Genomic DNA, 57,671 nt, shown 5'->3' with positions numbered 1-57,671 from the left:
AAACACCGAGAGGCAATAGCGGCTGGATGATCAATACGAAAATCTATCAAGAATTAGGTTCCCCTCCTTTAGAGACCTATCAAGATTTATATACGTATTTAGAGCTTGTTCGCAGTCAGTATGCAGATGTGGTTCCACTGAGCTTCGGCAGAATAACAACGGACCTTGATATTCTGTTTGCCGGTTTTGGCGAGGATATGCCGATAAGCTACGCCCGTATGAAAGCATATCCGGATGGCGATCAACTGAAATCGATATTGGAGAACGAGGCTTGGGTAGAGTCCATGCTCTTTGCGAGCAAGCTGTTCAGGGAAAATTTGCTGGACCAAGAAGTGCTGACGCAAACCAGCTATCAGGTCAAAGAAAAACTGAATACCGGAAAAATAGCGGTTTTTGCCAGCATCAATGCGGCCAATGAGGGGCGGGAAGCGCATCATGCCTGGAGATCGATCGATCCCCAAGGAGGCTACGAGATGATATGGCCTCTTCATAAAGAAGGGGTGGACAAGAACAAAGTGTTTTCGAATGATTATAACACCTTGGGCTGGAACGTGAATGTCATTACGACGAACGCAGACAACCCGGAGGGCATCTTTGCCTATCTCGATTGGATGACTGGCGAAGAGGGACAACGAATTATGTTCTTTGGGCCCCCCGGATTGTATTGGGATGAAGTGGACGAGGAAGGGTATCCGATTCCCAATGAAACCTGGCTCAACACGCCTCGGTCGGTCATAGATGCACAGAACATGGAAGGCTACGTCTGGGCCGTCAATTCCACTTACGTGGATCAAGCCAGAGTGAAGGTGCTGACGCAGCATGCTGAACAGCTTGACGATTGGACAACCCTGGCGCAAATGAACATTGTTTGGCCAACGTCAAGGGACGTAACGGAGTACTTGAATATTGATCCCCCGTTAGAAAGCGATATTGGCGTCATTACAGAGCAGGTTACGGACTACGAATCGGGAATCATTGCGCAATATATCAAGCAGATCCTGTTCGCCAAGAATGATCAGGAAGTGCTGCGGCTCATCGAGCAGGCTAAGCGGGAAACCGAGCAATTGGGGTATGAGCGTGTACTGGAATACCGAACGCAGAAGTGGCAACACAATCTGATGCGGTTAAATAGGCAGAATCTCACTAGTACCGACTAAGGAGGCATCGGCTGCATGTACAAGGTGTTGCTGGTAGATGATGAACAGCTAGAGCTAGAGGGCATGAAGCAATTTATTCCATGGGGGCAATACGGCATGGTTATTGCGCAAGCCTGTGACAACGCTTACAGTGCGCTGCAGTACTTGGAAAGCCATGCTGTCGATGTGCTGGTGACGGATATCCGGATGCCGATCATGTCAGGCTTGGAGCTGGCGGAGAAAGCGCTGCTGGTCAACCCGAATTTGAAACTCGTATTCGTTACCGGATACGAGGATTTCCATTATGCGAAGAAGGCTATTTCCATGAATGCCAGCAGTTATGTCCTTAAACCGGTAGATGAAGAGGAATTGGCGGAAGTGCTGCGGAAAGTGCATCGTACGCTCCAGCAGGAACGAATGCATGCTGAACGGGAGCAATCTATTCAAAGGACCTTGTTCATTCTCAAGAATGAGCTGCTTGAGAGATATTTAAAGGGGGCGAACGACCCGGAGCTTGAGCTTGCCTTGATGGAGCAATTCGGCATCGCTGCCCAGCAGAACAGCGTGCGTGCCGCAGTCATTGAAGTAGACGACGCCATGTGGAAGCTGAATGAACAGTCTGAAGCAGAACGCAAACGCACAATTGACCAGCTCTTTGCATCGATAGCGACCCGGGTGGAGGAAGCGGGCATCGCGACGTATTGCCAAGTTGACACCTACCGGATGGCGGTTGTCGTATCGAATCGGGAAGACCATGTATCGCTGCTGCACCGCATGGTGGATTTCGTGAAGTCGCAGTACCCAGTAACGATCACGATTGGACTCGGGAACAGTGTTGCGGTATGGTCGGAGCTCCCCTGCTCCTACGAGCAAGCCGTAAGGGCATTGTCCGCCAAGATGTTTCGCGGCAAGTGCATGGTCATTGAATTTGACGAGGATCATGCGGGCGATGAGCAATTCGCGATGGATTTGGACAAGAAGGTGGAAAATCTGTTCACAGCTATGTCGCATTATGATCTCGTCGCCATTGTAGACAGGCTGGACGAGCTGTTCAAGCATGTGCAGAACCTTCGGGACAAGCTCAGCATTTATCATTACTCGCTCTATCTGATTACGAAGCTTGAAGTCCATCTCCATACGCTTAACGAGACGATATTCGATATGCTCCAGATCGAATGGAAGCATCTGAACATCTTGTATCAATTCGAGACGATTGACGATATTCACTCCTGGTTGCGCAAGCGTATTTTTGAGATTTCGGAGCTTCTGCATAACAAGAAGCTGCGCAGGCATTACAAATTGGTCAGTGAAATCCAGACTTATATAGGGGACCGGCTGGATCGGGCCCTAACCTTGAAGGAGGTGGCCAACCATTTCTCCTTCTCGCCGAATTATCTGGGTCAACTGTTCAAGGAAGAAACGGGTGAAAGCTTCAGCGAATACATCACCCGGGAACGGATGGAGAGGGCGAAGAAGCTGCTGCAAAACCCGACGCTCAAGGTATATGAGGTAGCAAATGCGGTTGGATGCAAAAATATGACACACTTCAGCAAGCTGTTCAAGGATTATGTCGGCATGACGGCAGGGGAGTATAGGAAACAATGCTGACATCGAGGAAGCATCTGCCATTTGGATACAAGCTCATGATGTCGTATGTTCTGCTCGTCATCCTCCCTGTCAGTTTAGTTGGTGTGATCTCTTATACAAGTGCAATAGCGTCTATCCAAGAGCAAACAAGCTCCATGATGAAGGGTACGCTGCAGCAGATGAAGGAGAACATCGGCTACCAGACGAAAACCATGAGTCGTGTGTTGGATCAGTTTTATCTGGACGCTTCTTTCCAGCAGCGGCTGCATCTAACAGACAGCTATTCGATCTATCAAACGATGGCAGAAATGATTAGTCCCAAGCTGCAAAACATGACCAATCTTGTCCCCTATAAAACCTTGATCCGATTATACCTGATGAATGAAAGCTATCCGGAGGTGTATGGCGATCAAAGCCCGGCTATGGACCCGCTTAGCAGGGCCTATCATTTTGAAATCTTTCATTTTCAACGGATATCCGGTGAAGCGTGGTGGCAGAGGTTGTTCGAAGACTCGCCCCAGGTGTTTGATGGGCTTGAGCGCTGGGTACAGGTAGAGGAGGATGGCGAATACGGGAATATCTCATCTATTCGCAGGCTCTACAATCATCAGACGATGGAAAGCATCGGGGCCATACGCGTCACGGCCAAAATTGAAGACGTCCTTGGAAGTGTAAATTACCAAAGGATCGGAGCAAATACCAGTGTGGTGGTGCTGAACAACGACCATCGTGTGCTCTATGCCAGTTCAGGGACTGCAAGCTTTCCGTTAGGCTCGCCTGTGGATGAAGCTTGGTACGACAACCATTTAATCATGGAGGAGCCTATAGAGGGATTGGATTGGCACATCATAGCCTTCGTCCCGTACAGTGATTTGGAGCAAGGGGCGAATCGTGTAAGGACGATTACGATCATCATATGCATCATAGCGATTATGGTCGTTATCGGTGTCAGCTATTCGATCTCGCGGTTTTTCTCCAAGAGAATCAACAAGCTGATTCACTCCATGGAGGCATTCAGGCAAGGGCAGTTGGACAAACGCATTGTCTATCACGGCAATGATGAGTTCGCGCAAATCGCGGATGCATTTAACTGGATGGCGGTGGAAACGAAAGAACTGATTCAGGAAGTGTATCTGGCGAATCTGGAGAAGAAGGAGGCGGAACTGGAATCGCTGCAAGCGCAAATCAATCCGCACTTTCTTTATAATACATTGAACTCCATTCGAACGCTTGGGAAGTTCAGAGACTTTGACAAGCAAGATCAGATTATTAAAGAGCTGGCGACCTTTTACCGCATTACGCTGAACAATGGGAAGAATATCATTCCGGTAACGGCAGAGCTTCAGCATGCGCAGGCGTATGTCACGATTCAGAAGATGAAGCACGGCAGTCGGATGATGGTTGATTACGATATTCATGCGGATATATATGGCTTCGAGACGATCAAGCTCATTCTTCAGCCTTTTTTGGAGAACATTCTGGAGCATGCCTTATACGTAGATCCTATTCATATTCGCCTCCAGGCTTACAAGGATGAGGGCAGGCTCGTCTTCAAGATCATCGACAACGGAGTAGGGATGAGCAAGGACATACAGAAGAGAATTCTGGATCAGTCGGAAGTTGGTCTGGGATACGGCATTCGTAATGTTCATGAGCGCATTCGGCTGCAGTATGGCTTGGCTTACGGCGTTGCCATTTACAGCAGAGTTGGAATGGGTACAGCTATAGTCATTACAATTCCGGCAAGGAAAAAGGATGATTCCGGGTTGAGGGACTGACAGTCGTTGAATCGTGCATGCCTTCAAGCGGACAACTCCCGGCTATGGTTGGAATTTAGAGGGAATGATTGGTCTAATGGATGTGCGAAGAGAAGGGTGTCTCGCTTTAACGGACTTTTGTGGTCTTATATGGGGCGGTTCAATCGTTCGGGAGGGAAAAGAGGCGTTACAAGACCAATGTATTCCCTTATCACGCAGCGTATGAGCGATTGGAGAAACATAGGTCCACAAAGTTCCGCTATTTCCGGCTAAGCCGGTGCAAATGGTCAACACGGCTGCCTCGGGGTATGGGATTACCCGCGGGACAGGTATGGGATTACCCGCGGGACAGCCGTGTTGGTTGTTGTATTTCGGCAGCAGGTCACGATAATTTGCACGCGCGTACACGCGGAAGGGTATGCGATGCGAAATGTTCGCGGCAATCCACTGCTCGTGAAGAGGAAGCCCGGCAAAGCACGAATCCGAGCGCCATGTTGGGAATCACAGACAGCAAGTCCGCGCATGTGCGAGCGTTCGAAGTCCGATTGTTAGTGACCGTGTACACGCGTGCGTTCGAAGTCCCGCTGTTAGCGGTCAATGCGAGTGCGTGCCGCCGAAGGACATGACCCAGATGCTGCCGGCGACGATCACCACGGCGAGGAAGACGCCGTACAGAATGTTGATCCATTGCGAGTGGCGGTCTTCGCCTTCATTGACGTGCATGAACATTGTCAGCTGCAATCCGGCTTGCACGACAGCCAATCCGCCGATGATCCACATGATCGTCTTGAAGGACAGGGATGTCTTCAATGCGATGCCGGCTGCGGTGAACGTCAGCAGCAGGGAAAACAAGAAGCCGAGCACGTGGCCGAGCGGAAAACGGCTCATTTTCTTTTCCATTTAAGACACCATCCCTTTCAGATAGACAAATGTGAAGATGAAAATCCAGACGACATCGAGAAAATGCCAGTACAGTCCGATGATAAAGGTTTTGCGCGCAGTCACAGGCGTCAGTCCTCGCTGCAGCAGCTGGATAATCACCATGATCGCCCAGAAGATGCCGAAGGTGACGTGCAAGCCGTGCGTGCCGAGCAGGACGAAGAAGCTGGACAGGAAGGCACTGGTTTGCATCGTCGCGCCAAGGTGGACGTAGTGAATGAACTCGCTGATTTCCATGTACAGAAATCCGGCGCCCAGCAGCAGCGTGATCACCAGCCAGGTCAGCAGGCCCTTCAGGCTGCCGCGCCGCATCTCGTGGATGGCGACGCCGCAAGTGAAGCTGCTGGTCAGGAGAATCACGGTCTGGATCATGACCTCGCGGATCATAATAATATCCTGATGGGTCGGGCCTCCGGCATAGCGCTCGTACAGCACGCCATATACCCCGAATAAGGTGGCGAACAGCACGATCTCTGCGCCGAGGAAGATCCAGAAGCCGAGAATATTCATCCGGTTTTGCTCCGACTGATATTCCAGCGGCAATGCCGAGTTGTCGTAAGCTTTAGCCGACATAGTGATTCACCTCTCCTTCCCGCAATCTCCACGCTTTTTCCGTCTTCTCCACTTCTTCTTTATGCACATGATAGCCGTCGTTGTAATCGAAGGACCGCACGATCAGGCAGGCGAAGATGCCGAGAGCCGCTGCTGCTGCTGCCAGATGCCACTCGAAGACGAGGAGGAAGCCGGCGACCCCGAAGACGACACCCATTACAAACGGCAGGCCCGAGTTGTTCGGCATGTGAATGTCCGCAATCTCGTCTTGCTTGAGCGTGAGCTCGGGACTGTTGGCTTTCTTCATATGCCAGAACGCATCCAGTCTGTCCACAACAGGCAGTTTGGCAAAGTTATAAGCCTGCACCGGCGAAGCCGTTGCCCATTCCAGCGTGCGCGCATTCCACGGATCGCCCGGAATGTTCCGGTCTGCATGCCGAGTGCTCCAGTAGATGTTGTAGCAGAATACGGCGAAGCCTGCAGCCAGCACAACTGAACCGAGCGCGGACACCAGGAACAGGTTCGAGAAGCCGGATTCCACCGAGAACGTGTAGCTGCGCCGCACTGCACCCTTCAGGCCGAGGAAGAACATCGGCATAAAGGTGACGTTGAAGCCGATGACGAATAGCCAGAAGTGCCATTTGCCTAGCCGTTCGTTCAGCATAAAGCCGAACATTTTCGGCCACCAGTAATAGAGTCCGGCGAAGACGGCGAAGACAACGCCCGGGATAAGCACATAGTGGAAATGCGCTACCAGAAACAGCGTATTATGGTACTGGTAATCGGCTGCGCCCATGGCCAGCATGACACCGGTAACGCCGCCGATGACGAAGCACGGCACGAAGGCAAGCGCCCACATCATCGCGGTGGTCGTGCGGATCCGCCCATGGCGCATCGTAAACAGCCAGTTAAACATCTTGACGCCGGTCGGCACGGCGATCATCATCGTCGTGATCGAGAAGAACGAGTTGACGGCAGGCCCTGCGCCCATGGTGTAGAAATGATGCACCCAGACAACCATGCTGAGCAACGCGATCCCGACAATGGAGATGACCATCGATTTATAGCCGAACAGCGACTTGCGGGAGAAGGTGGCGATGACCTCGGAGAAGATGCCGAACGCCGGCAGCGCCACAATATACACTTCCGGATGGCCCCACAGCCAGAACAGGTTCGCCCACAGCATATCCAGCCCGCCGCCGGACAAGGTGAAGAAATGAGTGCCGTACAGCCGATCGAAGGTCATCAGTCCGAGCGCGACGGTGAAGATCGGGAACGCCGCAACGATGATTACCGAGGTAATAAGCGTCGTCCAGCTGAACATCGGCATGCGCATGAGGGTCATCCCTTTGGTGCGCATCTTCAGGATCGTGACGATAAAGTTGATCCCCGACAGCAGCGTGCCGATCCCCGCAATCTGCAAGGCAACGGCGTAATAGTTGTTGCCGATGCCCGGACTGAACTCCTTGCCCGCGAGCGGGAAGTAGGACGTCCACCCGGCATCCGGCGAGCCGCCGATGACGAACGAGATATTGAACAGCATCGCCCCGCCGAAAAACAGCCAGAAGCTGAGCGCGTTCAGCTGCGGGAAGGCGACGTCGCGTGCGCCGATCTGCAGCGGGATGACGACGTTCATGATGCCGATCAGGAACGGCATCGCCATGAACAAAATCATGATTACGCCGTGCGTAGTGAAGATTTCGTTATAATGCTGGGCGTCCAGGAAGGTCATTTCCGGCCTCGAGGTTTGCGCCTTCATGAGCAGGCCGTCCATGCCGCCGCGGAAAAACATCAGAACAGCAGATATGATATACATAATTCCGATCCGCTTGTGATCGACGGTTGTCAGCCACTCGCGCCACAGCCATTTCCACCTTTTGAGATAGGTCAGGCCGGCTACGATGCCGAGCATCGTGAGCGCAATGGCGATCTGGGAACCCAGAATGAGCGGATCGCCCGTTATGAAAAACTCGTCCCACTTAATGCCCATGGTGCTCGCCTCCTTCGTTGTGGGGGGTATGGTGATGATTTTCTATTTCTGCTGATGGCCTGCGGTTCAAGTAATGGTCATCCGCTTCAAACACTCTGCCCTGATAGCCGTGATAGCGGTAAAGCTCCGGGTTCGTGTAAGTCGGCGAATCGACATCCGCGTGATTGACCCACTCAAGATGTGTATTCGTGAACGTCAGACGGCCGAGATGCGACGGCTTCAGCAGTTCCTCATACTTCTCTTCTGTTAGAGGAGGAGCGGTGGCGTGCACGTCTTCTACCCATTTCTCGAATTCCGCAGGCGTCTGCGCCAACACTTCAAATTCCATCTGCGCATAGCCGCGTCCGTTGAAGTTTGTGTTCTTGCCGAAGTAGGAGCCAGGGTGGTCTGCGACCAGGAACATTTCTGTCTCCATCTTGCCCATTGTGTATTTCTGCCCGCCCAGCGCAGGCACCCAGAACGACTGCATCGTGCTGGCCGAAGTCAGCTTGAACAGAATAGGTGTATCCGCCGGAATATTGACGTAATTGACCGTCTCGATATTTTGCTCGGGGTAACTGAAGATCCACTTCCAGTCCGCGGATGTCACATGAATCACGACCGTGTCCTTATGTTCGTAGCCCTTGGGAATCTCCTCTAAGGCATAGAGCGTCTTCACGGTAGGTACGGTCAAAGCGATAACGATCAGGATCGGGATCGCCGTCCAGATAATTTCCAGCTTGGTGCTGCCGTGCTCCTCAGGCGGATCGATATCCTCCGTACCCGGGCGCTCCCGGTATTTCCAGACAATATAGGCGAACAGTGCAAAAACAACGACAACAACAAGCAGCATCCACCAGAGCGACCAGTTGATCAGTTCCATAATGCTGCGCGCCACAGGCCCCTGCGGCCGGAAGACAACCATATTGGTCTCGCAGCCGCTCAGAATCAAGACGGGAAGGAATGCGAGTGTCAGCATCCACCGTTTTTGTGGGGGGTATCGCTTCATGGCCAGTTCATCTCCTTTTTCTCGCGGCAAGTTGGGTTCCCAGGGAAACGTTGTGCGCAATAAAGATTTGTTCAACTAGGTTTGAGAAAAATTTCACAATTCGTTCAAAAAATTTTTTTGTTTGCGTGACAGGGATCACTGCGCATGGCGCGCAAATGTGATCGAGTCCTCGTTGTGATTTTGATCATACCACGGTCATGCGCAGCCAATTGTTACGGATCGGTTAAAACTGTGACGAAAATCGGATGAAACTGTGACGGAAATGCGACGTGGGATCGGCATAAGAAAAAGCCGTCCCAATGGACGACTTTATGGTAAAATATGCTTGTATCTCACAACTTGAGTGGATTGCATCCCTCCTGGGAGGAGGTGAGCAAAAGCCTATGAAAAAAATGTACGAACCAGATCGCATCCGACAGGAAATTCCGACAGAGCCGATTCCTGACGAGGTGAGGGCGCTGTACCTTCGCCCCGGCGAAATCCTGGCGATCCAGGAACGGTTCCCCGTAGCGTTCCAGCCGCTGGGGACGCTGGAGTGGCATGGGCGGCATAACCCGATCGGTGTCGATTCGATCAAAGCTGAGCATCTCTGCGAAGAAGCAGCCAAGCAAGCAGGCGGCGTGGTTATGCCGGCCATTCATTTCGCAGCAGACGCCTACTGGGATCGCGGCTATGGCCTGGGCCACGGGATGGATGCGGCCGCAGGCTATCCGCTTCCCGGATCGTACTACCAAATCCCAACCGAACTGTTGAAGCAGTATATTCTTAACGCCTGCAGTAATTATTTGCAGCGCGGCTTCAAGCTGGTGGTGATGGTGTCGGGCCACAACCCGCCCATCCAGCAGAGCTTGATGGATGAGGTCTGCTACCTCATGAAGACGACGAACGGCGAAGAGCCGGTTTGTTTCGCGATGGATTATACGCTGATCGAAGAAGGCAACCCGAGGCGAAACAGCGATCATGCGGCTGGGGTCGAGACGAGCATGATGCTGCACTTGCAGCCGGATCGCGTCAACATGCAAGCGAATGACGGCCACGAACGCCCCGACCTAGGGCAGCTCGGCTCGTTCCCCTTCCACGAGGCTACTGCCGAGGAAGGACGAATCCGGTTCGAGCTGCAAGTGGACGGGCTGGTCAAGTTCGCGAGGGAGAGATTGCAGCGCCTGACGAAATGAAGCGGAGCGGGAAGGCCGAGTGCCTTCCCGCTTCGTTGCGTTTGGGCTGCGAATGATAGCTTCTTCCGCGGAGCGCAGTCTGAGTTCGCGCCGTCCGAATTCCTCGATGCACTTGTGAATTGGTGAATTCCATCGAAAATGCAGGCTTTAGCGCTATGCGAAACGCTGATTTGAAAAATTGCTACGAATATACAGTCTTTTTCCCCAGATCAATCGTATAAACAGATCTCAAAAATGAATTCATGCATTATCGTAGGCATTTGGAATTTAGGCCCGGTAAAGGAGGGAAAGCCTGCATTTTTCGCGTCTTTTCTAGCGAACTAGGGGGGCGCACCTCGGGTCAGGGTTTGCCGACTGAGGATGAACCTCTCTGAAGTGTAGTATTAGTTCCGAGGCGGTGAATCGAGCAAACGCCAATACCAGCCAGTTAGAGATCTCAACGTTCAATTTGAGTCCAGCACAACGGCCTAGTCTTTAATCAAATTCAAGCCCCCGCTTCCTCAAGACGAATCGCTTCAGCTCCATACCTGCCAGAATGAAAATTCCTGGAAAAAATAAATTATACAGAAGCTTCCACGCTGTGTATGTGAAGATATCCGCCGCCGCATAATGCTGAAAAATGGTGAAGAATGGATAAAGGACAGTATTTACATTATAAAGCCAATCCAAATACCAAACGATATTAGCAAACGGATTGTCTTTATGGGCTAGCGTATACAATAGGGCAAATAACCAAGAGGCCAAGCCAATTAGTGATAAAGGGATGAGAGAGATGATTTGCGTCAATATCTTCTGATGTACGTTACATAATACACCAACGGCAGCGTAATACACGATAAATCCTATGTTCGGCAACAGTAGTAAAAGGGTGTGTTCAAGATATGTATCGTTTAAGACCTGTGCAAAAAGAAAAACAGTCATAACGATGCCAACAATATGACCAACGATGGTTAGTAATATGTTCTGCTTCATGATTCACATCCTGTGGAGCTATATTTTGGAAAGTGAACGACCATATCTTCTCTTCAGCCACATGCCAGCGTAGATGAGGGCAGCGGGGAAGAGGAGGCCGTGTACGTAATAATTGAGAAACCTCCAGACAGGACCCTCTATCCATGTTAAAGGGAAGCCAAAGAGCGAGAATGAGCCGGGACCCACATGCATGAAATAGGCATAAACGAATAATTCGTTGTTGGGATCACCGCGGTAAGCTGCGATCCAGGACAGTGTGACGACAATCATGTTGATGAGCAGCAACGGCAGCAGAGACGCGAGCAGCTTGCGCCTGCCCATATCGACTGTACAGAGCCAACCCAAGCCCACAAAATAAACCAGCTGGATCAGCAGCAATAAGGTGAAAAACAGCGGAAGACGAATAGCTTGCATAATCACAAATAAGAATGTCCAACAAAATTGACCTATCAATACAATACCCCAGTTTTTAGCCAATTAAAGCCCCTCGCTTTCTCAGAACAAACCGCTTCAACTCCATACCCGCCAGAATGAAGACGGATTCAAGTGAGAGCCAATGATCGATAAATCTGTCAATCCCTTCGAAAAATGCAGGCTTTAGAGCTATCCGAAGCGCTGATTATAAAAACTACTAGGATTCCCTAGCATTTTCCACGTATTAGGTAAAGTATAACGGTAGAATTGTAGAAATAAAAGGAAAATTGGCAAAAAGGAATTGCGAAACCCCAACGATATCCCCATACCCGTTCAGCCGAGCCCACTGTCTATGCACAAAAAAGGCCAACCCCCAAGATGGTTGACCAGTTCAAAGGCGCCCAGCGAAATCCATACTTGTTGCCTTGCGAGTAATCCAATAAGCTCACCCCACCCGATACACCTTCACCTTGACGATCTTCTTGTCGTCGGCTTCCTCGACCTTGAAGAGCACGTCGTTGAACTCGATCTCGGAATGATCGTCCGGTCCGGGAATGCGGCCCAGCTGGCCGATGAGGAACCCGCTCAAGGTGTCGTACTCCTGAAGCGGCAGCTCTACGTCCAACACATTCGCCACCGTATCCAGATCGATCATGCCCTGCATCAGATAAGTCTGCTCATCGAGCTTAAGGATCTCCTTCTCCTCTTCGTCGTACTCGTCGAAGATGTTGCCGACGATCTCCTCGATCAGATCCTCTATTGTCACAATACCGGCCGTGCCGCCATACTCGTCGAGTACGATGGCCATATGCACCTTGTGCTTCTGCAAATCGCGGAACGCCTCGTCGGTTTTCCTCGACGATGGGATGAACAGAGGTTTGCGAATCAAGCGCAGCAGATCAAAGCTGTCCCCGTCGCAATCCTCGATAAACGGCAATATATCCTTGACATGAAGCAGACCGACAATGTTGTCCATCCGTTCCTCGTAGACGGGGAAGCGCGTGAACTTCTCCTCCTGAATGAGCCGCACCATTTCCCGCAGCGAGTAGTGAACGGGAATGCCGATGATATGCGTGCGATGCGTCATGATCTCGGACACCGTCTTGTTGTTGAATTCGAACACGTTGTTGATCATGATTTTTTCCGTCTCTTGGATCGTGCCGCGCTCCTTGCCCAAATCGACCATCATCCGAATTTCTTCCTCGGTCACCTGCTCGTCCTGCTCATGCGGATCGACGCCGAACAGGCGGACGATCAGATTGGTGGACAAGGTGAGCAGCTTGACGAAGGGGGCGGTGATGACGGACAGGACAGTCAGCGGGCGAACGGCAAACATGGCGATCAGCTCTGCCTTGCGCATGGCCAGCCGCTTCGGCACAAGCTCGCCGAACACGAGGGTGAAGTAAGAGAGGATGAGGGTAATGAGAGCGACAGATAATGTGCCCAGTAACGTTCGGGACAAGGGGACGCCCTGCCGCATCAGAAATTCGGCCAGCTGCCCGGCGAATTTCTCGGCGGCGAAGGCGCTCGCCATAAAGCCTGCCAAGGTAATGCCGATCTGGATCGTGGCCAGGAAGCGGCTCGGTTCCGAGAGCAGCGACTGAAGCATTTGCATCTTCGGATGGCCTTCTTCCGCCATTGTCTTCACCTTGTTGTCGTTCAGCGAAATCAGCGCAATTTCCGAGGCGGCAAAAAAAGCATTCAGTACGATAAGGACGAATAGCACGATGATTTCTGTCATGGCAGCATTCACTCCAGTTGCAGCAGCGCTTCTATGTTGTTATCAACCAGGTCCGCGTATGCCCTGAACCCGGCATAGAGGTGCCAGCACGTTCTCCATACGGTTCGCTCAGGTATCGTGAAGTTCTGCTTCGCGATTTTCCGCGAGACTTGCGGCTTCATTGTCTTCATTATGCGTTGCCAGGCCAGAAATCATGCAAAAAAAAGAAGCCCTTCCCAGTCCGGGGACCGCGGAATGACTTCCATTCTGTTCATTGCCCAATCTACATCGTGAATATATGATTGCCAATGGTTTTAATGGCTGGACGTGTGCGAATCCAGGCATTGGTTGCTGTGCGCGGGTTGTAATAGAACAAAGCCTCCCCCGAAGGGTCCCAGCCTCTGACAGCTTCCTCCGCTGCGCGGTAAGCCGTCGCGTTCGGCGTCAGCCAGAATTGGCCGTCATCCACTGCAGTGAACGCTCTTGGCTGGAACACGACTCCGCGGATCGTGTTCGGAAATTCGCTCGATTGAATGCGGTTCATCACGACAGCGCCGATCGCCACTTGCCCGATGTAGGGCTCGCCCCGGCCTTCGCTGTATATCGTCTTGGCCAGAATATCCATTTCCTCGCGATTCAAAGTATATTTCCGCAGCGCTTTCCACGTCTGGGCGCCGGTAATGCCATCACCGGGCAAACCGTAATCTTGCTGGAAGCGTTGAACGGCACGAATCGTTTCTCTGCCGTACTTTCCGTCGAGCGGTTGCTGGTAATAGCCCAGTACCTTCAAGCGATATTGGACATCCCATACGTCGCCATTTGCGCTGCCTGATTTCAACACAGTTGCGGCTTGAGCCGATTCTGGCAGGATCCCCGTTATGGCCAGCATTAAGGCAATAAAGGACACGAACACCTTTTGCTTCATGTTAGTCATCGGTTGGTTCCTTTCCTCTAAATATATTTTTTTGTCCTGTGCACATGGGCTCCAGAACTTCTTGCATGGTAACATAGATAGAAAGAGCAATGCATTATGGTTTTTTTGGAAAAAGGGAAGGGAGAGAGGCAGATGAGCATATCGAACAATGGACATGCGGAGCATGTGCGACGTGCCCTGGCTGGCAGGCAGGTGAAGCTGCCTGGAGGCGCCACGGTGCCGACATTGGGACAAGGCACCTGGTATATGGGACAGAATCGGGCCAAACGGCAAGAGGAAATCAACACCCTGCGGCTAGGTGTCGAATTGGGCATGACCCTAATTGATACGGCGGAAATGTATGGGGAAGGGGAAGCGGAAAAGCTGGTTGGCGAGGCGATCCGGGACATCCGGGATGAAGTGTTTCTTGTGTCCAAGGTGTACCCGCACAACGCGGGGCTTGGGAGGATCGCGCGCAGCTGCGAGCAGAGCTTGCAGAGACTGGGCACAGACTGCCTGGATTTGTACTTGTTGCATTGGCGCGGCACTGTGCCGTTCAGCGAGACGATTGAGGGGATGGAACGGCTGGTGGAAGCGGGCAAGATCCGCAGCTGGGGTGTCTCCAATTTGGACACGGCGGATATGAAGGAGCTGGTGTCCCAGGCCAGAGGTACCAACTGCGTTACGAATCAAGTGCTCTACCATTTAGGGTCGCGCGGCATTGAATATGATTTGCTTCCCTGGCAAAGAGCGAAGGGCATGCCGATCATGGCGTATTGCCCGTTGGCGCAAGCGGGCACGCTGCGGCGGGGACTGGTGGAGCATCCGACGGTACAAGCCATCTCGCACAATCGCGGAATGACAGCCTACCAGCTGCTTCTAGCTTGGAGCATCCGCGAGGAGGAGGTCATAGCGATACCGAAAGCCTCCACGGAAGCGCATGTACGCGAGAACGCGGCATCTGTTCACATAGAACTGTCGGATGAAGAGCTGCGGCTGCTCGACGAAGCATTCCCGCCTCCAGTCCGAAAGCTGCCGTTGGATATGGTGTAGGCGAGTGGATGCAAGCCAAGTTTCACATATGATACACCGGAGTGGGAAGATCAGACCAGGTCCCGTCTCCTAAGCTCGCAGCAAATCAGGTCGAACGGCAGGCTTGCCGATGTGACCGGAGGATATTCACATTATCCACAAACCTATCCACAACACTCACAACGTCCCGGCTCTGTCTGTGCACAAGATTTCGTTGTCCCTATTAACATATCCACAGAAAACCTTATCCACAAGCGAAACATGTCGAATTCGGGCGGATTTATCCACAATATTGGCGCAAGAATGAGGCGCTCAGCTTGGGTATGATAAGCGAGGCAGGCTGTTGGATTGTGGACAGCCCGCTCGATGTGTGATTTTTTTACAGAAAGTGTGGATTTCTTAAGCAATTCGGGTCGTGACCGCCGTTCCCGGGCTGGTTCGATTATAATGGGCCTTAACGAAGCGAGAAGGGATGAGGCCCATGACAACACGCAGTATAGACAAGGTTCTGGTAACTGTGAAGTATCCGCCGCATCATTTCGAGCGGCTGCGCAAGGCATTTGCCCCGGCTGAACTCTTCATTGTAGACAAGCATGATGAGGAAGCAATGCGAGCCGCGCTGGAAGTGGCCGATGCGGCAGTGCTGGAAGGAGACCTGGATGAGCGGTTTTGGCAGGCTCCGAAGCTGAAGTGGGTTCACTGTGACCATGCCGGGTTGAACGGCTCCGCCCGTCCGGAGGTTTTCGAACGCGGACTGCTGGTGACGGGATCTGCGGGACGTTCGGCCCCGGTTCTAGCCGAGCACGTCATGCTGTTCGCACTGCTGCATGTGTATCAATACGCGAATTTTTACGAGGCGCAAAAGCGGCATCAATGGGGCGTGCCGGGCTATGAGCAGCTGCGCGGCTTATACGGGAAGACCATGGGGATTGTTGGGCTTGGACATACCGGCAAGGAGCTGGCCGTGCGCGCCAAAGCATTCGGCATGCGTGTGCTCGGCTATCGGCGCAGCATAGGCTCGCCTCCGCCGGGAGTTGACCTCCTGTATAGCGCCGAAGTCGGCGACTCGCTGGATGCGCTGCTGCAGGAAAGCGATATTGTCGCATTGGCGCTTCCGCTCACGGACCACACGCATCATCTGATCGGCGAACGGGAGCTGCGGCTGATGAAGCCGACCGCTTGTTTGATCAATATGGCGCGCGGGGCTGTAGTGGACGAAGCGGCATTGGTCAAGGCGCTGCATGACGGCGTCATCGGGGGCGCCGGGCTCGACACCTATGTGCAGGAGCCGCTGCCGCCGGACAACCCGCTGTGGGACGCGCCGAACACATACATGACGCCGCACTGCACCCCAGCCGTGCCGGATCGGATTGGTCGCTCGCTTGACATCATCTGCGAGAATATAGAACGCTTCCGGGATGGCAGGGAGTTGCTGAACCTGTTGCGTCCGGATGAACGGTATACAAAGGGCTGATACGGAACCGGAACCGCTCCGAGCTAATTAGAAGCTGCCTCCTTGTCGTAAATGACTTGGGGGGCAGCTTCTTTTAGGCTGAGGCCAAACAGATTGCGTCTCTATTGTCTCGAACAAAGCCGCCTGTCCGGTCATCGCGGACTCGACCATTGCCACGGCTCACTCCGTATGAACCGATCCATGGGCGGCTGCATATGATTGCTAAAACGATCATCTTCGCGCAAGAATCGGGCGCAGCTCTCAGAAGGGGCGGCAACGAATCCGTACGGTCTGCGGAGGCGTCCCGGATGTTGGTTATTCAGCGAATGCCGCTGCGGATCAGGGATTCTTGTTTTTTTCCACAGAAAAGGATTGACGAATGCTTAGGATAACCGCTAATATGAGACAATAACCAATAATTCATACCTTTTTAGTGGGGATTCGATGGAGAGAAGGAGAGCGGGCAGAGTATGACCTATCTGGTAATAGCGGTCGCGTTGTTTTTTGCCATGAATATCGGTGCCAGCGGCGCCGCAGCCACGATGGGCGTAGCCTATGGAAGCGGCGCGCTGCGCAAGCTTGCGGCACTGATCCTCGTAGGCATTGGCGTATTTCTCGGTGCGTACTTTGGCGGAGGGGAAGTAGTCAAAACCTTGGGTTCAGGCATTATTCCCACTGATTTGCTGTCTATTCCGATCGTGTTGATTATTCTCATTGGGGCGGCAGGAACGCTTTTTCTCGCCAACCTGCTGGGCATTCCTCTGTCTACAAGCGAGGTGACAGTTGGTTCCGTGGTCGGTGTGGGTGTCGCCTACCAAGTGCTGTACGTGAAAAGCCTGCTCGTGATCGTATCCTTCTGGCTGATCATTCCGCTGCTGGCGTTCGGGATTTCCTGGGTAGCGGGACATTTGATCCGCCGGCTGGAGCAGCGCGACGCCCGTTGGCGGGGCGAGGGCAGCCGCGGCTGGCGAAGGACGCTTATGCTGCTTGTTATCGGCGCAGGCTTCGTCGAAGCGATCTCCGCAGGCATGAACAACGTGGCCAATGCAGTGGGACCGCTAGTTGGCGCGGGCTTGATGAGTACGGAAGACGGGATTCTCTGGGGAGGATTGTTTGTGGCGCTTGGAGCCTTGCTGCTTGGCGGGCGGGTGTTGGAGACGAACGGCAAGAAAATCACGCAGCTGTCGCTGCTGCAAGGCACAGCCATATCCGGGACGGGCGGCTCCCTGGTCATCGCGGCCTCCCTGTTTGGCATCCCGGTTCCGCTGACTCAGGTGACGACTACGGCCATTATGGGGATCGGAGCCGTTAATCAGGGCATGAAAGTGTGGCAAAAGGGCATCGTTCTGAAAATATTGAAGGTTTGGCTTGTCTCTCCTTTGTTGTCTCTCGTCGTTTCTTTTACACTGGTCAAAATATTTGTCGATCCCGAGCCCTACCAAGTCGTTGTAATGACGGCTGGATTGATCGCACTGATTGGGTTGAAGAGTCTGTATAACAGTGCGCAGGCAGAGAAGCGCACTGTTCATGAAGAAGGCGGAGGAATCTAACTACGCTAGAACGACAGGTTCGTCAGCTGGCGCGCAAGCTGGGGAAAGTGAATCACTTGCGCACAATAAGAAGGCGATACTGTGCCAACAGGTCTGTTCCGGCATGGGAGAGAGGGTTTTCTTAGGAGGATAGGGGGAATTTCTTTGGCAGTTGCGCGCGGCTGCAAGGGAATTCTCTTTTTTTCTTGTAATCGTATGAGAAAGCAACGGAACGACGAAGAAGCATCTAGAGGGAGGGGATTCTGATCGAACCGATCAAGCTGAAGCCCACGCGAGTGTGGAGAACCTATGTAGGCGGAGCGATGCTGGAACGGTGGCGAAGCGCCGCAGCGCCCTCCGACGGACGATTTCCAGAGGAGTGGGTCGCCTCAGTCGTCAAGGCGCGAAATCCAGGCAGGGAGGACGAGGTCCATGAGGGATTGACCTTTCGGGAAGACCAGCCGGACCAAGCGTTGCGCAATTATATTGAAGCGAATCCTGAAGAGGCGCTGGGCGCGGCGCATGCGGCCAAGTACGGCGCTCATCCAGGGCTGCTGGTCAAGCTGCTGGATGCGGCAGAGCGGCTGGCCATTCAAGTGCATCCAGACAAGCCGACAGCGGAAAAGCTGTTTCAATCCGCTTACGGAAAGACAGAAGCCTGGTACTTTCTCGGGGGGCGGAACATTGCAGGTGAAGACCCTTACGTTCTGTGCGGCTTCAAGCCGGGCATGACGCGGGAGAAGTGGGAGCGGCTGTTCCATGCTCAGGACATCGAAGGAATGATCCAATCGCTGCATAAAGTGTACCCGAAGCCCGGAGATATAATGTTGATCCGTGGCGGAATTCCCCACGCGATCGGTCCTGGCAACTGGATGGTGGAGATTCAGGAGCCGACAGATTTCACTATCCGGACAGAGCGTGCCACACCATCCGGTCTGGCCTTAACCGATCAAGCGATCCATCAAGGATTGGGCTACGAGCGGATGTTCGACTGCTTCCATTATGACACGTATACGGAAGAGGAGATGCTGAGGCTGTGCAAGCTGACCGCAAGTGTCGCGGAACGCGGGCAGGGGTGGCAGATCAAGCAGCTGATAAGCTATAACGATACGCCGTATTTCAGCATGGATCAGCTGGAGCTGGAGAATGGCGCGATCGGGCCGGCCTGGACGGCGAACGGTCGATTCGCTGTCATGATTGTGCTTGGGGGCAGCGGCTATGTTCACTGGGGAGACCGGAAGAAAAAGGTGGAGCAAGGGGATCAGCTTTTCATACCGGCCGAATTGCCTGCCGTCGTATTTGCCAGTGAAGACGGACCGCTTCAGATTGTCAGGTGCTTGCCGCCTGCGTTATCGTAAACCTATCTTGGCTGTTCTTCCATCCTGAGGGGTGGCAGGACAGTCTTTTTTTTTATGATAGGCGAACGAATCGGAAAACAGAGTCGAAAAAAAGCGGGGCGCGAAAAAGATGTCAAAACGAGTCAGTTAGCATTTGTTATTGAATAAATTAGATTTTTATAATAACATAAATATACTAAGGGGAAGTGGTTTTATATAGTTCTATAAAATGAAAGCCCATACATATCGATATAACGGAAATGATTGGGCTGTATTAAGGTTTTATCCCTCCTCTTTGTTAGCATCTTGTTATTTCGCTAGGGTGGTGGTGAATGGCATTTCTTTATTTCTCAGTCATCATGGTTTTGGTTGTAAGATGTATGCTTCACCAATCGTGAAAATAAGGAGGATCGCACATGAACAGAACTAGGAAATTATTCATCACGATGATCGTTGCTGCGATGATGGTATCGCTTGCGGCCCCGGCATTTGCACAATCCGTTTATTCGGATGTATCTGGGCATTGGGCGGAGTCGGGTATTGAAAGATGGCAGGCGCATGGGGTCATCCAAGGCTATCCGGATGGTTCCTTCCGGCCGAATGAGCCTGTGACAAGAGCGGAGTTCGTCACCATTCTGAACGGAATATTCGGCTTCTATGCAGAAGGGAATCGGTCATTCGCGGACGTACCGGCTGAAGCCTGGTACGCCAAAGGCATGGCTGTAGCCCGGCAAGCCGGATATTATGAAGGCTTCCCGGGGAATCTGGCCCGACCATCGGAGGCATTGACCCGGCAGGATGCCGCAGCCTTGCTGGCGCGCATGTTTGCGCTGGAACCGGAAGCCGGCACAGAGAAGAACTTTGCCGATCAAGCGAGCATAGCCCCTTATGCGGCTGAAGCGGTGCAGGCACTCGCTGGCAATGTAAGCGGTTACCCGGATGGCACCTTCCGTCCATCGGGGCTCATTACCCGAGCAGAGGTCGTTCAATTGATGAACCAGCTGATCGCCGGTTTCTTTGCCCGGCCAGGCGAGGTTGAAGGCGGCACGATTTCGGGCAATGCTGTGATCAATCAGAAAGATGTAGTCCTGAAAAACGCCACGATCTTGGGCAACCTGTATATTGCTCCCGGTGTGGCGGACGGGGATGCAGCGTTGGATGCAGTCACGGTGGAAGGCACAACCTTTCTCTCCGGGGGCGGCGAGCATACAGTAGGTGCCAACGACTCGACCTTCGCCGATATCGAGATTGAGCGCAAGGAAGGCGCTCTGCGTTTCCAGACCAGCGGTCCAACGACGATTGACAGCATTACAGTCAGGACGCCGGCAACGCTCGAGCTGGGCGAAGGCACTACAGTGAAGAAGGTCGTCATCTACGCAGACGGCACGCAGATTGTTGGAGATGGCAGCATTGAGGTATTGATCATAGAGGCGGATGGGGTAACCGTCAATGGAGAACCGGTGGAGCGCGGCGAAACTTCGGTAGGCGGCGGCACTGTCGGCTTTGTTCCGGGCGGCGGCTCCAGCTCCAGCGGCGGCGGTGGCAGCCGTCCAGACCGCGGCAACAACAATGTCATTGACCTGGTGGACAAGGATGCGACGCCGATGACACAATCCTTGTTTGCCTACTTATTGAATACCCAAGGCAAGCAGATTATTTTCGGTCAGCAGCATGTGACGGACGAAGCGTTGTCCGATGCGGTGAATGCCGATGGCGTCGTTTCGGACGTTTACAATTCCGTCGGCGACTATCCGGGTTTGTTTGGCTGGGATACGCTCAGCCTGGACGGCTATGAGAAGCCCGGTTCGACCAGCGCTTCGCCGGAAAGCAATGTGAACGCGTTGATTGCTGAGATGAAGCGCGCCCATGATCTTGGCGGCATTCTTACGCTGAGCATGCATCCGCGGAACTTCGTGACAGGCGGCGCCTATAATGATGTGTCGGGCAAGGTTGTGGACAAGATTTTGCCAGGCGGCAGCCACAATGCAGAGTTCAATGCGTGGCTGGACAATATCGCGGCATTCGCCAATGGACTGGTGGATGAAGAAGGTCGTCATATTCCCGTCTTGTTCCGACCGTTTCACGAGCAATCCGGCGGATGGTTCTGGTGGGGGACGACGTATACGACAGTAGATGAATATAAAGAATTGTATCGCTACACGGTGGAATATTTGCGCGACAAGAAGGACGTGCACAATTTCCTCTACGTGTATTCCCCGAACGGACCATTTGGCGGGAACGCCGAGAGGTTTTTGACCTGGTACCCAGGGGATGATTATGTCGATGTATTGGGATTGGATCAATATGACAATAAGGATAATGCTGGTTCTGAGGGCTTCCTGAACGGATTGGTCGAGGATTTGGGCATGATTAGCCGCTTGGCTGAGGAAAAAGGCAAGATCTCCGCCTTCTCGGAGTTTGGCTACAGTCCGCAGGGGATGAACAAGACAGGGAACAATCCGGTGTGGTTCACCAGCATGCTGAATGCGATCAAAGCCGATCCGGATGCGCGCAAAATCGCCTATATGCAGACTTGGGCGAACTTTGGCTTCCCTACGAACGTTTTTGTTCCTTACAGGGATGTAAAGCTTGTTGATCCTGACACGAACGAACCGTATGGCGATTCCGACTTACTGCCGGATTTTATTGATTTTTATGAGGACAGCTATACAGCTTTCTCCCGTGATTTGGTTGGCGTCTACGACTACAAGGCGAATGTGAAGCAAGATAAGCCTTCCTTCATGCATGTCGTTTCGCCGCTTGAGCAGCAATCATTGAAGGAGGAGACACTCACCATTCGCGCGCGTGTGCTGCATGCGGATCATGCGAGGGTGACTTACAGCGTGAATGACTCGGAAGAGGTCGAGATGACGCTGGATGAGGAAGGATTCTATTACATGGGCAGCTGGACACCAGATGCCACGCATAATGGCACCATTGTTGAGGTAACCGTACGCTTGTATGAAAACGGCTGGATCACGCACGAGTCGACCAAGCTTGTGCAAGTGCAGGTGCCGGAAATCCTGATAGACACGTATACGTTCGATGACGATTTGGAAGGCGTTGCGTACGCGGGGGCTTATTATAATGCGATAGGCGGCGATCCCGGTACGGGCAGCATCGAGCATGCGGTTATCGACGGCAACGGCGTGCTGCAGCTGAATGTAACCGATATGGTCTATACGGACAGCTGGCAGGAGCTCAAGCTGGAGCTGAAAAACATCGATGACGCTGTGTTGCGCTTGACCAACCGTGTGAAATTTGAAGTGATGGTTCCAGTAGATGCCGGAAGCAAGAGCGCGGACGCGCAAGTGCAAGGCGTAGGCCTGCTGCCGCCGGACTATGGCACGAAGTATGAAGCGGCAGGAGCGCTGCTGAGCAGCCTGACCGTAACAAACAATGTATACAAGTATGAAGCGGTCGTCACCTTCCCGCAGCCGCAAAAGCTCGAGGAAGCGGAAGGCATTGCTCTGTCGATCGTGGGCAAATATTTAGAGCATGAAGGTCCGATCTACGTAGACAACATTGCGTTCTATCGCGCCTTCATGGAAGAGCCGGATGACCCGGCTATTGTCGATACCTTCGAAGGGTATCAGGGGCTGGATGCCTTGCTCCGCAACGCTTACACCATAGAAGGCGACAATCCGGTCATCCTCTCGCTTAGTCCGGATGTGAAGGGCGACGGACACTTCGGGCTGCGCTATGAATACGATCTTGATCGCGAGTATGTCGGCATTACGAAAGCGTTGAATACGGATTGGTCCTCATTCAACAAGCTGCGCTTCTGGCTGAAGCCGGACGGCTCCGGGCAGAAGCTGGTTCTGCAATTTACGTTCAGCGGCATCGCTTATGAGGCTTATCCATCGCTGGAAGGAACAGAAGAAGGATGGGTGGACATCCATCTGAACGACTTCGTTCCGGCCCAATGGGAGACGGCGCACCAAGGCAGAGCCTTGACGAAGAAAGACCTTCAGAACGTGACGAAGTTCGGTCTCTTCATCAATCTGCAGCCGGGTGAATCCGATCGTCCGGCCAGCGTGATTTACATTGACGAAATTCAGGCGATCTACGACGAGTCTGCGGATGAGGTGCCAGGTGACGGACCTCCTCCGCTGGCGCCCGGTTTGATCAACGACTTTGAAGAAGACCGCGGCGGCTGGGCGATTGAGCACAGTGTCAACAATGCCAATGCGAGAGAGCTGGGCATCTCGACAGATGATCCGGCTTCCGGCTCGGCTTCCTTGTCCGTGACGTTCGATCTGGACGGAACAGACTTCGAGATTGCGCGTGTCGAAGGCTTGAACATTTCGAAGGTCGATACGCTGCAATTGAAGGCGAAGCTGTCGAATGGCTTCGCCAACGCAGTGCTCTACCTGAAGGACAGCGACTACGGCTGGCACGCGACAGAGCCGGTTGCGCTCTCGACTGAGACGTATACGACACTGTCCTTGCCAATCGATAAAATTCCGGGACCGGAAGCGATTTATGCGATTGGCGTGAAGCTTTCTGACTTCAGCGGCACAGGCTCGGCCAAGCTCTATATCGATGATGTGGAGCTGCTGGCGGAAGGCAGCGGCGGCACCGCGCCCGGCATCTTGCACGACTTCGAAATCGATGTGGAAGGCTGGCAGGCAGTCAATGCGAGCGGCGGTCCGTGGGTGACGGATGAATGGGCCGCGTCCGGCTCGCAATCGCTTAAGGCTGACATTCCTTTGGGAAGTGAGATCAATGTAGAGCTGAAATCCACAGCCAACCGTGATTTCAGCGGTTTGTCCGCGCTGAAGGCACAGGTCAAGCAAGCTTCTTGGGGGGACGCGGGCAGCGGCATCAAGGCGAAGCTGTTCGTGAAGACCGGAGCCGGATGGGCTTGGGCCGACTCGGGAGAAGCGTCGCTCAACAGCGACAGCGGGACCGAATTGACAATTGACCTGACTGCGGTAAGCGATCTGGATCAGGTGAAGGAAATCGGCATTGAAATCATTGTTCCGGCTGACAGTGCAGATGATGTTACGGCCGTCTATGTCGATCATGTAGTTCTGGAATAAAGGGCGAAGCTGCAAGTCCGGCCACTGTACCGGACTTGCGGCATCCAGATTGGCATTTCGATACCCTCTATGCGGAAATGGGGAAGAACGCTCCCTTTTCTCGTATAGAGGGTTTGTTATGTCCGTGTGACCGAGCGCATTGCTGCGAATCGAGGCCCGAGGAGGCTATTCGCCATAACCAAGCACCATGGCTCTGCCACAGGAGGCGCAGCATCCATAAAAAATGTAACCGCTTGCAAAAAAGTTGCAGGAACTTTTCGAAAGAAGTTGAATACGTATGATAGAAATGGCATGAATCTTCAGTCAACTTGCTTATGAGAAAGTGAATACATTCACAAAGTGAGGAGGCGAGAACACTGCTGCACATTGTCGTATGTATCAAGCAGGTGCCAGACAGCAGGGAAATTCGGATTGATCCCGCAACGAACACGCTGATTCGCCAGGGCGTTCCGAGTATTGTCAATTTTTACGATCTGCATGGATTGGAGGAAGCGCTTCGAATCAAGGAGGAGACGGGGGCGCGGGTTACGGTCGTTACGATGGGTCCACCTCCGGCTGAGAAGAGTCTCAAAACCTGCATCGCGCTTGGCGCGGATGAAGCAGTGCTTGTGACAGACAGAGGGTTTGCCGGAGCGGATACCTTGGCTACGTCTTATGTGCTGGCGAAGACGATTCAGAAGGTAGAGCAGGAATGGGGCAAGGTCGATATGGTGTTCTGCGGAAAGCAGACGCTCGATGGCGATACGGGTCAAGTAGGACCGGGCATCGCCTGCCGGCTCGATCTCGAGCAGCTTACGTATGTAAGCGAGGTCAAGCAGGTGGACCCGATCCGGCGTACGGTACGGGTTGGCCGCAAGCTGGAGGACGGGGCAGAGACGGTGGAGACCCGGATGCCTGTGCTCCTTACAGCCTTGAAGGAGCTGAATCGGGTACGCCGCGCATCGCTGCCGGGTGTCATTCGCGGGCATCGGTACAAGCCGATCGTCTGGACGACAGCCGACTTCCCCGATTTGGACAGGTCGCAAATCGGCTTGAAGGGTTCGCCTACCATTGTGGCCAAGACATGGGTGCCGGAAGCTAAGAAGGTTACATGCCAATGGTTGAGCGGGGAGAATGCGCAAGCCGCGGCGGCAGGAGCCTGCGACGCGTTGTGGGACAACAATCTGCCAGCCCGTCTGGGATGGATACGAGGAGGTGCTGTCCATGACTGATGCGGTTCAAGTGCAGGAATATGATTGGTCCGGGTATCGCGGCGTGCTGATTTATGTGGAGCAGCGGGAGGGCAGGGCGAAGCCGGTTTCCTGGCAGCTGCTCGGACAAGGGCGAAGGCTGGCGGATAAGCTCCATACGCATCTGATGGCTGTCGTGATCGGAGGCCAGATCGAGCATCTGGCGAAGGATGCTGTAGCATACGGCGCCGACCGGGTTTATATCTGCGAGGCCCCGGAGCTCCGTGACTACCGGACTCGCCCTTACAGCCGGCTTATGATGCAGCTGATCGAGGAGGTCAAGCCGGAGATCGTGCTGTTCGGCGCCACGGCGACCGGCCGGGACTTGGCAGGGGCAATCGCTACGCATCTGCCGACAGGGCTTACGGCGGACACGACCGAACTCGATGTCGAGCCCGATCCGTCGAGACTGCTGCTTGCAAGCAGACCAGCCTTCTCCGAGAAGATGATGGCGACGATCCTTTGCAAGCAGTACCGGCCGCAAATGGCGACGGCGCGAGCGGGCGTGTTCGAGGCGCTTCCCCGGGACAATCAGCGAAGTGGCGAGGTGCTTCGGCTGGAAAGTCGAATGGGAGAAGACGACATTGCCGCGAAGGTGCTGGATTTCGTCCGCGACCAAACGAGCGTCAATCTGGAGGAGGCGGAGGTCATTGTGGCGGGAGGACGCGGCTTGGGCGGGCCGGATGCATTTCGGCTGCTTGAGGAACTGGCGGAGGCCATGGGCGGCGTGGTGGGCGCATCCCGTGCCGCTGTCGATGCCGGCTGGATCGGCCACGAGCATCAGGTCGGGCAAACCGGCTATACGGTGAGGCCGAAGCTGTACTTCGCGATTGGCATCTCCGGCGCGGTCCAGCATACGGTAGGCATGTCCAATGCCGAGCTGATCATCGCGATCAACAAGGACAAGGAAGCTCCAATCTTCCAGTTTGCTCATTACGGCATTGTGGGCGACCTGTTCCAGATTGTTCCGGCTCTGACGGAGGAAGTGAAGCGAAGAAAGCTGGCGGGCGAGCCGCTGGCGAGCGAAGAAGGGGAGGTGGGCGCATGAACGAGAAGTTTGACGCTGTCGTCGTGGGCGCCGGACCGGCAGGAGCCGCGGCCGCGATGACGCTCGCCCGGGCCGGACTGTCGGTCGTCCTGCTGGAGAGAGGCGAATTTCCAGGGGCTAAAAATCTGTTCGGCGGCGTACTGTATCGCAAGCAGATCGAAGAGTTCGTCCCGGAGTTTTGGAAGGAGCGCAACGCGCCCATAGAGCGGCATATTGTAGAGCAGCGCATCTGGATGATGGGCGAGGACTCGATGGTGACATTCGGCCATCGGAACGAAAAGTATAAGGAGCCATACAACTGCTTCACCGGCCTGCGCGTCAAGTTCGATCAATGGTTCGCGAATAAAGCCGTCGAAGCGGGAGCGATTCCCGTATATGAAACGGTTGTACTGGACGTAATTCGCGAGGGCAGCCGCGTCGTCGGCGTGAAGACGGATCGCGAGGATGGCGATCTCTACGCAGATGTAGTGGTCATCGCCGATGGCGTCAACTCGCTGTTGGGCAAGAAGATGGGCATCCATCGGGAATGGCAGCCGGATGAAGTGTCGCTGGCCGTGAAGGAAGTGATCGCGTTGCCGAGGGAGAAGATTGAGGATCGCTTCAATCTGGAGGGCAACGAAGGCGTGACGATTGAATTTATGGGCCAGACCTCGCTTGGCATGGCGGGCATGGGTTTTTTGTACACGAATAAGGAGACGCTTTCGCTTGGCATTGGCGTCATGGTCAACCACCTTCGCGACAAGCGGATCAAGCCGTACGCCATCCTCGACGCAGTCAAGCAGCATCCGATGCTGCGCAAGCTGATTCAGGGCGGGGAGACGCTGGAGTATTCCGGCCATCTAATCCCGGAGGGCGGCTTTCACTCCATTCCGCCGTTGTCCGGCGAAGGCTGGGTCGTCTGCGGCGATGCCGCGCAATTGGTCAACTTCGTGCATCGCGAAGGCACGAATCTGGCGATGACGAGCGGCCGGCTGGCAGCGGAGGCCATCATCGAAGCGCGAGATGCCGGCGACATGACGCCGACTGCGCTGCAGCGCTATGATGAGAAGGTGAGGGCTTCCTTTATTCACAAGGATTTGAAGAAATATAAGGGCATGCATGCCATGCTGAAGGAAGAGGATCCGGAGCTGCTCTTCGACAAGCTGCCGCGCGCCCTGAACGAAGCGGCCTACCAGATGTTCCTCGTCGACGGAGAACCGAAGGCGGAGAAGCAAAAGAAAGCAGTGGGCATCGTGAAGGGGGCCGCAGGCGGAACGTTGAATATGATGAAGCTTGGATGGAAAGGATGGAGGGCGATGAACGGATGAGTCAACAAAAGATAGCTGATCGGCTGTTTACGATTCGTTACAAGTGTGATGACAAATCCCATCTGACGATTAAGGAAACGGAAACATGTCTGAAATGCACGACGAAAGACTGCAACTTTTTTTGTCCGTCGGATGTGTATGAATGGGATAAGCTGCAGAAAATCACCACGGTAGCTTACGAGAATTGTATCGAATGCGGCACCTGCCGCATTGCGTGCCCGTCGGACAACATCGAATGGGTTTATCCGACTGGCGGTTACGGCATTACGTACAAGTACGGATAACATCGATTTGCATCTCCTTTTCGTTCTGACGGACACGAATGCCGAAGGGGCAAGCTTCCAGGCATATGTGTCCGTCAGAACGGGGGGACTGGCTTCAGCTTCATGGCTTTGATGAAGCAATTTCAGCGGCGCAGGTGTATGCAAAAATAAGTTTTCCTTTTCCCCCTCTTGTGATAAATTGAGAATATTGCAACATCCCTCGGGCGCGATCATACCATAAACTCGAGAGATGCCTAATGGCTACAGCGTTGCATCATGAGAAGGAGGGCATACCATTGGCTGCGGCACTGATTGGAAGCTTCATCTCCGCTATGGCGACCGTACTCGGCGCAATTCCGATTCTCATAGTGAAGCGGCTGTCTGAGAAGTGGAAGGACATTCTGATCGCCTTCACGGCAGGGATTATGGTCTCGGCTTCCACCTTCGGGCTTATGCCGCAAGCGATCGAGGAATCGGGCATCTTGGCTCTGACGGTCGGGTTTTTGATCGGCATTGTCGTACTCGATCTGATTGAACGGAATATCCCGCATATTGATGTGGAGAACGATGCCAGTTCAGGCATCGGCTCATTTGACAGCAAGTCCTTGCTCGTCATCATTGCGCTTTTTATTCATAATATTCCCGAAGGGCTGAGCACAGGATTCAGTTATGCGAGCCAGAATGAAAGCCTGGGGCCGATGGTGGCGATAGCGATCGGAGCGCAAAATATGCCGGAGGGCCTTATCCTTGCGGTATTTCTGGTCAATTCCAATGTCAGCAAGCTGAAGTCCTTGATGATCGTTACCTTGACCGGCCTGATGGAGGTTGTATCTGCGATAGTCGGCTACTTTGCAGCCAGCTACATTCAGGTGCTGATCGGTTACGGCCTGGCCTTTGCTGCAGGCGCCATGATGTTTATTGTGTACAAGGAACTGATTCCGGAAAGCCATGGACACGGCTATGAACGGCCGTCCACGTACTCCTTTATTCTGGGATTACTTGTCATGGTGTATATCAGCTACGTATATGGGTAATCATTGAATTGAGCGCCTGTTGTGATTCACAAGCAAATATGGTATCATTGTATTATCGTGACCAAAGAGACCTTATACACATTCACATATGGTAAAGGGTATCCTGTGGTGATACGATGGTACCTTTTGCTATATGTGAATTTTTTATTTGGCGAACGAATAAAGAAAGATCATGTAAATTTATTGATGGAGGTAATCCCATGCAAAACGGAACAGTAAAATGGTTTAACGCAGAGAAAGGCTTTGGCTTTATTGAAGTGGAAGGCGGAGACGACGTTTTCGTTCATTTCAGTGCTATTCAAGGCGAAGGCTTTAAAACTCTGGACGAAGGCCAACGCGTTCAATTTGATGTGGTTCAAGGCAACCGCGGACCGCAAGCAGAAAATGTTGTGAAATTGTAAGGCATATTAGGACTGCCCTTAACGTAAAGTTAAGGGCAGTCCTTTTTTATCACGTCATTCCCGGGCCCGCGAAAGCAATTGGAATAAGCATCAACGCTTCGCCTCACTTTCGTGGGTAACAAGACGGGAAGCACCCGCATCGTCGATGGCGCGGCTGCCCAGGCAGCGGGGCACACTTAGAGGTATGGGAGGGGTTTGGATGTACGCGAGAAGAAGGTCAGAGGATGAAATTCAAAAGATGGACACGGTCGTTTGGTCATGCACGAATGAGGACTGCAAGGTTTGGATTAGGGATGACTACTCCTTCGAGGATACGCCTACCTGCACATTATGCGGCTCATCTATGCAGCGGAGCAGCAAGCTGCTCCCCGTGCTCATGAATAACAGCCAAGACTGGAAATTGCCGAAAAACACTTCCCGCCCCAAGGCATAGGACGGACAGCCAGATTGCACATACCCGGGCAAGCGGGCCTGCGGGGCTATTGGCACCGCAATAGACGAGAAAAAAGACATCAGCCGGCAGCTGGTGTCTTTTTTCAAGTTCACATGCCCCAGCGCAAATGCATAGTCAGCGAGCAGCACGGAGACCCGGCGGCAGCTTGCTCGCGGAGCGTAATGGCGACGCCGCTCGGCGTATATGACGTTTCGATATCGGCATGGCTGCCGATTGATTTCAACAGCCGATCCACCTCTGCATGGTTGCCTGCCTGTGCGGCGGCCATGAACTGATGGGCGAACGCTGGGCGGGCCAAGCTGGACAGCACTTGATTTGCTGACAGGATCAAGGATTGAAAGCTGGAGACAGCATGGCTGAATTGCTGGGTATCCACAGGCGGATACGGGCGCGCTCCATATGGCCCGTAGGCCCATGGGCAGGAAAAGGGCGGTACTGTGGGATACATGGCAACGCTCCTTTTTGATGTGGAATCGGAATGAGTGACAATGACCGTTTGCATGCATTACAGGATATGTAAGGAGGAGGGCGGTTGTTCCTCTAAGTGCGTCAGGCAGTGCGCCGGGACGGCTCCTGATTTTGCGTTTCCTCATAGGCATGATACAATATAGGCGGTTCATCGTTTCATGAAAAAGGTAAACTGTGCGAAAGCGCAGGACGCAAAGCTACAGGGGCTTACCCGACGGCGACGTGCCGTTGGCTGCCAGCCAGCCGCCAAGATGCAGGGGAGGGATGAACATGAACGTGAGTGGTGCACTGCAAGCTGCAAACAGCGGCAATATGCTGAAGCAAGCCGTGGGCATTGCCATGCTGGACAAGGCCATGAGCGCGGAAGCTGCGCAAATGGAAAAGCTGCTGAGCGGCTTCGAGAAAAACCAGAAGGAGATCCAGCAAGCCGCACACCCTTACCTGGGGAAGCAGCTGGACATTCAAGTTTGATTCAGGCGAGGCCGTGAAGGGCGATGCGCACAGCGAACCGCCGTAAATGGGATACCAGTACCGGACCGGATGCGAAGAGAATCATAGTTCGCAAGGGATAAAAGCAGTATGACCAACCATATAATGTACCGACTTATTGGAAAAAAGCCATGAAGAGATAAGGTGATGGGGATACATATTTGGGTAAGGGTATTGTCGTTTTCCGGATTGCTGTTGCTGCTGGTCGTTGCCCTTCGCTCTGAGCCTGCAATGCTGCTGCTGAGCGGAGATTTACAAGCTTTGCGCGAACTGGCAGGCGGCAGCGTAGGAGTGCTGATGCTGGCGACGTTGGCGCTGATGATCATCCAAAATTTGTTCACGATCATCCCGCTTATTTTGCTCATTTCCGTGAATGTCTCTCTGTTCGGGTTTACGTACGGCTATTTATGGAGCTGGGTGTGCAGCATCGCAGGGGGAGTCGTGTCTTTCCTGGCAGTTCGTTACTGGTTTCAGAGCTTGTTCGCGAAGCGGATGAACGAGCGTCTTAAGGATAAGATAGAAGGCAATGGCTTCCTGTTTGTGTTTCTCGGACGTATCTTTCCCTTTGTCCCGACCAGCGCCGTCAACATAGCAGCCGGAATCAGCTCCATCAGGCTGTCGCATTTTGTTTATAGCACAATGATCGGGAATTTGCTGTATTTTTTCGTTTTGGCATTAGTCGGATTAGGGATTTTGTCTATTCGCTTGGAGAAAGCGGCGTTCTTCACCCTGGGCGGGGCTGTCGTAGTCGCCTACGTCTCGTATCGCATTTGGCGCGGCCGTCGAAAAAAACTGCAAAACCGGGATATCCCGGGCTGAACAGATAATCCCCCAATATGACCTGGCTGCTTCAAGGGTAACTTCCAGCTCAGCGGGGATTGACGATTAACCTGATAATGATTATCATTATGATTGAGAATGATAATCATGATGCGGGGAGCGGCGAAATGAAGAAGATCAAATACTGCTGCCGGAATCTCAAGCGATACGAAGCGAAGTTTCTTTATAAATCGATGAAAGACATTCATCCTGAGCTCAAGCACAAGAAGAAGGATTGCTTGGGGGAGTGCAAGCTGTGCTCGAAGCAATGCTTTGTCATGGTCGGCAAGCAGAAGCTGCTGTGCAAGCAATCTGCGGACGAATTGTATGCGGAGCTGCGGAAGTTGATTGGCTAAACAGGCAAGAGGGTGTCCCAAGTACTTCCGGACACCCTCTTATTTTATTTGCCTGGACGCTTAGGCGCTAAATAAATCGTTCAAATGGGAACGCAGTTTATGCGTAAAGACCAGATCAATATCAAATGGATACTGATCTCCAAGCACATGGATTAACTCCTCGACTGCACGCAGGGCGTTGGAGTATGCATGATATAATTCTGCTGCATCTAATCGCGATGTAATAGCGACATACGCATGATAAGCATTTTCTGAGAGATCATGTTCCAAGTTCTTCGTAGCGTTCAGCCAACGTTCTGTATTTTTTTCCCGAATTCTCATCAGCTGGAGTATATATTTCTGCACATGGGAGAGGCATTCTAACGAACGGGCATGCTCCCCTCTTTTCAAAACGTTCACACCCATCAGCCACGCATTTACAAAGTTGTTAAAAGCAAAATTGACATGATGGCTTGTCATTCTTTCGGGTCCGTCGCCTTTTAGAGCATCCAATAATGCCTTCAACCGACCCGTTGTATCATAGATGAACATGGAATCTGTGTCGGGGAAAACCCCGGTGTCTTTGAACGACTTTATCATGTCCATTTCAGACTCCGGAAGAAAGTGGAATTCGCCTCTGACTAAATTGCTGAACACCACAACCTCGGTTCCATATTCGTTGAAGAAAAGCAAATCGTAAGACGCAATATCCTTCACCCATTCCGAAGACTTAAAGTCACGGGCCTCATCATCGTTGAGAAACAGATAAAACTCCACATCCGAATATTGGTCTCCTTCGCCTTTTGTGAAAGAGCCATACATCATGCATGCCGAAATGCGGCGATCCTTCTCACATTGCTCTTTAATTAAATGAATCAACTTGTCTTGGGGTAGCATGGATACAAACAACCTCCTAAAAGTTAATTTAAAAAGGTGTCTGCATCTTAACCACTGGACAACATGAACAGCACATACGCCATGCTCCTTTCATCGGTATCTGCTTCAGAGTAGCAAATTTATCGCCATCCGGCAATCCTGTCGGCGGCGTTCATGCACATGCTGTCCCAAATGGAAGAGCTGTCCCTTCAGCAGCCGAGCACTCGACTAAGGGGACAGCCCTTGTTATGTTTATCCGGTTAATTTGGGGTTATTGTACCGTATCATCGAGCTCCATGCCCATTTTTTCATAGACTTCACGACGATTGATCTTATCCTGCTGCAGCTCCTTCATGGCGTATTTCGCCACATCCATTGCCTTTTCGATCGGCACGACGATGACGCCGTCGTAATCGGCCACGACCACATCTCCGGGACGAACCAGAACACCGCCAATATCTACAGGGATGTTGGCAGCTTGGAATTCAATGCGCCCCTGCACCATCGTTTGGGAGCGATAGCGGCTGTATACGGGCACTTCCGTCAGGATGACTTCGTCTGTATCGCGGCAGCCGCCGTTCGTGACGATACCGCGGGCGCCCCGGCTCTTCCAGTCCAGGCTGTTGTGCGAGCCGATAATGCCGACATTGGTGTTGCTTGCATCCATCATGATGACATCATCTTCTTCAATATCGTTCTGCCAGCCGTAAGTGGCAATGCTGTTGTACCAGTGGCCGACAAACTCTGTGTACTCGTCCGGTGTCATCTTCGGAATCGGCCGATTCGTCGGCACATACCGAACCGTGCGCGCAAATCCGCAAAAACGGGTGCGGAATAGCGGAACGATATCCGGGCTCACACTACCATAGTTGTGCATCATCATCCAATCCATGCCGTCCCTCACGTCTGCCACGCGAAGCTGTTTGTAAATGTCCATGATCTCTTTCTTGTTGATTGTTGTCATCGGTTGCATTCCTTCAGGTGAGTTTTCTGGATGCTTCAACCTGTTACAGCAGTTCTGATACTACCTTCAAATCATAACGTAACAGCAGGAGGAGTTGCAAGGAAAAGGGGGACATGCTGGTCGCGAAGCCAAGGGCTGAGCTGCCCATATTGCGGCGAGGGGGGCGGAAGCCAGACGATCGATTCTTTCCATCTGCTGTGGCGCTGCCGTATAATAGGAAGGACTGTATCAAGAGGCCCGGCGGAGCATTCAGAAGGCCGACACAAAGGCCGGGGAACATAGGAGCCGCTCTAAGCAGAGTGGGTTCCCGACAGAGGAGGAGACAGCATCCATGCAAATCGATTTGACAGGCAAGGTGGCGCTGGTAACCGGAGCATCAGGAGAGCTGGGGAGGACCATGTCGCGTACGCTTGCCCAATGCGGCGCGGATATAGCGATCCATTACAAAGGGAACGAGGCCAAGGCGAAGTCATTGCAAGCGGAGTTGGAAGCATTGGGCCGGAGAGCGGTTGCGGTGCAGGCGGATGTGACCAAGCTGGACGAAGTGCTCCGCATGAAGGAGCACATTGCGGAACAGCTGGGAACAGTAGATATCGTAGTTGCCAATGCCGTCATCCAATATGCATGGACCACGATATTGGAACAGCCGGCGGAGGACTACACGAGCCAGTTCGAATCATGCGTCTTGCAAAGCGTGCATTTGACCAAGGCGTTCGTTCCCGGCATGGTGGCGAAGAAGGGCGGTCGCGTGATCGGCATCAACACGGAATGCGTGATGCAGAATTTGCCTACGCAGTCTGCTTATGTAGCGGGCAAGCGGGGGATGGACGGCATCTATCGGATCTTGGCCAAGGAAGTAGGCGAGCATCAAATTACGGTGAATCAGGTCGCGCCGGGCTGGACGATCAGCGACCGGGACCGCGAGAACAACACGGAGCAGAACGAAGCTTATTCCCAGAGCGTACCGTTGAAGCGCAGGGGGACAGACCAGGAAATTGCGAATGTGGTCGCCTTCCTGGCATCGGATCTGTCGAGCTTTATTACAGGCGCGTACATTCCGGTAAGCGGCGGTAATGTGATGCCTTCGATTTAACGGAAGCGGCAGGGAGCGATCCGGCCTGCAGACAGCAGCAATTCCCGAGAGGGATTGCTGTTTTTTTTATTCTAGGCGGAAGACAAGTGCCGCGAGGCCGGGATGTGTGTCTGCCGGGATCGCATGCGCGCGGCTGTAGCACGCAGCTCGTTGAGCAGGCGGTCTACTTCCTGCTGCAATTCGTGCAGTCTTTCGTAGGAACGCTTCTGCAGATAGTCCAGCTCGGGAGCGGCCATGGACTGGAATTCGGCCAAGTTGTGTGCAGGCAAACGCTGGCTGAGGTGGTCAATATGTGCGTTCGACAGAGTGGGACGGGATGCTGCAGCAATGGTCATGTTAGCTCTCCTTCGTCATCGTTTTCTACAGTGTAGACAGGAAGTGTGCGAACAGCATTAACGCGAATCATCAATTTTGTAAAAAAAACTCGTCGCTGTGCGTACATGACGCTATGGGAAATCCGATTAACCGTTTCCTTACATAAACTTAACGATACCAAAACATGACCTTAACGATCACATGCTACGATAGCCCTGTGCCCGTTGAATCGGGACATGGATCAACCTTCAGGGGAAAGGCGTGTGGATCATGATGCAACTTGCCAGTCAAGCACAGGGCAGCCAGGATCAGTTGGCTGTCATGATCGCAACGAGTCAGGACGATATTGAGGAAGCGCTGCGATTGCGCTATCGGGTTTTTGTAGAGGAGGAAAAGAAGCTGCAGCTGATGAACGACTCCGGATTGGAGCAGGATCGTTACGACGAGTTTTGCGATCATCTGATCGTCAAGCATCTGGGCTCTGGACAGGTCGTCGGTACGTATCGGCTGCTCCCGGGCGACCGGGCTATGCAGCATGGCGGCTTTTATTCGGAGAGCGAATTCGATTTGAACGGTTTCGCGGAGCAGAAACCTATGACGATGGAATTGGGCAGAAGCTGTGTCGATCCGGCCTATCGCAGCGGAAAGGTGATCCAGATGCTGTGGGAAGGAATCGCGGCCTGCCTTGCATCAAGCCACCACAAGTACTTGATCGGCTGTGCCAGCGTGCGTCTGAAAAGTCTGGATGAGCTGAATTTGATCTATACGATGCTGCGCAGAAGGAGCATCATCACCGACCGCTTCGGAATCCGCCCTCTGGCTACGCATCGGATTTCCGGCCTGCGGGAGGTCGAAACGGAGCTGAGCGACAAAGAATTGTTCCGCAGGCTTCCTCCGCTTATGAAAGGCTACCAATGGCTTGGGGCAGAGATTGGCGGGGACCCCGCGTATGACGATATTTTTGAAACGATTGATTTTTTGATCGTCTTGGAGAAGGAGCGCGTGACGCGCCGGTACCAAAAGCATTTTTTTCATAGATAGGAGTCGGCACGCTTGTACGATTGGATCGGAAACATGGTCTCGGAGGAAGCCCGGCTGCAGAGCTGGGCACGATGGAGCCGCCGCCTGCCGCGCCGTTGGCTGGAGAAGCTGATTCGTTCGGCAGCCTGGCTGTTGGTCTGCATTTGGGGCAGGGGAATAAGGAGGGCGGTCCTGAACAATATGTCGGAGCTGCTGCCGGATAGGACGGACCGGGAACGAAGGCGGTACGCCAGACAATACTTCCAGCATGCAGGCATGACGTTGTACGAAATCCTCATAGATGCCGAACGGCTGACGGAGGGAGAGGGCCGGCGCTTCGAGCTGCATGGGGAGCGCCATCTGGAGGAGGCGCTGCGGCTCGGACGAGGCGCGATTGTATATGCTCCGCACATGGGGAATTTTTTCTATGCTTATTGGCTTCTTTCTAGAAAATATCCATGCATAACGGTCGGTACGGCCAGCGATCCGGCGCTGGCCCCGCTGTACCGGCGTTTCGAAGCGATGGGCTGCCAAGGCCTCGACTATGACCGGACGCCGCCCTTGAAGCTGTACCGGGCGCTGAGCCGTCACGTGCAGGCGGGCGGGGTTGTCTTTCTGCTGGGCGACTTTTACCGGCCGACCTTCCCGCATGTGCCGTTTTTTGGCCGACTCTCGAGGCTTCCGCAGGGGGCGGCGGCATTGGCGCTGGACGGGAATGTGCCGATTGTGCCGATGTATGCCTGCCGGCTGGGGGAATTCCGCCATCAAATCCGCTTCGAGCCCGGGATCGTGAATTGGGGGAGCGGAAAGGACGCTCGCCGTCAAGCAAGTGTTGAGCTAAGCGGAAGACTGGAACAGATGATCCGCGAGCGGCCGGATCAGTGGTTTTATTGGTTTAACGCGCATGAGCGCTGGGAGCTTTAAATTAGACAACCCCCGTTCGTATCTGAACGGGGGTCTATAGACAGCGTAACCGCTGATGTTCTTTCCGATGTACTTGCACGAAAACAACGAATGCCCTACCTCTCAATCGTCTCCTGCGGCTCCGATGGCCGCGCCTGTCATGAATCCGTGATCCTTCTTGCAGCCGACATGATAAAAAAGGAATATCCCATGCGCAATGATGAGGAAAGTGTGCGCATGCTTAGAAAGAGGGGGAAATCAATTCCCTGAGGTTACACGTCTAACATAATAATCTTATCACCGCTAGATGATCTTGTCAATTTTTATAAAAATCGAGCCCAATCGGCAGCACATTGAGGCGGCGCTGCCGCTAAACAAAAAGATGCCGTTCTCCTGCTGAAAACAGCGGAAGAACGGCTTTGTCATGCGCGTGTGTGCTGCAATCGTCTCGTTAGCCGAGGACAACCTCGATTTGGTACGTACCGCCGTCGCCTGCAACCGGCACAACATTGCCTTCGATGGCCTGGCCGTTGACAGTAATGGACTGCACGCCCTTGGACACGCGATTCGGATTTTTGACGGCAATGTTCAGTGTATCGCCGCGGAAGACGCGGGTGATCGTGTAGCCTTCCCAATCCTTCGGGATACACGGATCGATCTTCAACCCGTCGAAATCTGGCTGAATGCCAAGAATCGCCTGGGTAATCGCGACATAGTTCCAGGCGGCAGTGCCTGTCAGCCAGGAATTCTTCGCTTCCCCTTCGCGCACGGCGTCCTTGCCTGCAATCATCTGCGCATAGACATAAGGCTCCATGCGGTGAATTTCGCTGATGTCCTCCAGATAAGCAGGGGCAATTTTCTTGTACAGCTCGAACGCGCGGTCACCGCGACCGATAACGGTTTCCGCCATCATCACCCAAGGGTTGTTATGGCAGAAGATGCCGGCGTTTTCCTTATAGCCTGGCGGATAGGTCGAAATTTCGCCAAGGTTCAGATAGTACTTCGTAAAGGCCGGGTTGTTCAGCACGATGCCGTAGTCGGTTTCCAATCGTTCCTGCACTGCATTCAAGGATTTCTCAGCCAATCCTTCCTCTACGCCAATGCCGGCCATGACACATATGCCTTGCGGCTCGATGAAAATTTGGCCCTCTTCATTTTCCTTGCTGCCGACCTTCTGGCCGTAGTGATCATACGCACGCAAGAACCAGTCGCCGTCGAAGCCGTGCTCAAGGGTAATCTTGCGCATCTCGTCAATATACCGCTGCGCTTCTGCCGCCTCCTGATCCAATCCTCTGCGCTTGCACAGCTCGACGAAATCCGGACCGACGAAGACGAACAGGCCGGCGATGAAGACGGATTCGGCCACGCGGCCTTCGATGTTGGCGGTCGTCTGGAACGATTCGCCCGGCTCCTTGGAGAAGCAGTTCAGGTTCAAGCAATCGTTCCAGTCAGCGCGTCCGATTAGCGGCAATCCGTGCGGACCTCTATTGTGAATGACATGATAGAACGAACGCTTCAAGTGCTCGAACAGGGTGGCCGTATTGTTCGGGTCGCAGTCGAACGGCACTTGTTCATCGAGTATGCTGAAGTCGCCGGTCTCCTTAATGTAAGCGGAGGTGCCGAGAATCAGCCACAATGGATCGTCGTTGAAGCCGCTGCCGACCTCGTTGTTGCCCTTCTTCGTAAGCGGCTGGTATTGGTGATAGGCGCTGCCATCCTCGAATTGCGTGGAAGCAATATCGATAATTCGCTCTCTGGCCCGCTCCGGAATTTGGTGGACGAAGCCGAGCAAATCCTGGTTGGAATCGCGAAAGCCCATGCCTCGACCGATACCGGACTCGAAATAGGAGGCAGAGCGGGACATGTTGAAGGTGACCATACATTGATACGGATTCCAAATGTTCACCATCCGGTCCAGCTTCTCGTCGCGGCTTTCAATCATGTACTTGGACAGCAGACCGTTCCAGTAGTCGCTTAAGTCCGCCATAGCCTTTTCGACATCGGCATCTGTTGCGAATCGGTCAATCATCGCCTGTGCGCGAGTCTTGTTGATCACATTCGGCGCTTCCCACTTCTCTTCTTCAGGATTTTCCACATAGCCGAGTACGAAGATGAAGCTTTTCTCCTCGCCAGGCTGCAGCGTGATGTGAATCGCATGGGAAGCGATCGGCGACCAGCCGCTGGCCACAGAGTTCGATGCCTGGCCTGCTTCGACTACTTGAGGAGTATCAAGGCCGTTATAGGCGCCAAGGAAGGATTCCCGGTCCGTATCGAAGCCGTCGATGGGGCTGTTCACGGAATAGAAAGCATAGTGGTTCCGGCGCTCGCGGTATTCGGTCTTGTGATAGACAACAGAACCCTTCACCTCCACTTCGCCTGTGCTCAGGTTGCGCTGGAAGTTGGTCATGTCATCATGGGCGTTCCACAAGCAAAACTCGATGAAGGAGAACAACTTGACTTGCTTTTCGGCGCCGGAAGTATTGGAGACGGTCACCTTATGCACTTCGCCGTTGAATTGAAGCGGCACGAGCGCCAGCTGGTTCACGCGGACGCCGTTGCGTTCGCCGGTGATGGACGTGTAGCCCAAGCCGTGCCGGCATTCGTAAAAATCGAGCTCGCGCTTGACAGGCATCCAGCCGGGCGTCCAGTAGTCGCCATTGTCATGCAAATAAAAATAGCGTCCGCCGTTGTCGATAGGAATGTTATTGTAACGATAGCGGGTGATGCGGCGCAGGCGGGCATCGCGATAGAAGCAGTAGCCGCCGGCCGTATTGGACATCAGTCCAAAAAACTGCTCGTTGCCCAAGTAATTAATCCATGGATACGGCGTCTTGGGCGTGTTGATGACGTATTCCTTGCGTGCATCATCAAAGTGACCGAATTTCATTCTTCATGTCTCCTCTCAAAGATCATAAATGAATTAACGCGCGTTCACAGCCGAATAATCTCAGATGGCGAGGATTGTTGGCCAAGCGTGAACAGCGTCCTGCCTTGAAGTCCAAGGCGTTGCGGCCCAAGGCAAGACGCTGGGGGCTACAGCGGTTTGCAGGAATCCCGAATCATGAGCTTAGTCGGAAAGCGAACGGTGTGAAAGGCGATCTGCCTCCGTTCGCACATGGCGATGACGGTATGGACAGCCTCCTTCGACATCTCGTACAGCGGCAGCCGGACAGAGGTGAGCCGCGGCGCCAGCTGGGCGGCTACGGGCACATCGTCGAAGCCGATGATCGACACATCATCCGGTACTTGCAGCCCTTCTTCCTGCAGAGCCTTCATTGCGGCAATGGCCATATCGTCATTGGCCGAGAAGATTGCGGTAGGCCGCGCGCCGCTTTGGATTAGGCGCTTCACTTCCTCGTAGGCTTTGTGCTTCAGGAATTCCCCGTGCAGCACATAGGCTTCCTTGAACGGCAGGCCGCGCGCATGAAGGGTATCCACATAAGCCTGATATCGCTGTCTCCCGGAATACGTGTTGGTCCTGCCTGTAATCATGGCGATCTCCCGATGACCAAGGTCGATCAAGTGTGTAACAGCCTCTTTGGCGCCCTCGTAATCGTCTGTGTTGATAATGGACAAGCAGTTTTGGTTCAGCCGGTTTTCCACGATTTCAGCAACATCATAGTCGATCAGGATGAAGGGCGCGTGCAGCCCGGCAATTTCCTGCACCATAGCTATGTTGGTCTGGGTTCCGACGATAATGCCGCCGTCAATGCGGCGCTGCAAGAACGCCTGGCGTACCTTGGCGAAGTCCTCTTGCGTATATACAGTATGAATGAGGACGTAATAGCCCAGACTGTTCGCCGTATCTACAATGGCATCGACGAATGGAGCAAAATAGTTGTTCTGGTAAATGCGGTTGGAGGACTGATGGTCCGCAATGCTGACGACGAACAAACCGATCGTGTTCGTTCCCTTGCCCGCCAGAACTCTTGCCGAGGTATTCGGCTCATACCGGTACTTCTCGATAACCTTCATGACTTTCCGCCGAGTTTCCTCCGGCACATTCGGGTAATTGTTCATCACTCTTGAAACGGTACTTCGGGATACACCGGCTAGCCTCGCAATATCTTCGCTGCGCATAGTTGTCTCCTTCTGTGTGAACGCGCGTTCTTTTCTTGGTAATATTGTACAGCGGCATCAGCGAAAATTCAATGAAAACGTTTTGAAATCGTGTTGGGGGCGGCGGAGGCGGTGCGCCGTATCGGCGATTCGACAGCGGATCGGCATCGGGGACCGAAGGCAGCTGCGAGAGGGGCTGAAGAGGCGCTGCGGCATGCGCATAATCTCGAGCAGCGGCTGCTCGCTTTACTTCATCGGATTAGTATGTGTGGTTCGATCAGGTGCGCTGCAGCGCCGGAGGGGAGGAATGGTAGCGGCTGACACCCAGCGCATGATGCTCCCACATGAGCTGCTCGATAGCCGCCTGCTGTTCCGGTTCGCAGCGGACCAATACGACGACGTCCGCCCCGCAGGAAGCTGTTCGCGGGGCGCCCTTCTTGCGGATCCGCAAGTATTTAATCGTGAAGCCCAGGAGCATGCCCGAGACAGCGCCGATCACGCCCCACAAGATCGGTCCCCAGCGGAGCAGGTAACCATAGATAGCCCCTAGCAGCATGAATACAGTGCCCAGGACGGCCGCAAGATCAACGAAAGTGACGCCATCAGCATGATGAATCGTATCGAATAGCTGTCTCGGCGCTTTCGGCTTGTCCATGGGCAATGCAAGAATATGCTGCTTGCCTATCCCATGCTGTTCCATGGCGGTGAGCATCAGTTCCAGAAACAGGCTGTTTTCGAACGTGGCGATAATGTGCATGGTTGCTCTTGACTCCTCTATACAGGCATTTCAAAACCCGGACGCTGATAAGATCTTCTCAGGAATTGCACCATTTCTTTATCGTGCAGCTTGTTGTATTCTACTGCGGATACATAACTGTCATAAGCGATGAAGATGTAGATAGACGGCAGGTACAGCGTCCACTGCATATTCAGCACAGATTTGGCCGCTGCGAATTCCCCCGTACATGTATAGTACAACGAATGCGGCAGATGAGACAGGTAGACCAGACCGATGGTTCCGGCAAAGATAAAAAAGCCCGCAATGACCTTATGCAGGTAAATATGTCCGAGACCCGGCATCAGGAATGACCAGACTGCAGCCATAATCGGTTCACGCTTGTCGAGGTAATTGTAGCCCCAGGCATTCATCGTATAAGGCTTGATCGGCGCATCTTCACGTTCAGCCAGCAAGTAAAGCTTGTTGATGTCCACGGAAGAGCGATAGCCGTCCCAGATGCCGTATACATAAATGGCCACATACAGCAGCAGCCATTCTATGGCCAGCACCTGCTTGGCTTTCTCGAATTGGCCCTGCAGGCTGTACATGATGCCAAGATTGACCCTGGCATGCGTATTGACGAACACTTCCCAGGCCGTCAAGACGAATGCCTTCGCATAGCGATGCAGCAGGAAGTTGCCAAATCCGGGAAAGGAAAAGGAGAAGAACGCCGTGATCCATGGGTTTTTGGCATGGATTTGAGTAATGGTCAAGGTTGATATGAATGCCCGGCTCCGCCTGGGTGGGTTCCATCGCTTCACATCGTACACGCTCCGTTCGCTTGTAGAAGGTTCTTTACAATTATTAGCACGATTCAACATTCCTATCCAACCGGCGGCGTGCTGAATTTAGAGGAAATAGTAGGAATTTGTCTGTCCCATGTTGAATGTATTGCATACGAGGTGATGCGGATGGATAACCGGAAACGGCCCGCTCTGATATGGAAAAGGCTCGCGGCTCTTCTTGTTTGTATTGGCCTGGCTGCTGCAGGCTATGCGGTTACGCTTCCGACTGCCTTCGGACTGGACATGATTTTTTCCGGCATCTTCCTGCTCGTTCTGGTTCGCGTGCTTGGGGTATGGGCGGGCACAGGGGAAGCGGCCGTCACTGCCGGGATTGTCTATGCAGGCATTACGCCCAATCCGGTTGTGTTCATGCTTCTCATCGAGATCATGTTCATTGGCGTACTGACAAGAATAGGGAAAGGAACGAGCGTATTCGGGGCGAGCTGCCTGTACTGGGGGTTCCTGGGCCTGCCATTGCTGACTGGAATATTGTATGGATTTGGCGAGCCGGAATTGATAGCCGCTATTCTCATTCTGGGCAAGAGCGCGGCAAACGGGCTGTTCAATGCATGGGTGGCGGATATTCTGTTGATTTACACGCCGGTTCAACGCTGGTTGAGCAGAGAGGGTGTGCAGCAGTATTCGCTGCGGCAAATCATGTTTCATATCACAATGGGTGTCGTAATGGTGCCTTTTTTGCTCTTTACGGTCATTAGCGGATGGTTCCAGTCCAACTCGATTCAGAATCGCAGCGAGGAGCTTGCCGCCAGTGTGGCGCAGTTCGTTCAGGAAGATCTGGGCTCATGGAGCAGCCTGGAGATCACGCAGCTGCAGCTGGGCGGCGCTGTTCAGTTGGGACGCCTTAACGAGCTGCTGCGCCAGTCCAATGCCAAGAACGATTGGATCGTTTCGATGGAGACGCCCTATGGCCTAAGCATGGACGGCACCCGTGTTGAGCGAACCAGCGGCCTCGATGGCTGGCAGAGAAGCGGGAATATTAAGCCATTGGCCGAAGGGCTGTACGAATGGAGTCCCGGGGGCCAGGCGCTGTATGATATCCTGTCCTGGCGAGAGATTGAGCAAATTGTTCAACTATCGATCGATCCGCTGCCGTTTACGTTCTATGTGCGGGTGCCGCTGTCCGCATACATGCAGGATACCCAGCAGTTCTACGCGATCCAGTATGGCGTTATGATCTTATACATCGTATTTGGCACGCTGGCTACGCTGTTCTTAAGCCACAGCATGAGCCGCTCGATTGCCGGACTCGCGCATACGACTATTGATTTGCCCGAAAAATTGAAGCGCCAGGAATCGATTGATTGGCCGTCCAGCAGCTTGCGGGAAATTCATCAGCTGATTACAAATTTCCGCGGCATGTCCGACAATTTATACAGCGCTTTCCTGAAGCTGAAGCAGTCCGAGCAGACGCTGCACGAGCTGGCCTACTTCGATGCCTTGACCCGGCTGCCCAATCGCCGTTCCTTTACAAGAGACCTGTCCCGCCTATTGGACGAAGCGGATGCGCGCGGCAGCCATGCTGCCGTACTGTTCATGGATTTGGATCGCTTTAAGCAAATCAATGATTCCTTGGGACATACCGCCGGCGACGAACTGCTGAAGGGCATAGCCGACCGTCTGCAGAAGGTGATGGGCGACAAAGGCGGCGTCTATCGATTGGGCGGGGATGAATTTACGATTATCCTTCCGGAAACGGAGGAAGAGGAGATTCATGCCTTGGCGCAAGCAGTCCAGCAAGCATGCAGGGAGCCTTATGCCATCTCGGGACAAGAGCTTCGCACCTTTGTAAGCATTGGCATCAGCATGATTCCGCGAGACGGAAATGATCTGGATACGATTGTGCGCCACGCTGACATGGCGATGTATAAAGCGAAAGGGGAGGGGGGCAGAGGTTACGAATTTTACCACGATTCCATCGGACATACAGAGGACCGCATGCTGCTTGAGATCGAGCTGCACAAGGCTGCTGCGAATGAGGAATTCGAGCTGTACTATCAGCCGAAGGTGCAGGTAGCTACCGGCGAAGTGACGGGTGTGGAAGCGCTTATTCGCTGGAATCATGCAGAGAGGGGCGTCGTGCCCCCGGATCAATTTATCCCGTTGGCGGAGGTGACCGGCTTAATTGTACCCATCGGAGAATGGGTGCTCAGAGACGCCTGCAGGCAGGCGAAGCTTTGGCACGACAAGGGCATCTGCCCGCTGGCGGTCTCAGTCAATATATCAGCCCGCCAGCTCAGCGGCGATCATCTGGTACAGACCATAACGCGCATTCTTGAAGAAACGGGCTTGCCGCCGTCCAGTCTGGAGCTGGAGATCACGGAAGGCTCCCTGATTTGGGACAAGGATTTGGCTGTGCGCACATTATCTATCATGAAGCATCTGGGCATTCGAATCAGTATCGACGATTTTGGCACAGGCTATTCTTCCCTGGGCCAATTGAGGCAGCTGCCCATCCATACAATCAAGATTGACAAATCGTTCGTTCGCTCGATTGACAAGGACGGGGTGAATGCGGCCATCGTCGAGGCCATCATTCGCTTATCCAAGAGCATGCAGCTGGAAGTCTTGGCGGAAGGGGTAGAGACTGGGGAGGAGCTGCATATGCTGGAGCGAATCGGGTGCGATCAGGTTCAAGGCTATTTGTTCAGCAAGCCGCTGCCTGCGGAAGCTTGCGAATCCTTATTGACACGAGGAGCCGTTGGCGTAGGATTGCGTAAACAAGGAGGAGGACTGTCGTGAACAATCGACGCGTCGCAATGTTGATCTGCTGTTTTTGTCTGCTGCTCGCCGCGTGCAGAAGCGGAACTGCCGAGCTGAGGACGGATGCAGGCGAGACAAACCTGGTGAGCGTTGGCCGGTTTCATTCATCAGACAAGGAGCTGACGCTATGGACATACTACGATCCTTCGTCCTTGCTTAAGGAATTCAAGAAAATGCACCCGGATGTCCAGCTGCATGTGAGGCTTGTCCAGTATGATACGTTGGTTGAAGACTACTTGGAAGGCTTGGCAGGAGACAATCCGCCGGATATTTTGATCATCGACAATAATAAGATTGGGGCCTTCCGCGCGATTCAAGGCTTGGAGAACTTGCTGGAGTCCCCTTATGAGGGAGAACGCTTCCGCTCTCTGATTCCGGAGCAAATGTGGGGATTCTATTCCTCGCTCAACGAGAAGCGGATGATTGCCATGCCGATACAGATTCTCGGCGCAGTCACTTACTACCGCGCAGATATTTTGGCAGCCCATGGTTTTCCTGCCGAGCCCGCGGAGCTTGCCTACTATTTGGAAAGTCCGGAAAACTGGCTGCATATGGCGAAGGTGCTGAAGGAGCATGATATTTATATTTTCCAATATGCAACCGATCCTTTGGAGGTAACGGGCATGCAGTACAGCCTGCTGGACCAATTTTACCGGTTTGGCCGCAATAATGAAACGGTGCGCAAGGCGGCGGAGCTGGGCAGGGAAATTCGCAAGTACGGCTTGAGCATGCAGCATGATGTCTACCATGCGGCGACACAGGAGGCCATGCAGCAGGACCGCTTTGCGATGTTCTATATGGGGGCCTGGGCAACGCCGGAATTGCAGGGCTGGGCTCCCGGCACAAAGGGGAAATGGCGGATGACCCGTCTGCCTATGAATTTGTACGGCGTGGATGGCGGGTCGTCCATTGCGATCACATCCTCCAGCCGCAACAAGGACCTGGCATGGGATTTCGTGAAATCGGCAACACTCCTCAATGAGGTGATTCATGCTCCGGCGGAGCGGGAATTTTTGGGTGGCCAAGACTTGACGTACTATTACAGCAGTCAATTGCAGAGAATGGAGAAGGCAGCTCCTTCCCCATTCGACGAGAAGCTTGCCCGGTATTGGTCCTCTGGCATTGCAAGTGTGATTGAAAGATCGGATAATATAGGGGATAACCTGAATGCATTGGAAAAAGAAATGATGGATAGCATCACAGAGGATCGCAGACGGCTGATCCATTTCTTGAACATAAAGCCGGATTAGCATGTGCGCGTCCATGCAGGAGGCAAGTAATCAATGGCAGAAACGCATACGTACTCCCGGCGCGAAGAGCTTGTGAATGCCATCACGCATGGTTTGGGCATTGCGCTGAGCGCAGCCGGGTTAGTCATGCTTATTGTACTGGCGAGTATGAAAGGAACGGCGTGGCACGTAGTCAGCTTTACCTTGTTCGGCGTCACGATGCTGATCTTGTACACCTCATCCACCTTGCTGCACAGCTTCCCGGACGGCAAGGTGAAAAATTTGTTCGAAGTGTTTGACCATGCTTCCATCTACTTGTTTATCGCCGGAACGTATACCCCGTTCCTGCTGGTAGCTTTGCGGGGCCCTCTTGGCTGGAGCCTGTTCGGCATCGTTTGGGGCATAGCAGTGGGTGGAACGGTTTTCAAGGTGTTTTTTGTCAAGAAGTTTCTATTCTTGTCTACACTGTTCTATATTGCGATGGGCTGGCTGATTGTGTTCGCATGGGGGCCGCTGAAAGAGACGGTCCCTTACGAGGCCCTGCTTCTGCTGGTGGTCGGAGGCGTGTTGTATACGGTCGGAACGATTTTTTATGTATGGCGGAGCTTTCCTCACCATCATGCCGTCTGGCATCTGTTCGTGTTGGCTGGCTCGGTATTGCATTATTTCTCGGTGCTGCAGCTATTGGAGGTGCAGTAGCCGGACATCCTTGAGCAGGGGAGAGCGGGGCGCATGAATGCGCCCGATTTGGCCTGCACGCTTCAAATGGAGCCGAAGGGTAGGCGTGACGGGTATTAGCGTGAAATGCGTTTTGTCCAACAATCCGCCTCGGAAATAGCGCGGCTTATAGGAGATAATGAAGGCCTTGGGCGAATGCTCCTGAATCTTCTTCGTCAGCCTTCGCTCGTTCGAGCGCTTGACCAATACCGTCATGACCATACGCCCGCCGTCACGCCCGTCGGCATGCCAGCTAGTAACGCCGCAGCCTTGCTCGCGCAAGACATCATGCTCAGCAGAGAAGCGAGCAGCTGCTGCGACTTCATAACCCAAATGATTCTTAATGTAAATAATGATACATATACGATATTAATGACGACAATCGCCCATACAATCTCCAATCCGTTCACGGAACCATCCTTTCTGCGGTTTGCCTTGCTGCAACACTGGTAGTTGCTGCTTCGTCATCCGAGCGCCGCTTCGTGGAGCAGGATCATCTACCGGGCACGCACAGAGGCTTTTCAGTACCTATATCCTTGCCCCGACTCACGAAGTTTCATCCTGGATCAGGAGCCAAATATCCGTTTGCTTCGGATGATAGACGGATGGTATGATGAGTAAGAGGAGTCTGAAGGAATGGAGCCGACGATATAACATGCGCTTACTACGCACCATGAGATATAACATGATAAGGCTTTTTCGGATCAAGGCGGGGGCGCATCGCATTGCGCTCGGCTTTGTAGTCGGTTTTTTTCCTTGCTGGTTTCCAACATTCGGCGTGGGGCCTGTCCTATCCGTTGCACTGACCCGTTGGATTAAGGGGAATGTGGTAGCGGCAATCGTAGCGGCCTCGGTGGGGTCTTTTCTTTGGCCATTTTTGTTCTACTTGAACTATATGTCAGGGAAGCTGATCACGGATAATTGGAGCCGAACGCCGGACCCTGACGAGGATTACGCAACAACCGCCGAACAAGTCATTTCGTTGAGTGATTTAGGTATGGATTTTATAGTAGGCTCGCTGATGAACAGCATAATCTTGACTGTGGTAGGGTATTGGCTGCTGCGGGCCATCTTTACGCATTATCGGCCGCACATATACAGATGGATCAAGAAGACTACGCTCAAAAAGCGCAGACGGGCGAAGCAGAATTGAACGAGCATGAATCAACTGGGAACAGGCACAAGATGCAGGGCCTGTTCTTTTTCGTCATTTCCGATACAAATTGTATGAACTATGTGAAAAATCCCTTGACATGATACATAACGTATCATATCCTGAATATGTGAATAGGGCAATGGGCGAAAGCCGGCCGCCCGAAGCATGCTTTTCATTTGTTAGGGCATGCTCAACATCATGATCGCAACAGAACAAATTGTGGGGTGTATGATGGACAGCCGATTGCATGTCCCGAAGCTGCGCAGAAATTATCAGAAGGTTGAAAATATGGGCGCAGACAGGCGCAAATCCTTGCTATCCGCGAGCTGTGACATCGACAAAAGAATATAAAATACACCAACGGATTTCGACATGATTTTTAATGGATCGGCTATATAATGGAAACATGCTAAAAATATAAACGAATTCAAATGGATGGGTGAGGATGATTGTCGTGGGAAACCAAAAAATAATTGTGGACATCCATGAGATCATGCAGCAGATGGGCATAAAACGTGATGCGTTTGATATATACGTGACAAAACATGCAGATCCGGGAATCGCCCAAGAATTGGCTGGCGATCGAATCCAAGAATACTGCAACAGCGAACAAGATGAACCACACACGGCTCCCGACAAAAAAGAATGGCAAACAGACCCCGCAGAACTAATCATCGCAACCTTATGAATTTGCTGCTACCTCATTAATCGTTCATTGATCGTTCAGCCCGAATAAAGGCGATGAAACGTTTCGCTTCCTCCACAGTCAGCTTTCTGCCATCAATCGTCAAGTCAAACTGCTCGAGAATGCGCTCGTCAGCCAATTCCAAAGAGTCCTGGAACAATTGGACGTTGGAATCAAGCCTGCTTTGGGGATCATTCGTACGTCCCAGAATATAATCAATAGAAACCTGGAAATATTCGGCGATCGCTTCGATGGTTTCGTAATCCGGCTCTCTTCGATTGTTTTCATAGTGAGACAAGGCGGCACGGGTAATTCCCAGCTTGCGGGCAAATTCTTCTTGTGTCAGATGTCTGGCTCCCCTCAGCCGGGCAATACGGTGACCATAGTTCATAGGAAGACCTCCTCCTGGGAAGGGAAAATTCTGCATGAAAGAAAAAAACGCTTGACACGATACGACTTGTATCATACAGTAACAGTAGGTTGTCGTTACGGTTCGTATCGATTAAAAGCGAAAATTGTCAATCGTATGAATCTTGACTGGGTACGGACTTGACCGCATGAACGAAGCTCGTTTGCTTTGACCGAACATTTCTTCTGCATATTTGTCATTATATACTACGATAAGAGTACCGCGCAACTAGGAGTCGCGCTATTGCGTTCAACCAAAGCCGCGAGCGGTGTGGATATGAACAGAGGGAGTGAGATGAGGATGGAACACTTTTATTGCTGCAGATGCGGACAAATCAGAAAGCCCCATCCGGGGTCCCGAATTTTCCGTACCGGCTTCTATCGGGTACACACCAAACTGGGCAAGTGTCTGGAATGCGAAGCAGAGAACGTCCGGATATCTATTCGATCTGTTCCCAGTACCGCATAAGCAAGGCACATTTTTTTTTTGGCTCGTGTGATACGGAATGTATCACAGTCGACTTCAACCGAATGATGTCGAGAAAGACATGTATGGAAATTCACCGCGTTTAGAAGTCTCATTTGACGGAAGCTGGTTACCATTGTACGAAGGGGGAGCAAGACGTTGGACGTAAAAAGAATGCTGTCTCTAGTCACGATGCTGGATATTGCCGATTATGCGGCAGCGAAGGAGCGCCGCTCCCATGATTCTGGCCGGACGGCAAAACAGGAGTATGATGCGATGGAGCTTGAAACCCGGCACGCGAAGAATGCATCCTGGAAAGACGGGCCCCGACAGGTCGTGCAACGTCAGCGCTTTCCCCGGCATGGGATCGGGATGTTGTTCATCATGGCTCGCTTGCAGCCGCTTCCGGGAATGCATACTTGCTGGGTGTCCGTACCTATCGAAGGTACATGGAAAACGCCAAATCTGACAGTTCATTCGACCAGCTGGTGTAAGAGAGACTGGAAAGGATGGTTGGTATGCAGGCAAGTTATGAAGCAACAAGCGCTATAGCCAGGGGGCGCTATGAGCGATGGATGCGCTTTGACCTGATGGAGCCGTGGAAGCATGAGCTGCAGCAAGTCAAGGATCCGAAGGAAATGGAAGACCGCTTTTACAGACATTTGGAATACGGAACCGGCGGGCTGCGGGGGGAAATCGGAGCGGGGATTAATCGCATCAATACGTATACGATACGCAGGGCGGCTATGGGCTTGGCCTTGTACTTACGCCGCAAGGGGCTTGCGTATATGAAAAAAGGAGTCGTCATTTCTTACGATAATCGCATGTTCTCCGCGCATTTTGCCGAGGAGACGGCACTCGTGCTCGCGCGCGGCGGCATTCCCGTTTACTTGTTTGACCGGATGCGTCCGACGCCGATGCTATCCTTCGCGGTAAGGGAATTGAAGGCCGCGGCCGGCGTTGCGGTTACGGCCAGCCATAATCCGGCAGAATATAATGGCTTGAAGATATTCGGGGAGAATGGCGGACAAATTACGCCGAAAATTGCGGCAGCACTGATGCGCAGCATGGAGAGAGTGAACGACGAACTGCTTGTGGAGGCCATGCGCTTGCAGCAGGCCATGCGCAAAGGCTACCTTACATACATTGGCGATGATCTGGAAGAGAGCTACTACCGCCGACTTGAGGAGCTTGTTTTGGATGCCGAGTCAGCCAGGCGGATGGGAGAGGTGCTGTCCGTCGTGTATACACCGCTGCATGGCTGCGGCGGCATTCCGGTAAGGGAGGCGCTGGGACGCGCCGGATTTACGCATGTGTACAAGGTTGAAGCGCAAGAGAAGCCGGACCCTTACTTCCCGACCGTTGATGCACCAAACCCGGAGGAAGAGGAAGCTATGTCGCTGGCGACGGACACAGCCAAACAAGTCCATGCGGACCTCATCTTGGGTACAGATCCCGATGTTGACCGAACGGGTGTGGCTGTACGAACGCACAACGGGAGTTACCTTCAGCTATCCGGCAACCAATTGGGGGCCTTGCTTCTCGATTATGTGCTGATGCAGAGGCATAGGCACAACAGCCTGCCGGAGAATGGCGCGTGGATCAAGTCCATTGTGACATCCGACTTAGGCCGCCGCATTGCAGACGAGTATGGAGTGGAAACAGTTGAAACCCTGATCGGTTTTAAGTATATCGCAGAGAAGATAGCTGATTTCGAACAGCAGGGGACGCGAACCTTCCTCTTCGGCTGCGAGGAAAGCCACGGCTATTTGGCTGGTGATTTCGTCCGCGACAGGGACGGCATTCAGACGTGCCAGCTTGTATGCGAGATGGCCGCGTATCACAAGTCTCTGGGCCGTACGCTGGATGAAGTGCTGGAGCAGTTATATGCGCGTCACGGCTATCACCGCGAAAGCCAGTTTTCCTATGTGTGGAAAGGGCGGGAGGGCGCGAGTCGCATGAAGCGAATTATGCGGCAGCTGCGCAAGCAGCCTGTCCCTGATTGGAGGCACAATGGCGCGGCCAAGGTGTACGATTATTTGAGCAGTACTGTCACTTATGCAGACGGGAGAAGTGAAGCGTTGCATATGCTGCGTGCAGATGTTATGAAGTATGTGCTGCAAGACGGTTCGTGGGTTGCCGTGCGCCCTTCCGGAACAGAGCCCAAGCTTAAAGTTTACTTCGGGGTGTCCGGCAAGACTCGAGAAAGCTGCGAGCGCAAACATCAATCTCTCTGCCAGCAGGTCGAATTGTGGCTGGAGCAAGTATTCGAGGAAGCCAAGCATCAGAGGAAGCGGCGCAAGAACCAGAGATAGTTGATCCTGCCCATCTTTCCCCGCTCCGCCGGGTTGGTTGATTGGAATAGACGTAGCAAGCTGCTGTCCCTTTCGTTTTCTCTGGGACAGCCTTTTCGCGTTTTTGCACTCGAATTGGGGTCAGGGACAAAAAAAATCGCCCTTCCGCAAGCGGCGCTTCAGCATCCGCTTGCGGAAGGAGCGATGACAACGACCTGCCGCGGGTCAAACCTTGAATTGGTTCATCTCTTTCTGGAGCCGGGCAGCCATCGACTGAAGCGATTCGGAGGAAGCCGAAATCTCTTCGTTCGAAGCCAGCTGCTCTTCGGCAGCAGCCGACACGTTCTGCGTAATGTCGGTATTCTTGCGGGTGATGTCCAGCATTTCGTCTAAGGAAGCGCTAACCTGCTCCGAACCTGCTGATATTTCTTCGGCAGCTGCAGATATTTCCTGCACCTGCATGTTGACATGCTCAACCGCTGCCATAATGCTGGCGAAGGATTGTCCTGTTTCGCCGGCAAGCTGACGGCCTTTGGCCACTTCCTGCACACTGTCCTTCATGGACATGACCGCGTGGTCGACTGTGATGAGAATATCCCGCACAATATCGGCAATTTCGAACGTGGACGAGCGGGATTGCTCGGCCAGCTTTTTGACCTCGGCGGCGACAACGGTGAAACCGCGTCCATGTTCCCCGGCCCGGGCCGCCTCAATGGAGGCATTCAGCGACAAAAGCTGCGTTTGCTGAGAGATCTCAGAGATGACGCCGACAATTTCTTCGATTTTTCTTGATTTGTCTCCCATTTCCTGCACGACAGTTGCCAGCTTGTCCATCGTATCGCTGATGCTCGACATTTGACTGGATACTTCTCCGATTGCGCCGTTCCCTGCCTGTGCCCGCTGTGTCGCTTCAGCGGAGGATTCGGCAACAGAACTGGAAGATTCGGCGATACGGCTGATGCCGGTCGCAATTTCCTGCATGGCGCGGGTGCTTTGCTCAGCACCGGACAGCTGGGTTTCGGCCATGTTGGCGGCCTCCGCCATCTCGTTGGTGATCTGATCGGAGGATTGGGCAGCCTGCTGACTGGCTGTAAGCAGCTGTTTCGACGACTCCGCCAAATCGCTGGCCATTTGTTGGTTTTCCCGTATAATCGCTCTCCACTTTTCGACCATGCTGTCGAAGGCTGTTCCTACCTCGCTCAGCTCGTCCTTGCCCTTCAGATTGGCCTGCACGGTCAGATCGCCGCTGGCGATCGCGGTCGAAGCGTCACGAAGCTTGGACACGGCATGGCGAACAGCAAAGTAAAAGCCGACGAACAGATAAGCGGCTACTAGGAATACTACAGCAATCATGGTGATCGTGAGGCCGGCGCTTACCTTGTCTGCAGTAACGCGTTGATCCAGTATAGCATACAACTCTTGCGATAACGCGCCTTTCAGTGCCAGTCTGGCCTCAGTCGATTGCAGTTCCATCTCAAGGACTGTCGTCGGGTCCATGTCCAGAATATGGTTGGAGCGAACAATCTTCACGTATTCAGCCAGGCGTTCCGAGATATCTATGTATGCGGTGATCGGTTCACTAAGCACGGCTTCCAAAGCAGGTTCTCCGCGATAAATGGCTTGTTCGACCCTGCGGAGGTTCTGAATGCCTTCGGTAATGCTATTGATATGCGTGATCAATTTCTCATCATCGCTCGCGGTCATCTCCTTGCTGACAATGAGCCCGGTCGCCAAGGATTGGGAGAGGCTGACATCTTCAGCGAGTCGCGGAACCGTGCTCGTCAACGCTTCTACCAGATAGGAACTGGCTATTTCGGGGTCAAGATTGAGATTCGTCTGGTCTGCAACCAGCCTGTTGAATTCCAGCAAGCTGGCAGTCCAATTGGAGTGCAGCACATTGCTTTCCGAAGGAGACAAGTTTGAATATGTTTGACTAATGCTGTTCCACTCTTCCTTAAGGGACTGCCACTCTTCTTTCAGAGTCGGGTATCGACTGTCAGCTGCGAAGAGTTCATCAACGCGAAGGATGGCTGCGGACAGTTCCTCTTGATTGGATGCAGCCGCATCCTCGAAGGAACCCATGCCCAGCAGCTGGACACTGGCCAAGGATCTATGCTCTTGGACTTGCAGCAGCACATCGTTGAGCGCCATGGAATAGGCGACACCGGTCTTCTCTCTTTCGGTCAGTTGGACCGAGGCGTTTCTCTCAGCGAAAAAAACATAAAACAGCAAACAAATCGGGACCATAAATACAAGGGACACAAGGATGAACTTATGCGCGTACTTGAACCGATCCATCATCATGACTGCCGGTCGAAAAATAGCGCTGAGCACCTGAATTCTCTTGTTTACAGTAGGTTTAGGCATTGTCTCTGACTCCTCTCATGGTGACTGTCTGTATATGTAGCATGCCTAACTATATCAATTATATCGGCAAGCGGAAGTCGAAATTTTTTAGGGATTTATAAAAAAATGACCACTGGATAATTGTGGCACGCGCTATTCATGCAAATTCAGACTATTTTTTTTCGGAGCAAGATGTATAATGACAGAGAAAGGAAGGAAGGAATTGCATGACGAAGAAAGTAGCGATCATCTCGATCAAGAGCTTGCTGATATTTGCGGCGCTCTATTTTATGCTAGTTCACGTCAAATTGCCATTTGCGGAAGTGCTGTACTTCCTGACACATACCAATACAAATTTTTATGTTTCGGTTTTGCTCTTTACCGCTTTTCTCATGCTGCAGGCCTGGATTTGGGTGCAGATTCTGAATGACTCCGGAAAGGCGATGCCGTGGTTCAAAGGCATGATGATCTATATCAACTCGCAATTTGCCAAGTACATACCGGGCGGGTTTTGGAATTATCTTGGACGCATATACTATACAAGCAGGGAAGGCATTCCACTGCAAACACAGCTAGTCACGCTGCTGTACGAGAACATTTTGCTGGTGATGGCCGCTTCCGTCTACGCCGTCATATTGGCAAAGCTGACAGGGATGATCGGCTTTGCTTGGCTCGCGGTGTTCGTTGTCGGCTTGGCCCTGTTTTTTTTCTATTATCAACCGGTAACTGGTATACTGGAAAAAGGCGTCCATCGGTTTATCAAGAAATTTCGCCATGTGCCGATGACGTTGACGAGGAGAAGCTTTTTTACTTATTTGTTCTACTTTCTCGTCAGTCATATGGTTATGGGATGGGCGTTCTGGCTGCTGCTTGTCAGCATGGGCGTCCATAATATCGGCTTCTTCTATGCAGCCGGCACATTCGCGGCAGCATGGCTGATAGGGCTCATGAGTCCGCTCCCTGGGGGGCTGGGGGTACGGGAAGGCATTATCGTGTTTTTGATCGGTCTCGTCGTCAAGGATGCGGCGTTGGCCACGCAAATTTCAATCATTGCACGGATATGGAATGTGATCAGCGAAGTGCTGTTTTTCTTGATCGTGAACGGCGCGTATCACTTGAGAAGAAGGTGGGGGCATCAGTGAAAAAGAAGAAGGTGCTGCTTGTCACCGGTGTGTTTCCGCCGGGAATTGGCGGCATGCAGAGCTACTACTATCATTTGTGCCGCAGCTCCAAACTGGACATGACGGTATTGGCGCCGCGGTATGAAGGGGATGCGGCATTCGACGCGGTGCCGCAAAGCTATAAAATTATACGGGGGCCGTTCTTCAAGGACGAGAAGGTCAATCCGGCTAGCTGGTTGAATTTGCTTTGGTACACGTGGCGCACAATTCGCCGGGAGAAGATTGAGGTCACGGTATATGGATACATTCTGATCGGCTTTATCGGGTGGCTGTTCAACTTGCTGTTCGGCAAGGAGTACGTCATCTCCACGCACGGCAAAGATATGATGGAGTTCCGCCATATTTTCGGGCTGCGCTTCCTGACGAAGATCATCCTGAGAAGGGCAACCGGCATCTTGACCAATAGCGAATTTACCCGTAAGGAAGTGGAGAAGTACGGGGTTGACCCGCACCGTATCCAGTTGATTTATCCGGGAGTGGAGGATATCTATGTTCCGGAGGCGAAAGATCCGGCGCTTGTCGCGAAGCATGGCCTCGAAGGGAAATACGTGCTGATGACCGTTGGACGGCTCGTGCGGCGCAAGGGACATGATATGGTTATTCGTTCCTTGCCCGAGGCTGCCAAGCATATACCGAACCTGGTCTATCTGATCGTGGGAGACGGCCCGGAACGGGGACGGCTGGAGCAGCTGGCGCGCGAATGCGGCGTGCAGGACCGGGTGATCTTCGCCGGTTATGTGGAAGGCAACGATGCAGCCAAGAAATACTACAACCTGTGCGATCAGTTCATTATGACGAGCCGGCTGTTGGAGGATAAGGGCGATGTGGAGGGCTTCGGCATCGTCTATCTCGAAGCGGCAAGCTGCCGCAAGGCCGTGATCGCCGGCAATTCCGGCGGCGTGGGCGAAGCGGTGCTGCATGAGGAGACGGGGTTGCTGGTCGATCCGGAATCGCCCGAGGAGATCGCCGCATCCATTGTGAAGCTGCATCAGCAGCCGGAGCTCCGCGAGGCCTTGGCGAAAGCCGCTTATGATCGGGCCAAAAAGAGCTTTCGCTATAAGAGGCTGGGCGAACAGTTCGATACGTATTTGGCCAACGTCAGCCGCATGTCAGTCATGCGTGCGGAGGACATCGCCGCGCTGAAAGCGCGATTGCGTTTATGAAATGCCATACATCGAGACGAGCCGGCTTATAGTCGGCTCGTCTTGTTATGGTACGCCCAGCATGGG

General features: G+C 53.1%; 51 protein-coding genes and 1 riboswitch (1 of these 52 running past the window's edge). Of the genes, 31 read left to right on the top strand and 20 right to left on the bottom strand.

Annotated features, from left to right (window positions below; genetic code table 11):
• The 3 genes in view from XYCOK13_RS01795 to XYCOK13_RS01785 are tightly spaced (at most 15 nt apart) and all read left to right on the top strand, a layout consistent with a single transcriptional unit that may run on beyond the window.
• Positions 1–1,157, top strand: partial view of an extracellular solute-binding protein gene (locus XYCOK13_RS01795; protein WP_213410137.1) — the 3' portion only. The gene continues 508 nt to the left of window position 1, outside the view; the window shows 1,157 of its 1,665 coding nt (coding positions 509–1,665); its start codon lies beyond the left edge, outside the window; its stop codon occupies positions 1,155–1,157.
• Positions 1,158–1,172: 15 nt separating this feature from the next.
• Positions 1,173–2,744 (top strand): response regulator, encoded by a 1,572-nt coding sequence (locus tag XYCOK13_RS01790; protein ID WP_213410136.1) that lies wholly within the window; start codon positions 1,173–1,175, stop codon positions 2,742–2,744.
• Positions 2,738–4,501, top strand: a complete 1,764-nt coding sequence (locus XYCOK13_RS01785) for a cache domain-containing sensor histidine kinase (protein WP_213410135.1) — start codon at positions 2,738–2,740, stop codon at positions 4,499–4,501. Before XYCOK13_RS01790 ends, XYCOK13_RS01785 begins: the two co-directional genes overlap by 7 nt.
• A 573-nt stretch (positions 4,502–5,074) precedes the next feature.
• Here the strand turns inward: XYCOK13_RS01785 and qoxD are convergent.
• From qoxD to qoxA, 4 genes are read right to left on the bottom strand one after another with little or no spacing between them, the layout of a single operon-like run.
• Positions 5,075–5,380 carry a cytochrome aa3 quinol oxidase subunit IV gene (qoxD, locus tag XYCOK13_RS01780; RefSeq protein ID WP_213410134.1) on the bottom strand — a complete coding sequence of 102 codons (306 nt, stop codon included), beginning with the start codon at positions 5,378–5,380 and terminating at the stop codon, positions 5,075–5,077.
• Positions 5,381–5,992, bottom strand: a complete 612-nt coding sequence (qoxC, locus tag XYCOK13_RS01775; protein ID WP_213410133.1) for a cytochrome aa3 quinol oxidase subunit III — start codon at positions 5,990–5,992, stop codon at positions 5,381–5,383.
• Positions 5,982–7,961, bottom strand: coding sequence for a cytochrome aa3 quinol oxidase subunit I (gene qoxB / locus XYCOK13_RS01770; RefSeq protein WP_213410132.1), 1,980 nt, complete (start codon positions 7,959–7,961; stop codon positions 5,982–5,984). The genes qoxC and qoxB overlap by 11 nt, the downstream gene beginning before the upstream one ends.
• A complete protein-coding gene (gene qoxA / locus XYCOK13_RS01765; RefSeq protein ID WP_213410131.1) occupies positions 7,951–8,949 on the bottom strand; it encodes a cytochrome aa3 quinol oxidase subunit II in 999 nt (332 codons plus the stop codon). Before qoxA ends, qoxB begins: the two co-directional genes overlap by 11 nt.
• Positions 8,950–9,332: 383 nt before the next feature.
• Here qoxA and XYCOK13_RS01760 point away from each other — a divergent pair, with 383 nt between their 5' ends.
• Positions 9,333–10,124 (top strand): creatininase family protein, encoded by a 792-nt coding sequence (locus XYCOK13_RS01760; protein ID WP_213410130.1) that lies wholly within the window; start codon positions 9,333–9,335, stop codon positions 10,122–10,124.
• Positions 10,125–10,598: 474 nt separating this feature from the next.
• On the opposite strand, the gene XYCOK13_RS01755 is transcribed toward XYCOK13_RS01760, so the two are convergent.
• From XYCOK13_RS01755 to sleB, 4 genes are all read right to left on the bottom strand, one after another.
• Positions 10,599–11,096 carry a hypothetical protein gene (locus tag XYCOK13_RS01755; protein WP_213410129.1) on the bottom strand — a complete coding sequence of 166 codons (498 nt, stop codon included), beginning with the start codon at positions 11,094–11,096 and terminating at the stop codon, positions 10,599–10,601.
• A gap of 18 nt (positions 11,097–11,114) precedes the next feature.
• Positions 11,115–11,516 carry a hypothetical protein gene (locus XYCOK13_RS01750; RefSeq protein WP_213410128.1) on the bottom strand — a complete coding sequence of 134 codons (402 nt, stop codon included), beginning with the start codon at positions 11,514–11,516 and terminating at the stop codon, positions 11,115–11,117.
• A gap of 439 nt (positions 11,517–11,955) precedes the next feature.
• Positions 11,956–13,251, bottom strand: a complete 1,296-nt coding sequence (locus XYCOK13_RS01745) for a hemolysin family protein (RefSeq protein ID WP_213410127.1) — start codon at positions 13,249–13,251, stop codon at positions 11,956–11,958.
• Between the two features lie 262 nt (positions 13,252–13,513).
• Positions 13,514–14,155, bottom strand: a complete 642-nt coding sequence (gene sleB, locus XYCOK13_RS01740) for a spore cortex-lytic enzyme (protein ID WP_373314296.1) — start codon at positions 14,153–14,155, stop codon at positions 13,514–13,516.
• A gap of 141 nt (positions 14,156–14,296) precedes the next feature.
• On the opposite strand from sleB, the gene XYCOK13_RS01735 reads away from it, so the two are divergent.
• The 12 genes from XYCOK13_RS01735 to XYCOK13_RS01680 all read left to right on the top strand — a co-directional run bounded on the left by XYCOK13_RS01735 (position 14,297) and on the right by XYCOK13_RS01680 (position 30,254).
• A complete protein-coding gene (locus XYCOK13_RS01735; RefSeq protein ID WP_213410125.1) occupies positions 14,297–15,196 on the top strand; it encodes an aldo/keto reductase in 900 nt (299 codons plus the stop codon).
• Between the two features lie 460 nt (positions 15,197–15,656).
• Entirely contained in the window at positions 15,657–16,649 is a 993-nt protein-coding gene (locus tag XYCOK13_RS01730; RefSeq protein WP_213410124.1) for a D-2-hydroxyacid dehydrogenase, read from the top strand.
• Between the two features lie 449 nt (positions 16,650–17,098).
• Positions 17,099–18,178, top strand: a complete 1,080-nt coding sequence (gene cysP / locus XYCOK13_RS01725) for a sulfate permease (RefSeq protein WP_213410123.1) — start codon at positions 17,099–17,101, stop codon at positions 18,176–18,178.
• 275 nt (positions 18,179–18,453) lie between these two features.
• Complete coding sequence (locus XYCOK13_RS01720) at positions 18,454–19,515, top strand: type I phosphomannose isomerase catalytic subunit (RefSeq protein ID WP_213410122.1); 1,062 nt, start codon at positions 18,454–18,456, stop codon at positions 19,513–19,515.
• Between the two features lie 395 nt (positions 19,516–19,910).
• Entirely contained in the window at positions 19,911–24,539 is a 4,629-nt protein-coding gene (locus XYCOK13_RS01715) for a glycosyl hydrolase (RefSeq protein ID WP_213410121.1), read from the top strand.
• Positions 24,540–24,925: 386 nt separating this feature from the next.
• Positions 24,926–25,750: an electron transfer flavoprotein subunit beta/FixA family protein gene (locus XYCOK13_RS01710; protein ID WP_244864932.1), complete on the top strand. Its 825-nt coding sequence runs from the start codon at positions 24,926–24,928 to the stop codon at positions 25,748–25,750.
• Positions 25,743–26,816, top strand: a complete 1,074-nt coding sequence (locus XYCOK13_RS01705) for an electron transfer flavoprotein subunit alpha/FixB family protein (protein WP_213410120.1) — start codon at positions 25,743–25,745, stop codon at positions 26,814–26,816. Before XYCOK13_RS01710 ends, XYCOK13_RS01705 begins: the two co-directional genes overlap by 8 nt.
• A complete protein-coding gene (locus XYCOK13_RS01700; protein WP_213410119.1) occupies positions 26,813–28,123 on the top strand; it encodes an FAD-dependent oxidoreductase in 1,311 nt (436 codons plus the stop codon). Before XYCOK13_RS01705 ends, XYCOK13_RS01700 begins: the two co-directional genes overlap by 4 nt.
• Positions 28,120–28,407: a ferredoxin family protein gene (locus tag XYCOK13_RS01695; protein WP_244864931.1), complete on the top strand. Its 288-nt coding sequence runs from the start codon at positions 28,120–28,122 to the stop codon at positions 28,405–28,407. Before XYCOK13_RS01700 ends, XYCOK13_RS01695 begins: the two co-directional genes overlap by 4 nt.
• 275 nt (positions 28,408–28,682) lie before the next feature.
• Positions 28,683–29,420, top strand: coding sequence for a ZIP family metal transporter (locus XYCOK13_RS01690; protein WP_213410141.1), 738 nt, complete (start codon positions 28,683–28,685; stop codon positions 29,418–29,420).
• A gap of 200 nt (positions 29,421–29,620) precedes the next feature.
• The gene (locus tag XYCOK13_RS01685; protein ID WP_213410118.1) at positions 29,621–29,821 is read left to right on the top strand and encodes a cold-shock protein; all 201 of its coding nucleotides are present in this window, start codon (positions 29,621–29,623) and stop codon (positions 29,819–29,821) included.
• Between the two features lie 145 nt (positions 29,822–29,966).
• On the top strand, positions 29,967–30,254 hold the full coding sequence (locus XYCOK13_RS01680) for a cold-shock protein (protein ID WP_308443004.1): 288 nt from the start codon (positions 29,967–29,969) through the stop codon (positions 30,252–30,254).
• A gap of 109 nt (positions 30,255–30,363) precedes the next feature.
• Here the strand turns inward: XYCOK13_RS01680 and XYCOK13_RS01675 are convergent, their stop codons facing one another.
• Complete coding sequence (locus tag XYCOK13_RS01675) at positions 30,364–30,723, bottom strand: YuzC family spore coat inner layer protein (protein ID WP_213410116.1); 360 nt, start codon at positions 30,721–30,723, stop codon at positions 30,364–30,366.
• A gap of 176 nt (positions 30,724–30,899) precedes the next feature.
• A riboswitch (cyclic di-GMP riboswitch) is annotated at positions 30,900–30,994 on the top strand.
• A 19-nt stretch (positions 30,995–31,013) separates the two neighbouring features.
• Between XYCOK13_RS01675 and XYCOK13_RS01670 the strand changes: the two genes are divergently transcribed.
• The 3 genes from XYCOK13_RS01670 (at position 31,014) to XYCOK13_RS01660 (ending at position 32,407) form a co-directional block, all read left to right on the top strand.
• Positions 31,014–31,214: a putative motility protein gene (locus XYCOK13_RS01670; protein ID WP_213410115.1), complete on the top strand. Its 201-nt coding sequence runs from the start codon at positions 31,014–31,016 to the stop codon at positions 31,212–31,214.
• Between the two features lie 165 nt (positions 31,215–31,379).
• A complete protein-coding gene (locus XYCOK13_RS01665) occupies positions 31,380–32,051 on the top strand; it encodes a TVP38/TMEM64 family protein (protein ID WP_213410114.1) in 672 nt (223 codons plus the stop codon).
• 128 nt (positions 32,052–32,179) lie between these two features.
• Complete coding sequence (locus XYCOK13_RS01660) at positions 32,180–32,407, top strand: YuzB family protein (protein WP_213410113.1); 228 nt, start codon at positions 32,180–32,182, stop codon at positions 32,405–32,407.
• A gap of 60 nt (positions 32,408–32,467) precedes the next feature.
• Here the strand turns inward: XYCOK13_RS01660 and XYCOK13_RS01655 are convergent, their stop codons facing one another.
• Both XYCOK13_RS01655 and XYCOK13_RS01650 read right to left on the bottom strand, forming a co-directional pair.
• Complete coding sequence (locus XYCOK13_RS01655; RefSeq protein WP_213410112.1) at positions 32,468–33,283, bottom strand: nucleotidyltransferase; 816 nt, start codon at positions 33,281–33,283, stop codon at positions 32,468–32,470.
• 250 nt (positions 33,284–33,533) lie between these two features.
• Entirely contained in the window at positions 33,534–34,226 is a 693-nt protein-coding gene (locus XYCOK13_RS01650; RefSeq protein ID WP_213410111.1) for an RraA family protein, read from the bottom strand.
• Between the two features lie 331 nt (positions 34,227–34,557).
• Between XYCOK13_RS01650 and XYCOK13_RS01645 the strand changes: the two genes are divergently transcribed.
• Entirely contained in the window at positions 34,558–35,319 is a 762-nt protein-coding gene (locus XYCOK13_RS01645) for an SDR family NAD(P)-dependent oxidoreductase (RefSeq protein ID WP_213410110.1), read from the top strand.
• Between the two features lie 71 nt (positions 35,320–35,390).
• Here the strand turns inward: XYCOK13_RS01645 and XYCOK13_RS01640 are convergent, their stop codons facing one another.
• The gene (locus XYCOK13_RS01640) at positions 35,391–35,654 is read right to left on the bottom strand and encodes a hypothetical protein (protein ID WP_213410109.1); all 264 of its coding nucleotides are present in this window, start codon (positions 35,652–35,654) and stop codon (positions 35,391–35,393) included.
• 250 nt (positions 35,655–35,904) lie between these two features.
• Between XYCOK13_RS01640 and XYCOK13_RS01635 the strand changes: the two genes are divergently transcribed.
• Positions 35,905–36,675 carry a GNAT family N-acetyltransferase gene (locus tag XYCOK13_RS01635; protein WP_213410140.1) on the top strand — a complete coding sequence of 257 codons (771 nt, stop codon included), beginning with the start codon at positions 35,905–35,907 and terminating at the stop codon, positions 36,673–36,675.
• Between the two features lie 12 nt (positions 36,676–36,687).
• Positions 36,688–37,578: a lysophospholipid acyltransferase family protein gene (locus XYCOK13_RS01630; RefSeq protein WP_213410108.1), complete on the top strand. Its 891-nt coding sequence runs from the start codon at positions 36,688–36,690 to the stop codon at positions 37,576–37,578.
• Between the two features lie 430 nt (positions 37,579–38,008).
• Here the strand turns inward: XYCOK13_RS01630 and XYCOK13_RS01625 are convergent, their stop codons facing one another.
• From XYCOK13_RS01625 to XYCOK13_RS01610, 4 genes are all read right to left on the bottom strand, one after another.
• On the bottom strand, positions 38,009–40,444 hold the full coding sequence (locus tag XYCOK13_RS01625) for a glycoside hydrolase family 94 protein (protein ID WP_213410107.1): 2,436 nt from the start codon (positions 40,442–40,444) through the stop codon (positions 38,009–38,011).
• 146 nt (positions 40,445–40,590) lie between these two features.
• On the bottom strand, positions 40,591–41,637 hold the full coding sequence (locus tag XYCOK13_RS01620) for a LacI family DNA-binding transcriptional regulator (RefSeq protein ID WP_213410106.1): 1,047 nt from the start codon (positions 41,635–41,637) through the stop codon (positions 40,591–40,593).
• A 256-nt stretch (positions 41,638–41,893) separates the two neighbouring features.
• Positions 41,894–42,373, bottom strand: a complete 480-nt coding sequence (locus tag XYCOK13_RS01615) for a hypothetical protein (RefSeq protein ID WP_213410105.1) — start codon at positions 42,371–42,373, stop codon at positions 41,894–41,896.
• A 17-nt stretch (positions 42,374–42,390) separates the two neighbouring features.
• Positions 42,391–43,155, bottom strand: coding sequence for a hypothetical protein (locus tag XYCOK13_RS01610; RefSeq protein ID WP_213410104.1), 765 nt, complete (start codon positions 43,153–43,155; stop codon positions 42,391–42,393).
• A gap of 150 nt (positions 43,156–43,305) precedes the next feature.
• Between XYCOK13_RS01610 and XYCOK13_RS01605 the strand changes: the two genes are divergently transcribed.
• The 3 genes from XYCOK13_RS01605 to trhA are packed head-to-tail and all read left to right on the top strand — an operon-like array spanning position 43,306 to position 47,888.
• On the top strand, positions 43,306–45,939 hold the full coding sequence (locus tag XYCOK13_RS01605; protein WP_213410103.1) for a putative bifunctional diguanylate cyclase/phosphodiesterase: 2,634 nt from the start codon (positions 43,306–43,308) through the stop codon (positions 45,937–45,939).
• The gene (locus XYCOK13_RS01600; RefSeq protein ID WP_213410102.1) at positions 45,936–47,210 is read left to right on the top strand and encodes an ABC transporter substrate-binding protein; all 1,275 of its coding nucleotides are present in this window, start codon (positions 45,936–45,938) and stop codon (positions 47,208–47,210) included. Before XYCOK13_RS01605 ends, XYCOK13_RS01600 begins: the two co-directional genes overlap by 4 nt.
• Before the next feature lie 33 nt (positions 47,211–47,243).
• Positions 47,244–47,888, top strand: coding sequence for a PAQR family membrane homeostasis protein TrhA (trhA, locus tag XYCOK13_RS01595; protein WP_213410101.1), 645 nt, complete (start codon positions 47,244–47,246; stop codon positions 47,886–47,888).
• On the opposite strand, the gene XYCOK13_RS22275 is transcribed toward trhA, so the two are convergent.
• Entirely contained in the window at positions 47,871–48,122 is a 252-nt protein-coding gene (locus XYCOK13_RS22275; RefSeq protein WP_373314294.1) for a DUF2179 domain-containing protein, read from the bottom strand. The genes trhA and XYCOK13_RS22275 overlap by 18 nt on opposite strands.
• Positions 48,119–48,316 (bottom strand): hypothetical protein, encoded by a 198-nt coding sequence (locus XYCOK13_RS22270; RefSeq protein WP_373314293.1) that lies wholly within the window; start codon positions 48,314–48,316, stop codon positions 48,119–48,121. Before XYCOK13_RS22270 ends, XYCOK13_RS22275 begins: the two co-directional genes overlap by 4 nt.
• A 200-nt stretch (positions 48,317–48,516) precedes the next feature.
• On the opposite strand from XYCOK13_RS22270, the gene XYCOK13_RS01585 reads away from it, so the two are divergent.
• Complete coding sequence (locus XYCOK13_RS01585; RefSeq protein WP_308443003.1) at positions 48,517–49,059, top strand: DUF2062 domain-containing protein; 543 nt, start codon at positions 48,517–48,519, stop codon at positions 49,057–49,059.
• Between the two features lie 448 nt (positions 49,060–49,507).
• Complete coding sequence (locus XYCOK13_RS01580) at positions 49,508–49,750, top strand: hypothetical protein (RefSeq protein ID WP_213410099.1); 243 nt, start codon at positions 49,508–49,510, stop codon at positions 49,748–49,750.
• Positions 49,751–49,766: 16 nt separating this feature from the next.
• On the opposite strand, the gene XYCOK13_RS01575 is transcribed toward XYCOK13_RS01580, so the two are convergent.
• Positions 49,767–50,138 (bottom strand): helix-turn-helix domain-containing protein, encoded by a 372-nt coding sequence (locus XYCOK13_RS01575; RefSeq protein WP_213410098.1) that lies wholly within the window; start codon positions 50,136–50,138, stop codon positions 49,767–49,769.
• A 642-nt stretch (positions 50,139–50,780) separates the two neighbouring features.
• Here XYCOK13_RS01575 and XYCOK13_RS01570 point away from each other — a divergent pair.
• Together XYCOK13_RS01570 and XYCOK13_RS01565 are read left to right on the top strand one after the other, a co-directional pair.
• The gene (locus tag XYCOK13_RS01570) at positions 50,781–51,173 is read left to right on the top strand and encodes a hypothetical protein (RefSeq protein WP_213410097.1); all 393 of its coding nucleotides are present in this window, start codon (positions 50,781–50,783) and stop codon (positions 51,171–51,173) included.
• Positions 51,140–52,936, top strand: coding sequence for a phospho-sugar mutase (locus XYCOK13_RS01565; RefSeq protein ID WP_213410096.1), 1,797 nt, complete (start codon positions 51,140–51,142; stop codon positions 52,934–52,936). Before XYCOK13_RS01570 ends, XYCOK13_RS01565 begins: the two co-directional genes overlap by 34 nt.
• Positions 52,937–53,140: 204 nt before the next feature.
• On the opposite strand, the gene XYCOK13_RS01560 is transcribed toward XYCOK13_RS01565, so the two are convergent.
• The gene (locus tag XYCOK13_RS01560) at positions 53,141–55,282 is read right to left on the bottom strand and encodes a methyl-accepting chemotaxis protein (RefSeq protein ID WP_213410095.1); all 2,142 of its coding nucleotides are present in this window, start codon (positions 55,280–55,282) and stop codon (positions 53,141–53,143) included.
• A 206-nt stretch (positions 55,283–55,488) separates the two neighbouring features.
• Here XYCOK13_RS01560 and XYCOK13_RS01555 point away from each other — a divergent pair, with 206 nt between their 5' ends.
• Together XYCOK13_RS01555 and XYCOK13_RS01550 are read left to right on the top strand one after the other, a co-directional pair.
• A complete protein-coding gene (locus XYCOK13_RS01555) occupies positions 55,489–56,403 on the top strand; it encodes a lysylphosphatidylglycerol synthase transmembrane domain-containing protein (RefSeq protein WP_213410094.1) in 915 nt (304 codons plus the stop codon).
• Positions 56,400–57,605, top strand: a complete 1,206-nt coding sequence (locus XYCOK13_RS01550; protein WP_213410093.1) for a glycosyltransferase family 4 protein — start codon at positions 56,400–56,402, stop codon at positions 57,603–57,605. The genes XYCOK13_RS01555 and XYCOK13_RS01550 overlap by 4 nt, the downstream gene beginning before the upstream one ends.
• The last annotated feature ends 66 nt before the right edge of the window (positions 57,606–57,671 follow it).

This window comes from Xylanibacillus composti, from assembly GCF_018403685.1.
Lineage (GTDB): Bacteria > Bacillota > Bacilli > Paenibacillales > K13 > Xylanibacillus > Xylanibacillus composti.
The sequence above is the reverse complement of the archived record's forward strand: the minus strand, read 5'-3'. Positions and strand labels throughout refer to the sequence as shown.

Coding starts and splice junctions, on each gene's coding strand:
- XYCOK13_RS01790 (WP_213410136.1), top strand. CDS start 1,173: ATGTACAAGGTGTTGCTGGTAGATGATGAACAGCTAGAGCTAGAGGGC.
- XYCOK13_RS01785 (WP_213410135.1), top strand. CDS start 2,738: ATGCTGACATCGAGGAAGCATCTGCCATTTGGATACAAGCTCATGATG.
- qoxD (WP_213410134.1), bottom strand. CDS start 5,380: ATGGAAAAGAAAATGAGCCGTTTTCCGCTCGGCCACGTGCTCGGCTTC.
- qoxC (WP_213410133.1), bottom strand. CDS start 5,992: ATGTCGGCTAAAGCTTACGACAACTCGGCATTGCCGCTGGAATATCAG.
- qoxB (WP_213410132.1), bottom strand. CDS start 7,961: ATGGGCATTAAGTGGGACGAGTTTTTCATAACGGGCGATCCGCTCATT.
- qoxA (WP_213410131.1), bottom strand. CDS start 8,949: ATGAAGCGATACCCCCCACAAAAACGGTGGATGCTGACACTCGCATTC.
- XYCOK13_RS01760 (WP_213410130.1), top strand. CDS start 9,333: ATGAAAAAAATGTACGAACCAGATCGCATCCGACAGGAAATTCCGACA.
- XYCOK13_RS01755 (WP_213410129.1), bottom strand. CDS start 11,096: ATGAAGCAGAACATATTACTAACCATCGTTGGTCATATTGTTGGCATC.
- XYCOK13_RS01745 (WP_213410127.1), bottom strand. CDS start 13,251: ATGACAGAAATCATCGTGCTATTCGTCCTTATCGTACTGAATGCTTTT.
- sleB (WP_373314296.1), bottom strand. CDS start 14,155: ATGAAGCAAAAGGTGTTCGTGTCCTTTATTGCCTTAATGCTGGCCATA.
- XYCOK13_RS01735 (WP_213410125.1), top strand. CDS start 14,297: ATGAGCATATCGAACAATGGACATGCGGAGCATGTGCGACGTGCCCTG.
- XYCOK13_RS01730 (WP_213410124.1), top strand. CDS start 15,657: ATGACAACACGCAGTATAGACAAGGTTCTGGTAACTGTGAAGTATCCG.
- cysP (WP_213410123.1), top strand. CDS start 17,099: ATGACCTATCTGGTAATAGCGGTCGCGTTGTTTTTTGCCATGAATATC.
- XYCOK13_RS01715 (WP_213410121.1), top strand. CDS start 19,911: ATGAACAGAACTAGGAAATTATTCATCACGATGATCGTTGCTGCGATG.
- XYCOK13_RS01705 (WP_213410120.1), top strand. CDS start 25,743: ATGACTGATGCGGTTCAAGTGCAGGAATATGATTGGTCCGGGTATCGC.
- XYCOK13_RS01700 (WP_213410119.1), top strand. CDS start 26,813: ATGAACGAGAAGTTTGACGCTGTCGTCGTGGGCGCCGGACCGGCAGGA.
- XYCOK13_RS01695 (WP_244864931.1), top strand. CDS start 28,120: ATGAGTCAACAAAAGATAGCTGATCGGCTGTTTACGATTCGTTACAAG.
- XYCOK13_RS01685 (WP_213410118.1), top strand. CDS start 29,621: ATGCAAAACGGAACAGTAAAATGGTTTAACGCAGAGAAAGGCTTTGGC.
- XYCOK13_RS01680 (WP_308443004.1), top strand. CDS start 29,967: ATGGCGCGGCTGCCCAGGCAGCGGGGCACACTTAGAGGTATGGGAGGG.
- XYCOK13_RS01675 (WP_213410116.1), bottom strand. CDS start 30,723: ATGTATCCCACAGTACCGCCCTTTTCCTGCCCATGGGCCTACGGGCCA.
- XYCOK13_RS01670 (WP_213410115.1), top strand. CDS start 31,014: ATGAACGTGAGTGGTGCACTGCAAGCTGCAAACAGCGGCAATATGCTG.
- XYCOK13_RS01665 (WP_213410114.1), top strand. CDS start 31,380: ATGGGGATACATATTTGGGTAAGGGTATTGTCGTTTTCCGGATTGCTG.
- XYCOK13_RS01660 (WP_213410113.1), top strand. CDS start 32,180: ATGAAGAAGATCAAATACTGCTGCCGGAATCTCAAGCGATACGAAGCG.
- XYCOK13_RS01655 (WP_213410112.1), bottom strand. CDS start 33,283: ATGCTACCCCAAGACAAGTTGATTCATTTAATTAAAGAGCAATGTGAG.
- XYCOK13_RS01650 (WP_213410111.1), bottom strand. CDS start 34,226: ATGACAACAATCAACAAGAAAGAGATCATGGACATTTACAAACAGCTT.
- XYCOK13_RS01645 (WP_213410110.1), top strand. CDS start 34,558: ATGCAAATCGATTTGACAGGCAAGGTGGCGCTGGTAACCGGAGCATCA.
- XYCOK13_RS01640 (WP_213410109.1), bottom strand. CDS start 35,654: ATGACCATTGCTGCAGCATCCCGTCCCACTCTGTCGAACGCACATATT.
- XYCOK13_RS01635 (WP_213410140.1), top strand. CDS start 35,905: ATGATGCAACTTGCCAGTCAAGCACAGGGCAGCCAGGATCAGTTGGCT.
- XYCOK13_RS01625 (WP_213410107.1), bottom strand. CDS start 40,444: ATGAAATTCGGTCACTTTGATGATGCACGCAAGGAATACGTCATCAAC.
- XYCOK13_RS01620 (WP_213410106.1), bottom strand. CDS start 41,637: ATGCGCAGCGAAGATATTGCGAGGCTAGCCGGTGTATCCCGAAGTACC.
- XYCOK13_RS01615 (WP_213410105.1), bottom strand. CDS start 42,373: ATGCACATTATCGCCACGTTCGAAAACAGCCTGTTTCTGGAACTGATG.
- XYCOK13_RS01605 (WP_213410103.1), top strand. CDS start 43,306: ATGGATAACCGGAAACGGCCCGCTCTGATATGGAAAAGGCTCGCGGCT.
- trhA (WP_213410101.1), top strand. CDS start 47,244: ATGGCAGAAACGCATACGTACTCCCGGCGCGAAGAGCTTGTGAATGCC.
- XYCOK13_RS22275 (WP_373314294.1), bottom strand. CDS start 48,122: ATGACGGTATTGGTCAAGCGCTCGAACGAGCGAAGGCTGACGAAGAAG.
- XYCOK13_RS01585 (WP_308443003.1), top strand. CDS start 48,517: ATGATGAGTAAGAGGAGTCTGAAGGAATGGAGCCGACGATATAACATG.
- XYCOK13_RS01580 (WP_213410099.1), top strand. CDS start 49,508: ATGATTGTCGTGGGAAACCAAAAAATAATTGTGGACATCCATGAGATC.
- XYCOK13_RS01575 (WP_213410098.1), bottom strand. CDS start 50,138: ATGAACTATGGTCACCGTATTGCCCGGCTGAGGGGAGCCAGACATCTG.
- XYCOK13_RS01565 (WP_213410096.1), top strand. CDS start 51,140: ATGCAGGCAAGTTATGAAGCAACAAGCGCTATAGCCAGGGGGCGCTAT.
- XYCOK13_RS01560 (WP_213410095.1), bottom strand. CDS start 55,282: ATGCCTAAACCTACTGTAAACAAGAGAATTCAGGTGCTCAGCGCTATT.
- XYCOK13_RS01555 (WP_213410094.1), top strand. CDS start 55,489: ATGACGAAGAAAGTAGCGATCATCTCGATCAAGAGCTTGCTGATATTT.